This window comes from Micromonospora sp. NPDC049139 (genome assembly GCF_055586845.1).
The window spans coordinates 56,028-110,514 of the sequence record NZ_JBVJHK010000002.1 but is presented as its reverse complement, the minus strand read 5'-3'; the positions used below and the strand labels follow the sequence as shown (position 1 = coordinate 110,514).

Genomic DNA, 54,487 nt, shown 5'->3' with positions numbered 1-54,487 from the left:
GCCCGCCGGGAGGTCGTCCCGGAGGCGTGGGGCGCCCGGGCCCAGGCGCCGCCGCGGTGACGGGGCATCGCGGAAGGCGGAGAGGTGGCATGGTCTTTTCGGAGACGGTGGCCGACGGCGGCCGACCGGCAGGGCCGGGCCGCCCTCCCGGGGGAGGCGACGGCACCGGGGGAGTGGCACCCTGAGCAGATCCGGCGGTCCCGGCGGGCGGTGTTTTCCCCAACACGTGGAGTCATGGTTGACGCTCACGCCTCATGAAAGTAAGTTTCATCCGTGGCGAAGAGTCCGAAGATTTCTGCGAGTCACGAGCCGGGTGGACTGATCGTCCACATCAGCGGCCTGCTCCCGTCGTTGTCGCCGGCTGAGCAGCGGGTCGCCCGGCTGGTCGTCGCCGACCCGGCCGGCGCCGCGCGTCGGACCATCACCGACCTCGCCACCGCCGCCGAGACATCCGAGGCGACCGTCATCCGGTTCTGCCGGTCGGTCGGCATGGACGGCTACCCACAGCTGCGGATCCGGCTCGCCGCCGAGGCCGCCCGCCGGGTCGAGCCGCCGGACGCCCGGGTCGTCGGCGGTGACATCCCGCCCGGCGCCGACCTCGCCCAGATCATCGCCACCATAGCGTTCAACGACGCGCGCGCCGTCGAGGAGACGGCCGAGCAGCTCGACCCGGCGATCTGCGAGCAGGTCGTCGAGGCCATCGCGGGCGCGGGCCGGATCGACGTCTACGGTGCCGGCGCCAGCGGCTTCGTCGCCTCGGACTTCCAGCAGAAGCTGCACCGGATCGGCCGCACCGCCTTCTACTTCCCGGACGTGCACACCGCGCTGACGTCGGCCGCGCTGCTCGGTCGGGGTGACGTCGCGGTCGGCATCTCGCACACCGGCACCACCTCAGACGTGGTCGAGGTGCTGGAGCAGGCCCGGGCCCGGGGCGCCGCCACGGTGGCGCTGACCAACTTCCCCCGCTCGCCGATCACCGAGGTCGCCGACTTCGTGCTCACCACCGCGGCCCGCGAGACCACCTACCGTTCCGGCGCGATGGCGAGCCGGCTCGCCCAGCTCACCGTCGTCGACTGCCTCTTCGTCGGGGTGGCGGCGCGTAACCGGTCGCGGGCCCGCAAGGCCCTCGAGGCGACCGCGGAGGCAGTCCAGTCGCACCGGGTCGGCTCGGGACGGAGGCGGGCATGACGGCCGGCGCGGTGGAACCGCAGGACGTGACCACCCCGATGGCGGCCCGTCCGGTGATCCGGGTCGGCGCGCCGACGGAGCGGCGCAATCCACACAGCGTCGACCTCGACCTGATGTCGACGCGGGACGTGCTCTCGGTGATCAACGAGGCGGACCGGCGGGTGCCCGGCGCGGTCGCGGACGTCCTGGACGAGATCGCCGCGACGGTGGACCTGGCGGTGGCCGCGCTGCGCGGCGGGCACCGGGTGCACTACTTCGGCGCCGGCACCTCCGGCCGGCTCGGCGTGATCGACGCCGCCGAGCTCGCCCCCACCTTCAACTCGCCCCGGCACTGGTTCTGCGCGCACATCGCGGGCGGGCCGGAGGCCATGTGGCGGGCGGTCGAGGACGCCGAGGACGACGACCGGGGCGGGGCGGCCGAGGCCGCCGACTGCGTACGCGCCGGCGACCTCGTGGTCGGACTCGCCGCGAGCGGGCGCACGCCGTACGTCCTGGGGGCGCTCGCCGCGTCCCGGGCCAAGGGCGCCTCGACCGTGCTGCTCTGTGCCAACCCGGAGGCGGAGGCCGCCCGGTCGGTGGACGTCTTCATCGGCGTGGACACCGGACCCGAGGTCGTCACCGGGTCGACCCGGATGAAGGCGGGCACCGCGCAGAAGCTGGTGCTCAACACCTTCTCCACGGCAGTCATGGTGCGGCTCGGTCGGGTCTACTCGAACCTGATGATCGACATGGTGGCCACCAACGCCAAGCTCCGTGGCCGGATGATCTCGATCCTGATGGAGGCCACCGGCTGCTCCGAGGAGATCTGCCGGCGGGCCCTCGGCGAGGCCGACGGCGACATGAAGACCGCGCTGGTCTCGCTCGTCTCCGGGGCCGAGGTGTCGGCCGCGCGGGCCGCCCTCGCCCGCTCCGCCGACCAGGTCCGAGGCGCCCTGGCCCTGCTGGCCTCCTGACCGCGGCGCCCGCCGTCGCCCTCCGGCCCAGCCACGCCTCCATCCCGTCCCCGCGTCACCCCTGACCTCACCCGGCCGCCCGTACCAAGCCCGTTGCCCGAGTCACCCCGCACCTCGCCCGCCGCCACGTCACAGCGTCTCGCGTCGCCGGCCCACCCCCCGGGCAGCGCCGCACCGCCTCCCGTTCGCCCCTCCGTGCGAGCTGCGTCACGTGCCGGGCATAGATCCGGGGCGCGGATTGTTCATCGGGGGGTGGGGTATTACCACGGGCGTGGATGAACCGACCGGTCCACGGGCGCGTATCTGGCAGTGACCAGGATCGCAGCGCTGCGGTGAGCCGGGTCGCTGTGCCACCGGGGTGGGCGATGTTGCCATGGACCGGGGGAAACGGCGACGCGTCGACCCGTCGAACCTGCGTGGTGCCCATCGGAGCGCCGCCACACGGGGTGCTGACAGCAAACGTGGACCGTGCTCTCAGCGGATTATCAGGCATTCGTGACACTTTCGACTCACGACATGGAATCCCCGACGCGTCTCATCTGTTGTGTAGGTGTCAGCACCGGTGGGCACAGCGGAAGTTACGGGGGAGGGCTGATGGACGTGGGGATGGCAAGGAACCGGGCAACCGGCGCGAGCGAGGGGACCGTGGGCAACGTGGACAAGAACATCGGCATGCGAACCGACGAGGTTGCCGAGGAGCGCGACCTGGTCGGCGTCTACCTTCACGAGATCTCCCGGACGCCACTGCTGGACGCCGCCAAGGAGGTCGACCTCTCCAAGGCCATCGAGGCCGGCCTCTACGCCGAGCACCTGCTCGGCGAGGACCGCGTCCCCGCCGGTGCCGACCGGGAAGACCTGGAGCGGCTGGTCGCCGAGGGTGAGCGGGCCAAGGACCTGTTCATCCGCGCCAACCTGCGGCTGGTTGTGTCGATCGCCCGCCGCTACGTCCGCTCGGGCATGCCCATGCTGGACCTGATCCAGGAGGGCAACACCGGCCTGGTGCGGGCGGTCGAGAAGTTCGACTACGAGCGCGGCTACAAGTTCTCCACCTACGCGACCTGGTGGATCCGTCAGGCCATCAGCCGGGCGATCGCCCAGCAGGAGCGCACGGTGCGCCTGCCGGTGCACCTGGTCGAGGACGTCAACCGGATGCGCAACGTGGCTCGGCAGCTCACCCGCGAGCTGGGCAGCGACCCGGAGCCGGAGCAGATCGCGGCGGCCCTCGGGGTCACCGTCGAGCGGGTCAACGAGCTGGTCCGCTGGTCGCAGGACACGGTGTCGCTGGACACCCCGGTCGGCGACGACGGCGACACCAACCTCGGTGACCTGGTGGCCGACAGCGACGCCCCGTCGCCGGAGGAGATCGTCCTCACCGGCCTGGAGCGGCAGCGGATCGAGGGCCTGCTCAACCACCTCGACGACCGGTCGGCCGGCATCATGCGGGCCCGCTACGGGCTGGAGGACGGCCGTGAGCACTCCCTCACCGAGGTGGCCTCGCGGTTCTCGCTCTCCCGGGAGCGGATCCGGCAGCTGGAGATCCAGGCGCTCGGCCGGCTCCGCGAGCTGGCCCGCGCGGAGGGGCTGCAGGCAGCCTGAGCTGGTAGGAATGACGGCGAACGGCCGGCGTCCGATAGGGGGACGCCGGCCGTTCGCCGTCTGCGGGTGCGGTCAGCGCACCCGGCCGTAGCCCTGGATGGGCATCAGGTTCATGCCCCGCTTGAGCACGTTGCGTCCCGCGCTCGGCGCGTCGATCACCTGGCCGCCGCCGACGTAGAGCGCGACGTGCCCGAGCCCTCGGTAGAAGACCAGGTCACCGGGGCGCAGCTCGCCCCTGCTGATGTGGGCGACCGCGCCCCACTGCATGCGGGCGTTGTGCGGCAGCGACTTCCCGGCCGCCCGCCAGGCCGCCGAGGTCAGGCCCGAGCAGTCGTAGCCGTTCGGTCCGTCGGCACCCCAGACGTACGGCTTGCCGAGCGCGCCGTAGGCGTACCGGACGGCGACGCCGGCCCGGCCGGAGACCGCGGGAGCGCCGTCCGCGCTGTCGGACCGGGCGGCCGGCTTCTCGGTGGCCCGGCCGTACGCCTGGCGGCGCAGCTCGTAGAGCTCGGCCAGGTCGCGCTCGATCCGCTTCTTCGCGGCGGTCAGCTCGCGGGCCTGGGCGGCCTGCCGACCGAGCGTGACGTCCAGCCGGGTCTTCTCGGCGAGCAGGCGGCGCTGGTCGTTGGTGAAGGTGGCGATGGTCTCCTGCCGCTGCCGGGTGAGCCGGTCGATCATGTGCAGCCGGTCCAGCAGGGTGTCGGAGCCGCCGGGACGCAGCAGCGCCTCGGTGGTGGACAGGTGGCTGCCGGTCTTGTATGCGGTCACCGCCAGCTCGCCGACGTCCGCCCGGCTCCGCTCGGCCTGCTGCTCCAGCGGCCCGATCCGGTCCTGCACCCGGGTCACGGCGGCCTGGTTCGCCTTCATCTCCTCGCGGAGCTTGTTGTACGCCTCGACGACGTGCTCCAGCTCGGTGGAGGACTTCTCGATCCGCCGGGTCAGCTCGGCGGGTGTGGGTTCGGCCCGGGCCGGCACCGCGGGCGCGACCAGCGTGGCCGTCACCGCGGCGACCACCAGGGCGCGCAGCGTGTTCCTGAGGGACGACAAGAGCGGAAGGCTCCTCTCCCAGCACGCCGCCGCGGGCTGCTGAGGCCCTCGGCGACACCGGGCCGGTGCAGTCCTGGTGGACGGCGGTCGACCGGCCGGCCCGGACAACGTAACCCGGGGCAGGAGTCGTCCGCAGTTGAAGCCGGGGCGAATGTTGGCAAAGTGGCGGGGTGTGTCGGTCGCGCCGGTGGGCGTACGTGGCGGCGATCGTGCGCTGTCGCCGGACGGTGCCGCTGGTTGTCGTCGATCGGGTGGTACGCGGCTTTCGTCGTTCTGGGCGTATGCCGGCGGAGCCTGGGGCGCTATGACCGACAAGACGGACATGGAGGCCGCTACCCGGCGGCCTTGCCGCCGGCCGCCCGCCGGGGTGGGTGAAAAGCGCCGTATCGGCTGGCACGTGCGCCACACAATGAACCGCGGAGCCGGGAATCCCGTCGACCGGCATTGATGCGATCCGTCGGCGGGAGCCGACCCCGGCACTCAGCCGCGGGAGGTAGCGCAGTGAATCCTCAAGGCGCCACAACACGACAGACGCGGTCACCGGGGGCGACCGGCGGCCGGAACACTCTGCTCTATGCCCGACCCGGGATCATCGTGACCGTCGACCGGTTCACGGTCGGACGCAACAGTTGGCGGGTGACGGAACTGACCCACCTGGAGACCAGCCGCGGGCCGCACGACCGCGTCGCCGTCCGCGCCGTGGTGGTCACGGGCGCGATGCTCGGCGGCGTCGGGCTCCTGCTCGGCTTCACCGGCGGGCTGCAACGGCTCACCGCCGGGGCGTACCTCATCCTGGGCGCCGTCTTCCTGCTGCCGGTGCTGGTCGCGGTGGTGGGGGACCGGTGGCGACCGCCGGCGTACGAGCTGTGGGGCCGGCGGCGCGGCGAGCAGGTGCTGCTGTTCAGCAGCGACAACGAGCGGCAGTTCGGCCAGGTCACCCGGGCCCTGCGCCGGGCCCGGGAGATGAACCGGTACGGCGGCTGGGAGGATCCGCTCGCCTCCGTGGACCCGTGGCGGCCCCGCCGGTAGCTCGGCTCAGCCGGCCACCGGCTCCGGGGTGCGCTCGGCCCGGTCGGCGGTCACCCAGTCGCTGACCCGGCGCTCGGCGTAGAACGAGACGAACGGCACCGTGCCGGCCAGCATGACCAGGACCATCCGCTTCAGCGGCCAGCCGGCCCGGCGGGACAGGTCGAAGGCGGCCACCAGGTAGAGCATGTAGAGGAAGCCGTGCGCCTGGCCCACGGTCTCCACCAGGATCGGGTTGTCGAAGCCGTACTTCATCGGCATGCCGATGACGACCAGCAGGATCAGCGCCACGCCGACGATCCAGGCGATCACGCGGTACCGGGTCAGGGCTGCGCCCACCTTCGTCCGTCCTTCCGCGCCCGGCCTCAGCCGGGGTAGTCACCGGGCTTGGCGCCCGGGTTGTCGGTCAACCATTTCAGGTATCGGTTGTAGGCGGTGAGGTCCGCGTCCTCGCCGTCGGTGGCCGCCGCGGGCACCCGGGCGACCCGCACGGGGCGGCGTACGACCGGACGCGCCGGGGCGTCGGCCGGCCGCGACCCGGCGGCGGCCGACGGCTCGTCGGCCGGGGCCTGCGGGCCGCGCAGCGTGTGCCGGACCTCACGCCACCACACGAACACCACGAAGCCGGCGAAGATCGGCCACTCGATCGCGTAGCCCCAGCTGATCGCGTTGCCGGCGGCGGCCCGGCTGACCTGCCACCAGCCCAGCCCCAGGAACCCGACGACCAGCACGACCATGGCCACGTGACGTGCGATCCACGCCGGGGTCCAGAGCCGCTTCATGGCATCGAGAGTACCGGGGCGGCCCGCGGTCTCCGACGCGGTGTCGTAGTGCGGGGGGATGGTTTGGTGCCACCCGGTGTGGGCATCCGTTTAGACGCCAGCCCAAAACGACCAGGGGGGCGATGATGACCGGATCGATACGGCAGGACGAGTTCGGGAGCCCGGAGCAGCGGATGCCCGCGTGGGACGGCGACCACGTCCACGACATGGCCTCCGGCGAGGCGGACGTCGACGGCGAGCTGCTCGGCGTCGACCCGGCCGAGCTGGGAGACGAGGACCTGATCCGCGAGATGCACAGCCTGCACCGCACCCGGCTGGACACCTTGCGGCACGCGGCCGACTCCGCGCTCGCCAACCACCTGCGGCGCACGGCCGAACTGGAGACCGAGTACCTCGCCCGGCACCCCGGGCGAGAGGTGGACCCCAGCCGCCTGCGGGAGGCGTGATGGCGCACGCCGAGCGCGGGATGTCCGCGCCCCCGGAGGTGGTGTTCAACACCGCTACCGACCCCGACCGGGCGTCGGCCTGGCTGCCCGACCCGCTGCGCGGCGACGGCAGCCCGGCGGAGGAGGTCAGCGCGGAGGAACTGCGGGCCCGGTGGAGCGCCGCCGGGGACTGGTGCGCCGAGATCCGGGTGGACCCGGCCCTGGCGGGCGGCGCCCGGACGCGGCTCGACCTGACCGGCGGGCCGGACGCCGGCCGGATGGCCGAGGAGGCGCTGGACAGCCTCGCCCGCGAGGTGGCCGACAACCTGCAGGCCGGCTGAGCCGGGCCGGCCGACCCGAGGACCGAGGGAGACCGGGGTGACCGACGTGAAGGAGAAGGTGGCGCGGTTACGCCGGGCGTACGCGCCGCACGAGCACCGGCCACTCGGCGGCTATCTGGTGTCGATGGGTGCCTACGCCGCGGTGACCGGGGCGCTCGCGGGGCTGGTCAGGGCGACCGGCCAGCACGTGCCCGAGCGTCCCGCCACGGCCGACGTGGTGCTGCTCGGCATCGCGACGCACAAGCTCAGCCGGCTGCTGGCCAAGGACGCGGTCACCAGCCCCCTGCGGGCGCCGTTCACCCGCTACGACCGGCCGATCGGCAGCGGCGAGGTGATGGAGCAGGTCCGCGACCAGGGGAGCGGCACCCGTCACGCGATAGGGGAGCTGTTGAGCTGCCCGTTCTGTCTCGCCGTCTGGGTCGCCACCGGGCTCACCGGCGGGCTCGTGCTCTCGCCCCGGCTGACCCGGCTGGTCGCGACCGCGCTGAGCGCCGTGGCCGCCTCGGACTTCCTCCAGATGGCGTACGCGATGGCGCAGCGGGCCGCCGAGGGCCCCGGGCACGACGACTGAGCACGCGAGGAGACGGAGACGTCCCGAAGGGGGCCGGCGGTGTGCCGACCCCCTCCGCGATGTCCCGCCCCACCGGTCGGGCCTGCTGGTGCCCCGGTCACGTCGGGGTCGTGCCGTGGTCCTCGCCGGCCCAGCCCCGGGACGCCTCCGGCTCCCGCTCGTCCTCGTCCGCGCCGGTGATGACCTCACGGTCCACGGCGGTCCTGTCGTGCTCGCTGGCGAAGTCGGGTTCCGGCAGGGTGTCCGTGCCCTCGGGGGGTTGACCGAGCGCCGGCAGCTTCCTGTGCTGCTCCTCGTGGTGGGACATCTCGCTCTCCTCACTCCTCGTCGGCCGCCCGTGCCGGGAGGCTGCCGGCCCGCCGTGACGCCACGAGCCGGCCGTACGGGCTGCCGGGGTCGTCAGGTGACCGATCCGCCGAGCAGGTCGGCCGCCTCGTCGACCGCGTACTCGCCCTCGGGCAGCGCGGCGATCCGGGTGAGGAGCTGCGCGGGAAGCTCCGCGGAGACGGCGCGGCGGTAGATGTCCGCCTGGCTGATCCGTTCCTGGCCGCGGTAGAGGTCCTCGAGCAGGTCGTCGAGGCGCCGGATGTCCGGCTCCTCCGCCGCCTCGGTCGGGGGCGCTTCGGTCACGGGTGCGTCGTCGGTCACGTCGGCTCAGCTACCCGCGACCGAATCGGTCAAACGTCACCACGCCGGCCGGCCCCCGCGCGCCGGACCTGCCGAGCACGGCAGGGGCAACCGGTGGCGCCTCGGTCCCGGACGAGTCCCCGGCTTGGGACGCGGGAGGTGTGACGGCGGTCATGGTCGGGGCCGGAACACCGGAGGCGGGGGGCCGGTTGAGTGAGGTGTCGGTGTGTCCAGTGTCCCCGGGCCTCACCCATATTGCCCTCGCGGAATTCCGTCCGGCTGGAGCCGCGTCGCGCCACTCGCCGAGAGGCGACCTGCACACCGACGCCAGCGCCGCCCCCGAGCCCACAAGGCCCGGGGGCGGCGCTGTCCTTTCTGCCTCTCCCCGGCGTCGACCACGGGATCGGCGGCGAGGTGGATCTCCTCGACTGCCGCCGACCTCGTGATCAACGTCAGGTGGGTGGGTCAGGCGGGAGTGGGGGCGGGGGTGCGGCGGCGGGTGCGGACGGCGGCAGCCAGGTGGGTCAGGACCTCCTCCGTGGTCTCCCAGCCGATGCACGCGTCGGTGACCGACTGGCCGTAGGTCAGCTCGCGGGTCGGGTCGAGGTCCTGGCGGCCGGGGAGCAGGAAGCTCTCCAGCATGATCCCGACGATGCCGCGCTGCCCGGCGTCGAGCTGGGCGGCCACGTCGGCCGCCACCCTGGGCTGGTTGCGGTGGTCCTTGCCGCTGTTGGCGTGGCTCGCGTCGACGACCAGGCGCTCGGGCAGCCCGGCCGCCCGCAGCAGCTCCAGCGCGCCGGCGACCGACTCGGCGTCGTAGTTGGGCCGGCCGCCCCCGCCGCGCAGCACGAGGTGTCCGTCGGCGTTGCCCCGGGTGTGCAGGATCGCCGGGGTGCCGGAGACGTCGATGCCGGGGAAGACGTGCGGCACGCCGGCGGCGCGGATCGCGTCCACGGCCGTGCCGATGCTGCCGTCGGGGCGGTTCTTCATGCCGATCGGCATCGACAGGCCGGAGGCGAGCTGCCGGTGCACCTGGCTCTCCACCGTCCGCGCGCCGATCGCGCCCCACGCCACCGTGTCCGCGATGTACTGCGGGGTGATCGGGTCGAGGAACTCGCAGCCCACCGGCAGGCCGAGGCGCAGCACGTCGAGCAGGAGCGCCCGGGCCGTACGCAGGCCGGTGTTGACGTCACCGGAGCCGTCCAGCCCCGGGTCGTTGATCAGGCCCTTCCAGCCGACCGTCGAGCGCGGCTTCTCGAAGTAGACCCGCATCACCACCAGCAGGTCGTCGGAGACCCGGTCGGCGGCGACGCGCAGCCGGTGCGCGTAGTCGAGCGCGGCGGCCGGGTCGTGCACCGAGCACGGGCCGACCACCACCAGCAGGCGGTCGTCGGCGCGGTCCAGCACCCGGCCGACGGCGCGCCGACCGGCCAGCACGGCCGAGGCGAGCGTGTCGTCCAGGGGTAGCTCGTGGTGCAGCAGGGCCGGGGTGGTCAGCGGCACGACACGGTCGATCCGCTGATCGCTGACCCGATCGGTCTCCGGGGTCGTCACGGTGGGCATCCTTCCGCCGACCGTGCCCCGGGGCCGGTGCCCGGGTACGAGCCGGCTGCTCGTACGCAAAAGGGCAGGAACGAAAGCTCCTGCCCGGCCGGCTCGATGGCGGTGACGTCAGATCATGGTGAAGTCACCGGCGTGCGAGCCGGCTGCCTAAACCATCGATACGAACGCGTCACGCCGCCCAGCGTACCCGACGGCCCGGGAAGGTCCACCCGGTCGTCGGGAAACACTCGCCTCACGTTCACCTCCATCGATGTCTCCAGCGGTAACTTCATCGACACCGACCGCTGTTCATCCGGAGGTTCCGATGGATCGTCGTACCGTCCTGCGCGCCACCGTCGCCGGCGGCGCCGCCGCCTTCTCCGGCAGCCTCTGGGCGGGTGCCGCCGCCCTGGCCGCCCCGGCCCAGCCCGGCACCAGCCCGTACGGGCCGCTCGGCGCCGCCGACGCCCGGGGCATCCAGCTCCCCGCCGGCTTCACCAGCCGGGTCGTCGCGCGCTCCCGGCAGGCGGTGGCCGGCACGGCGTACACGTGGCACGACGCGCCCGACGGCGGCGCGTGCTTCGCCGCCGGCACGGGCTGGATCTACGTCTCGAACTCTGAGATCTCCACCACCGGCGGGGCCTCCGCGGTGCGCTTCGACGCCGACGGGAGCATCGCCTCCGCGTACCGCATCCTGTCGAACACCAACCGCAACTGCGCGGGCGGCGCGACCCCGTGGGGGACCTGGCTCTCCGGGGAGGAGGTCAGTCGGGGGTACGTCTACGAGACGTACCCGCAGGGCGGCCGGGCCGGGGTGCGGCGGGCGGCGATGGGCCGGTTCACCCACGAGGCCGCCGCCTGTGACCCGGACCGCCGGGTCGTCTACCTCACCGAGGACGAGACGAGTGGCTGCTTCTACCGGTTCCGGCCGACCACCTGGGGCGACCTCTCCGCCGGCACACTGGAGGTGCTGGTCGCCGGCACGGGCACCAGCGGCCCGGTGAGCTGGGCGCGGGTGCCCGACCCGGACGGCTCGCCCACCTACACCCGCAACCAGGTCTCCGGGGCGAAGAAGTTCAACGGCGGCGAGGGCTGCTGGTACGCCGACGGCACCTGCTGGTTCACCACCAAGGGCGACAACCGGGTCTGGGCCTACGACGCCGTCAACCAGCGCATCGACCTGGCGTACGACGACTCGCTGGTCTCGGGGACGGCGCCGCTGACCGGGGTCGACAACATCACCGGCACCGCCGGCGGGGACCTCTACGTCGCCGAGGACGGCGGCAACATGGAGATCAACATCATCACGCCGGCCGGGGTGGTCGCCCCCTTCCTGCGGATCACCGGCCAGTCCTCGTCGGAGATCTGCGGACCGGCGTTCTCGCCGGACGGCACCCGCCTCTACTTCTCGTCGCAGCGCGGCACCTCCGGCTCCTCCTCCGGCGGCATCACCTACGAGGTGCGCGGCCCGTTCCGTTCCTGAGCGCGGCCCGCCCGCCGCCGCGCCACGGTCGCGCCCGGCCGGCGGTGACCCCGCGACGGGGGGAGGTCACCGCCGGTCGGGCGCGATCACGTGGGCGTGCCCGTCCACCCGGCGGGGTATGTGGGCGGGCATGAGTGACGAGCAGAGCGACCAGGAACGGGTCGAGTCCCGCGCGCACCTGCTGCCCGAGGAGGCGGCCGTCGGCAGCGAGGACCCGCAGGCACAGGCCGAGGTCATCCTCGAGGAGTCGGACATCCGGGAGGAGGACCGCAACGCCGCGCCGGACACCGTGCTGGAGCGGCGTACCTCCGATCAGACGGTGACCCCCGCCGAGCCCCCCGACTGAGGCACGGCGCCGCGTGCCCGCTGCGAGGCCGGGTAGGTGTGCTCCCGCAGCCAGGCGACGGGGCCTGCCGCCCGCAGCCCCGGCGGCAGGTTGCCGACCGGGTCGAAGGCCAGCGCGGCGTCCTCCCCGGCGCTGAGCTGCCCGCCGAGGGTGACCTGCCCGAACGGCCGCCACGGCCCGACCGCGGACGCGACCGCCAGCACCAGGCGCGGCGCGTCCGTCCGGGCCGCGGCGGCCACCTCGGCCAGGCTGCGACCCAGATCGGGCGACTCCGGGTCGGCCAGCGCGGCTAGGAGGAGCCGGTGCCCGCCCGCCCGGAACGACATGATCGTGCTGTACGTCCCGGCGAAGCGCCGCCGCGGCAGCGGCAGGTGCCGCAGCACCGGCGCGGCCCCGCTGGAGCTGACCAGCAGGTCGAACGGCTGCCCGGCGTCCCGGTGCAGCCGCACGGCCAGCCCCAGCACGTCCGGCCAACTGCCCGGCGTGGGCACGCCCTTGGAGAGGCGGACGGTCGCCCGGAAGCGCCCCGGGTTGTCCAGCAGCGGCACCCCGGCCGGCGGCCCCGGCGTACCCCAGACGGTCACCTCGCCGGCGAAGGAACGGCCCGCCGGGTGCAGCAGGCGGCCCCGGCGGAGCCGGGTCAGGGCGGCGGTCGCGCGGTCGACCGCGACGGCGGCGCGGTCGGTCACGGTGGCGGCAGGCGGCATCCTCCCCCGGTACCCGGCCGCCGACGGTCGATGCCTCGTCCCGGGCGGCGCGTCCCCTTCCGGCCCGCCCGATCGGATAGCGTCGTGCCATGCCCGACAGCGGTTACCCCTGGCCCATCGAGACGACCCGACTGGACAACGGCCTGCGCGTGGTGGTGAGCGAGGACCGCACCGCCCCCGCGGTCGCCGTGAACCTCTGGTACGACGTCGGCTCCCGCCACGAGCCCACGGGGCAGACGGGCTTCGCCCACCTCTTCGAGCACCTGATGTTCGAGGGCTCGGTCAACGTGGCGAAGACCGAGCACATGAAGCTGGTGCAGGGCTCGGGCGGCTCCCTCAACGCCACCACCAACCCGGACCGCACCAACTACTTCGAGACCGTCCCGGCCGAGCACCTCGAACTGGCGCTCTGGCTGGAGGCGGACCGGATGGGCGGCCTGGTCCCGGCGCTGACCCAGGAGACGCTGGACAACCAGCGTGACGTGGTGAAGAACGAGCGGCGCCAGCGCTACGAGAACGTCCCGTACGGCGACGCCTGGCTGCGGCTGCTGCCGCTGCTCTACCCGCCCGGGCACCCGTACCACCACGCCACGATCGGGTCGATGGCCGACCTGAACGCCGCTGACCTGGCCACCTTCCAGGCGTTCCACCGGACGTACTACGCGCCCAACAACGCCGTGCTGACCGTGGCGGGCGACGCCCCGGCCGCCGAGGTCTTCGCGCTGGCCGACAAGTACTTCGGCGCGATCCCGCCCCGCGAGGACATCCCGTCCGCGCCCGACGGCCGGACGGTCCCGGCCACCGGGCGGCCTGCCGTGGAGACGGTCACCGGCGACGTCCCGGCGCCCCGCGTCTACGTCGCGCACCGCACCCACCCCTTCGGCAGCCCCGGCTACGACGTGGTGACCGTGCTCGCCACGGTGCTGGGCAGCGGTCGCGGCAGCCGGCTCTACCAGCGCCTCGCCGACGGGGAGCGGATCGCCCAGCCGGACCTCGTCGGGGCGTACGGGGTGGACCTGGCGCACGCCCCCGCGCCGATGATCGCCACCGCCACGGCCCGCCCCGGGGTCAGCGGCGAGCGGCTGGCCGCCGGGCTGGCCGAGGTGGTCGACGAGTTGGCCACCGTGCCGGTCACCGCCGCCGAGCTGGACCGGGCCAAGTCCCTGCTCAGCACCATGTGGTGGCGGCAGATGTCGACGGTGGAGGGCCGGGCGGACACGCTCGGGCGCTACACCACCCAGTTCGGCGACCCGGCGAAGGCCGCGGAGCGGCTGCCGGCCTGGCTCGCGGTGACCGCCGAGCAGATCGCCGAGGCTGCCGCCGAGGTGCTCGCCGCCGACGACCGGGTGACCCTGACCTACCTGCCCGAGGAGAAGCCCTGATGACGCTGATCACCGACCGACCCGGGCCGGGCGTCGCCCGCCCCTACCGGTTCCCGCAGGTGGTCCGCCGCGCGGTGGCCGGCGGCCAGGTCGTCGCCGCGCACCTGCCCGGGCAGAACCTGGCCGTGGCGCTGCTGCTGCTCGACGCGGGCGCCGGGCGCGAGCCGACGGGCAAGGAAGGGCTCGGCGGGGTGCTCGCCAAGGCCCTGGAGGAGGGGACCGCGCAGCGCGACGCGACCGCGTACGCCCTGGCGATCGAGGCGCTCGGCACCGAGCTGGTGACCGGGCTGGACTGGGACTCCTTCCAGGTCAGCGTGCAGGTGCCGGTGGAGCGGCTGCACGCCGCCGTGGAGCTGCTCGCCGAGGCGGTCCGCACCCCGAAGCTGGACCCGGAGGACGTCCGGCGCGTCCGCGACGACGAGGCGACCGCGCTGCGGATGGACTGGGCCAACCCCGGCCCCCGCGCCGACGCGGCGCTGCGCGCGGACCTGTTCGGCGCCCAGAACCGCTGGGGCCGCCCCATGTACGGCGACCCGGACTCGGTCGCCGGCCTGGACGTCGAGGACGTCACCGTCTTCCACTCCGAGTGGTTCATCCGCCCCGGCACCCTGGTCGTCGCGGGCGACCTGGACCGGCTCGACCTCGACGCGCTGGGCGCGGCGGCGTTCGCCGGCACCGGCGGCGGTCCGGTCGACCGGGGCGCCCCGATCGAGGTGCCGACCCGCCCCGGCCGGCGGATCATCCTGGTGGACCGCCCCGGCTCGGTGCAGTCCACGCTGCGGCTGGGCCACCCGTCGCCGCACCGCGCCCACCCCGACCACGTGCCGATGGCCCTCGCCGGCACGGTGCTCGGCGGGGCGTTCACCTCCCGGCTCAACCACCTGATCCGCGAGGTGCACGGCTACACGTACGGCATCCGGGGCGACTTCGCCTCGTCCCGGCGGTTCGGCCGGTTCGCGGTCAGCTCCGGCGTGCAGACGGCCGTCACCGCGCCGGCGCTCGTCGAGGCGGTCGGCGAGATCACCCGTACGCAGGAGACCGGGGTGACCGAGGAGGAGCTGGCGGTGGCGCGCTTCTGGCGGGCCGGGCAGCTCTCGGTCGAGCTGCAGAGCCCCCGGGCGATCGCCTCCGCGCTGACCACCCTGGTCGTGCACGACCTGCCGGACGACTACCACGCCCGGCTGCGGGAGTCGCTGCTCGCCGCCGACGTGACGCAGGTCTCCGCGGCGGCCGCCACCCACCTGCGCCCGGAGGCGCTCACCCTGGTGGTGGAGGGCGACGCCGCGGTGATTCGCGACGAGCTGGTCGCCACCGGCCTGGGCGAGGTCGTCGACGCCGCCCTCTGACCGCTGCCCCCGGCCCGGGGCGGCCCGCGATGTGATGTCGGTCGCGCTCGGGGCGGGGTGGGTGCTCCGGCTCGGGCCGGCCGGCCGGCGGCAATGCTCCGGCGGGGTGCGGTCGGGGCCCCGGATCTTCTCGCCGCGGGTGCGATCGGGCGGTGACGTTCCGGGCGGGTGGCCGCCCCGGGCGCGCCTCGGCTGCCGCCCGGCCCGGCGTGACGTCCGTCCGCGCGGTGGGAAAGCGTTCCCGGCCGCGGGCCCGGGCTGGGTAGCCTCGCGGGCATGAGGATCGGCATTGTGGGGGCCACCGGCCAGGTCGGTGGCGTGATGCGGCAGGTGCTGGCGGAGCGGGAGTTCCCGGCGGAGCAGGTGCGGTTGTTCGCCTCGGCGCGGTCGGCCGGGCGCACCCTGCCCTTCCGGGGCGGCGAGGTGACGGTGGAGGACGCGGCCACCGCCGACTACTCCGGGCTCGACATCGTGCTCTTCTCGGCCGGCAAGGGCACCGCCAAGGAGTTGGCGCCCCGGGTCGCCGCGGCCGGTGCCGTCGTCATCGACAACTCCTCGGCGTTCCGGACGGACCCGCAGGTGCCGCTGGTCGTCGCCGAGGTCAACCCGCACGCCGCCGCCGTACGCCCCAAGGGGATCATCGCCAACCCCAACTGCACCACGATGGCCGCGATGCCGGTGCTGCGCCCGCTGCACGCCGAGGCGGAGCTGGTCGGCCTGGTCGTCTCGACCTACCAGGCGGTCTCCGGCGCCGGCCTGGCCGGCGTGGCCGAGCTGGACGAGCAGGTCCGCAAGGTCGCCGAGCACGCCACCGGGCTCGCCTTCGACGGCGCGGCGGTGGAGTTCCCCGCCCCCCGCTCGTTCGCGCGGCCCATCGCGTTCAACGTGCTCCCGCTCGCCGGCTCGATCGTCGACGACGGCTCCTTCGAGACCGACGAGGAGCAGAAGCTGCGCAACGAGAGCCGCAAGATCCTGGAGATTCCCGGGCTGAAGGTCTCCGGCACCTGCGTCCGGGTGCCCGTCTTTACCGGCCACTCGCTCCAGATCAACGCCCGGTTCGCCCGTCCGGTCACCCCGCAGCGGGCCCGCGAGCTGCTCGACGGCGCGCCCGGCGTGGCGCTGAGCGACGTGCCGACGCCGCTGCAGGCCGCCGGTCAGGATCCGACCTACGTCGGCCGGATCCGCGCCGACGAGACCGTCGAGCACGGGCTCGCCCTGTTCTGTTCCAACGACAACCTGCGCAAGGGCGCCGCGCTCAACGCGGTGCAGATCGCCGAGCTGGTCGCCGCCGAGCGCCGCTGACCGACGCACGTACGACGGGCCCCGCCGACTCGGCGGGGCCCGTCGTGTGGGCGCCCCTGGGGCGTACGCCGTGGTTCGATGGGGGCATCGGGACGGTCGAGCGGGAGGATGCCGTGGCGGACGACGAGACCCGGCGGGCGTTGACGGACCTGATCGCCGGTCACCGGCTCGGGGTGCTGGCCACCCTCAGACGGGACGGCCGGCCGCAACTGTCCACCGTCATCTACGCCTTCGACCCCGTGTCGGCGGTCATCCGGGTCTCGGTGACCGACGGCCGGGCGAAGACGGCCAACCTGCGCCGGGATCCCCGGGCCAGCTTCCACGTCAGTAGCGACGACGGCTGGGCGTACGCGGTGGCGGAGGCGCGCGCCGAGCTGACGCCGGTGGCCGCCGACCCGGACGACGCGACCGTGGCGGAGCTGGTCCACCTCTACCGGACGGTGCAGGGCGAGCACCCGGACTGGGCCGACTACCGGCGGGCGATGGTCGCCGAGCGCCGCCTCGTGCTCCGGCTGCACGTCGAACGCCTCTACGGCGCCCCGCCGCACGGCTGAGCCCGCCCTGGCGGCGGCCCGGGACGACATCGCGGACCTCCCGTTCGTCGTCGGTCGTCCGGCGCGGCGGCCGGGCCGGGCACCGGGGGCCTCCTCGGATCGTGTTCGCGTTACCCCGCTCGGCCGGCGGGTAGACGGCCTGTGCCGACACCGAGAGGGGAGCACCATGACAACGGTCGGAGAGTTCATGACGACCCGGTTGGTGACGATGGACGGCAACGACACGCTGACCGCCGCGGCGCAGGAGATGCGCGACAGCGCCATCGGCGACGTGGTGGTGACCGACGGCGACGATGTCATCGGCATCGTGACGGACCGGGACATCACGGTCCGGGGCGTGGCGGAGAACATGGACCCGAACACGACCCCGCTCAACCGGATCACCTCCAAGGACGTGATCACGGTGAGCCAGTACGACGACGCGGTGGCCGCCGCCGACCTGATGCGGACCTACGCCGTGCGCCGGCTGCCGGTCATCGACAACGGGCGGCTGGTGGGCCTGGTCTCGATGGGTGACCTCGCCGTGGAGCGGGAACCGCAGTCGGTGCTCGCCGACATCAGCGCCGACGAACCGAACAACTGACTGTCCGCCGCGGCGCGCCGGCTCCCGTCCCGGGGGCCGGCGTCGCGGTCCGCGCGGGCGGCGGGCGGGCCAGCCCGGCAGCGGCGCGAGCGTCGCCGCCCGCCCCGACACCTCCAGGCGTACGCCCCCGGCCAGGCCGGCCTGCTGGAAGAGCGACCCGGAGACGTGCCGGGCACCGCACGGGCCGCAGTCGTACGTCAGCTCGGCCGGCACCCGGTCGCTCACCGCGCGGCTCGCCTCGCCGCGGGCCGTCGGTGCCGTCACCACCTCGGCGAACGCGCGCGCCGCGGCCTCGAACGCGGCACCGACCTCCGCTCCCGACCCGCCCTGCCGGGAGGCTACCGCGCGGGTACGACCCCGGCGGCGCACCCGCCTCACCCGATCCGGGCGAGGTTGACCCGGCACGGGACGGGGACCCCGTTCGGGACATGACCGACGGGGAGGAGAGGACCCGATGGTGGACGCGACGACGAGGTTCTTCGAGGACCTCGACCGGCGGGAGTACGAGCCCCTGCTGGACAAGTCCTCCGGGACCCTGCGCCTGGACCTGCACGAGGGGGCGCAGACGACGCACTGGCTGGTGCGGATAGACCGGGGCCGGGTCCGGGTGAGCCAGGAGGACCAGGACGCCGACACGGTGGTCGGCACCACCCCGGCGCTCTTCGAGGACCTCGCCACCGGGCGGGAGGACGGGATCGCGGCGCTGCTGCGGGGCGACCTGACGGTGTCGGGGCAACTCCGGCTGCTGGTGCAGTTGGAGCGGCTCTTCCCCGGCCACCCGGACGCCCGCGGCCCCCGCCGGCGTTTCCAGGGTCAGCGGGAGGTGCGGTGATGGCGCGGAACAACACGATCCGGATCCTGGACGGCAGCACCTTCGTCGTGTCGGAGGACACCGGGGACATCGAGGCCACGCCGAGCGAGCCGACCGGATTCTTCTCCCTGGACACCCGGTTCCTGTCCACCTGGGTGCTGACGGTGAACGGGGAGCGGCTCACGCCGCTGTCGTACGACGACCTCCAGTACTACGAGGCGCGGTTCTTCCTGGTGCCGGGGATGGCGACGCACTACATCGACGCCAAGCTGTCGATCATCCGGGAGCGGACGGTGGGGGGCAGCTTCCAGGAGCAGCTCACCATCCTCAACCACGACGAGAAGCCGGTCGACCTGGAGATCAGGATGGACGCGGCGTCCGACTTCGCCGACCTGTTCCAGGTCAAGGACGAGATCCTGAACAAGAAGGGCGAGATCTTCACGGAGGTCGAGACCGACCGGCTGCGCCTGGGCTACCGGCGGGGCAACTTCAGGCGGGAGACGACCATCTCCGCGTCCCCGCCGGCCCGGTACGACCGCAACGGCTTCGCCTACACGATCCACCTCGAACCCAACCAGAGTTGGGAGGCCCAGATCGAGGTCGGCACCTTCGCCGGCGCTCAGGGCGGCCGGGACCTGCGGATGGGGCTGGGGGCGCACGGCGACGAGCGGCTCGCCCTCCAGCACGACCTGGAGGAGTGGATCGCCAAGGCGCCCAAGGTGAACAGCCAGCACGACCAGGTCGCCGCGACCTACCGGCGCAGCCTGATCGACCTGGCCGCGCTGCGCTTCTCGCCGCTGTCGCTCGGCGGGGCGTCACTGCCGGCCGCCGGCCTGCCCTGGTTCATGACCATGTTCGGCCGGGACAGCATCCTGACCTGTCTGCAGACGCTGCCGTTCACGCCGGACCTGTCGAAGACCACGCTGCGGATCCTGGCCTCCCTCCAGGGCACCCGGTTCGACGACTTCCGGGACGAGGACCCGGGCCGGATCCTGCACGAGATGCGGTACGGCGAGACTGCCGCCTTCGAGGAACAGCCGCACTCGCCGTACTACGGGTCGGTGGACGCCACCCCGCTGTTCCTGGTGCTGCTCGACGAGTACGAGAAGTGGACCGGCGACGTCGAGCTGGTCATGGAGTTGGAGCGGGAGTGCCGCGCCGCGCTGAAGTGGATCGACGACTACGCCGACCTGGTCGGCACCGGCTACATCTGGTACGAACGGCGCAACACCGACACCGGCCTGGAGAACCAGTGCTGGAAGGACTCCTGGGACTCCATCTCCTACCGGGACGGCACGCTGCCGCCGTTCCCCCGGGCCACCTGCGAGGTGCAGGGGTACGCGTACGACGGGAAGCTGCGGGCCGCCCGGCTGGCCCGGGAGTTCTGGGGCGACCCGGAGTTCGCCGACCGGCTGGAGCGGGAGGCGGCGGCGCTGAAGGAACGGTTCAACCGGGACTGGTGGGTGGAGGACGGCGAGTACTACGCGCTGGCGCTCGACCCGGACGGCCGCCAGTGCGACGTGCTGAGTTCCAACATCGGCCACCTGCTGTGGAGCGGGATCGTCGACCACGAGCGGGCCGAGAAGATCGCCCACCATCTGGTCGGGCCCCGGCTCTTCACCGGCTGGGGGGTGCGGACGCTGGCCGAGGGGGAGGTGCGCTACAACCCGGTCGGCTACCACAACGGCACGATCTGGCCGTTCGACAACTCGTTCATCGCCTGGGGCCTGCGTCGGTACGGCTTCGCCGAGGAGGCGGCGGTCATCGCCAGCGGCATCCTCGACGCGAGCACCTACTTCCAGGGCCGGTTGCCGGAGGCGTTCGGCGGCTATCCCCGGGAGCTGACCAAGTTCCCGGTGGAGTACCCGACGGCGTGCAGCCCGCAGGCCTGGTCGACCGGCACGCCGCTGCTGCTGCTGCGGACGATGCTCGGCCTGGAGCCGCACGAGGGGCACCTCGCGGTGGACCCCCGCCTGCCGATCGGGATGGGCCGCATCGAGGTGCTGGACATCCCGGGCCGGTGGGGCCGGGTGGACGCGTTCGCCCGGGGCCGCCTCGACATGCACCGGCTCACCGAGTGACGACCGGTCCCCGCCGGGCGGGCGACCCGGCCCGTCCCACCATGCCGGCCGGCCGACCGCACCGCGGCCGGCCGGCGACGCGGCTCGGTGGGCCACGCGCCACCGGTCGGCAGGCTGGCGTGCGGCTCAGGTCGGCAGGGTAAGTTCGCGCCATGCCGGAACTCGTGTACCCGCCCGTGATCGCCGCCGCCAAGACGCTGTTCCGGGTCCTGGACCTGAAGATCACCGTCGAGGGCGCCCACCACGTCCCGCGTACCGGCGGGGCGGTCATGGCCAGCAACCACGTCAGCTACCTGGACTTCATCTTCTGCGGGCTGGGGGCGAACCCGTCGCGGCGGCTGGTGCGGTTCATGGCCAAGAAGTCGGTGTTCACGCACAAGGTGTCCGGCCCGCTGATGCGCGGCATGCGGCACATCCCGGTGGACCGGCGGGCGGGCGCGGGGTCGTACGCGACGGCGGTCAGTGCGCTCAGGCGCGGCGAGGTGGTCGGCGTCTTCCCCGAGGCGACGATCAGCCGCTCGTTCACGGTCAAGGCACTCAAGAGCGGGACCACCCGGATGGCGGCCGAGGCCGGCGTGCCGGTGCTGCCGGTGGCGCTCTGGGGCACCCAGCGGCTCTGGACCAAGGGCCGGCCGCGCACCCTGACCCGCCGGCACACCCCGATCACCATCCTGGTGGGCGAGCCGATGGACCCGGCCGCCTACCCGGACGCCAACGCGATGACCGTCGACCTGAAGACGCGGCTGAGCGCGCTGGTCGACCGGGCCCAGCGGGAGTACCCGGACCAGCCCGCCGGCCCCGACGACACCTGGTGGCTCCCGGCGCACCTGGGCGGCACCGCCCCCACCCCGGAGGAGGCCGCCGCCCTCGACGCCCCCGCCCGCCGCCCCGCCACCCCCTGACCCACCCCACCCCCCTGCCCCACCCCCCCACCCCCCACCCCCCGCCCCTGCTCTCCGCGATCTTGCACTCTGGCCCCGATATATCGGGCAAAAGGCGCGAAGCGGGGGCCGAAAGTGCAAGATCGCCGCGTGGAGGGTGCGGGGCGCGGGGGTGGGGGTGCGGGGGTGGGGGTGGGGTGGGTGGCTGGATCGGTCCGGGGTGGGGCGGGATGGTGTCTGACGTGTCGGCGTCCGTGCGGTCAGGATTCACCGTATGAGCAGAGCAGCACTCGTCGTCATCGACGTCCAGGAGTCCTTCCGGCAGCGCCCGATCTGGGCGTACGCCTCGAACCCCGACATCGTCGCCCAGGTCGGCCGGCTGGTCGACGCGGCCCGCGAGCGCGGTGACCTGGTCGTCTGGGTCCTGCACGCCGAGCCGGGCAGCGGCGGCGTCTTCGACCCGGCCGGCGGGCACGTGCGGCTGATCGAGGGCCTCTCGGCGGTCCCGGGGGAGCCGACGCTGGTGAAGACGTCGCACAACGCGTTCACCACCACCAACCTCCAGCAGACCCTGACGATGGCGGGCGTCCGCGAGATCACCGTCTGCGGGATCCGCACGGAGCAGTGCGTCGAGACCACCGCCCGGGTCGGCTGCGACCTCGGCTACGAGGTGACCTTCGTGACGGACGCGACGGTCACCTTCCCGACCCCGCACCGGGACCTGCCGGCCACCGCCACGCTGGAGGAGGTCCTCGCCGACCCGCGCACCCTGTCGAACGAGGACATGATCGCCCGCACCGAGTACGCCCTCGCGGGCCGCTTCGCCACCGTGCGCACCGTCGCCGAGGTGACCGGCGCGGTCCCGGCCGGCGTACGGGGCTGAGCCGATGGCCCGGGTCGTCTTCCTGCTCGTCCCGCAGGTGCACCTGCTGGACCTCGCCGGGCCGGCCCAGGTCTTCTCCACCGCCGCCGACCTCGGGCACGACTACCGCCTGCACTACGTCGCCGACCGGGAGGTCGTGCCGACCGTGCAGGGCGTACCGCTGGTGGCCGGGCTGGAATGGCCCGAGCTGACCCGCGACGACCTGGTGGTCGTGCCCGGGTGGCGGCCCCGCGCGCACGGGCCGCAGGGGCCGGTCGGGCCGGACGACCTGCGGCGGCTGGCCGACCACCACGCCGCGGGCGGCACCGTCGCCAGCGTCTGCGCCGGGGCGTACGCCCTCGGCCGGGCCGGCCTGCTCGACGGCCGCCGCTGCACCACCCACCACGAGGTGCAGGACGAGCTGGCCCGGCGGTTCCCGGCGGCGCGGGTGGTACGCGACGTGCTCTACGTGGTCGACGACCGCGTGGTCACCTCGGCTGGCATCGCCAGCGGCATCGACGTGGCGCTGCACCTCGTGGCCACCCGGCACGGCCCGGCGGCGGCGGCCCGGATCGCCCGCACGCTCGTCGTCCACTCCCGGCGCAACGGCCACGAGCAGCAGGCCAGTGCCATGATGCGGCACCGGTCGCACCTGTCCGACGCGGTGCACCGGGTACAGGACCTGATCGACCACCACTTCGCCGAGCCGCTGCCGCTGGCCGATCTGGCCGCCGCGGGCGGGGTGGCCGAGCGGACGCCGACCCGGCTGTTCCGGCAGGCCACCGGGCTGACCCCGCTCGGCTACCAGCAGACCCTGCGGGTGGAGCGCGCCGAGCACCTCATCGGCCACGGCGCCACCGTGGAGGCGGCCGCCCGCACGGTCGGCTTCACCGATGCCCGGATGCTGCGCCGGCTGCGGGCCCGTGCCACCCGCGGTCGAAGCGTCCCCGCTGGTAGTAGTCGTCCCGGGAACGGAACTCCACCGGCAGCGACCCCGGCAGGGTGATCCGGGCGACGCCGGCGGACAACCCCGCCCCGGCCCGCACCGCCAGCACGTCCCGCTCGGGCGGCGAGAGGTCCACCAGCTCGGGGTGGGCCAGCCGGAACGCGGCCACCGTCCGGCGTACCCGGCGGGCCAGCCCGGCGACCTCCTCGGCGGGGCCGGCGAGGCCGAGGGCCGGCTGCTGGATGGTGCGCAGCGCGTCGCAGACCACCAGCAGCCGCGCCTGCTCGTCCGGCCCGGGCGGCAGCAGCTCCAGCCGGGACGGCCACTGCCAGCGGATCTGACCGCTGACCAGGCCCGGCAGCCGGACGACCCGGCGGTGCCGGGCGCCGGCGCCCGCCCCGTCGGCCAGGGCGAGCCGCGGCCCGTCCCCGACGTACGCGATCCGCCGGTCGGTGACGGTCACCGCCACCGGCGCGGGCAGCGCCCACCGCCGCCGCGCCTCCGTTGGGCCGAGCAGGTGCCCCGAGGCGTGCAGCCGGTGCCGGGAGAGCACCCGCTCGCCCGCCTCCGGGACCAGCTCGTGCCGCCGGTCCAGCACGGGAGCGAGGTCGTCGGTCCCGTCGAAGCGGTGCGGGGCGATGAAGAAGGGGGACGCGTCATCGTGCATCGTCATGACCTCCCCTGCAGACGGGCATCTCACCACGAGCGTCGCCGACCCCGCACCAGCTGTCATGACGCCCGTTAGGGGGTCGGCCGGTCGTGCGACGCCTGTGACCGGTAGATGCCGATCTCCTCCGGCCGGACCAGGCCGTCCTCGATCGCCCGGGCGAGCAGCGCCGCCTTCGTGGCGGCCGGCCGCCCCGCTCGGGTGTACTTGATCCTCGCCCGGTCGACGTACTGCTTGACGGTGTGCTCGCTGATCCGCATCCGGCGGGCCACCGACGCCTTCGACATCGACTGGAACCACAGCAGCAGCGCCTCGCGCTCCTTGTCGGAGAGCGCGGGACGGTCCGGCCGGGGGTCGCCCACGATCGCCCCCGCGAGCGCCGGCGGCACGTACGGGCGGTCGCTCGCGGCGGCGAGCACGGTGGCCACGCAGTGCTCCCGCCCCTCGTGCTTGGCGAGGAACGCCACCGCCCCGGCGTCCAGCGCGGCGAGCATCGTCTCCGGGTCGGTGTGCTCGGAGTAGACCACCACCCGCCGGCCGGCCGCACTCAGCTCGGCGAGCTTGTCCCACGCCATCCGCCCGTGCAGGCGCAGGTCCAGCAGGACCACGTCGGCGTCCGGGGCAGCCCGCAGCACCCCGTCCGGGTCGTCGCCCGTCGCCAGCACGGTCAGCCGGGGCTCGCTGGCCAGCCAGGCGCACACCCCCTCGACGACGACCGGGTAGTCGTCCACGATCGCCACGCCGACCGGCCGTCCGTCGCTCACCGCCGCCACCGGGTCTGCGTCCATCTGATCTCCCCGTCCCGCTCGTAGAGGTGCTCCACCGGCCCGCCGTCCCCGCCTGGCGGCCCGCCGGCGCCCGTCCTCTCCCGACCGCCTCCCGGGCGGTCCGGGCGACCAGCGCCTCCCGGGTGAGCCGCTGGTGCGCGACGAAGGCGGCATCGGCCCGGCCGATCCGCCGCCGCATGATCGCGGTCATCACCGCCGCGCAGGCGGTCTGCACCAGCAGCGTCCCCGCGTGCGCGGCGGCCTCGTCCGGCTGGCCGGCGGCGTGCGCGCCGACCGCGTAGGCGGCGGTCACCAGCAGCCCCGCCGGCACCGACCAGCGCGCCGGGGCGGTGGCCTGCGCGTTGATCACCGTGGTGCTGGCCAGCACCGCGATCCAGCTCCCCTCGCCGGGGAGCACCTCGGGCGCCACCCGCAGCGGGATCGCCAGGCACGCGGCGGTGGTCGCCGCCACGTCGCCGGCCATCAGCGGGCCGCCGATGCCGTGCCGCAGCGCCCGGTACGCGTACCACACCGACCAGGCCGTCAGCGCCGCGACGGCCGGCACCAGCAGCGCCGGCTCGACGGGCGGGGTGCGCACCGACAGGGCCACCACCGCCCCGACCAGGCCGCACGTCAGGCGCAGCAGCGCCGGCAGCCTGGTGAAGATGACGGCGAACGCGCCGCCGGCCGGGGTGTCCAGCGTGGTCGGCGACGTGCTCGGAAGGGCAACGGCCGGCATCGGGGAGAGGCGTCCTTCTGCGACAACGACCCGATCCGGGTCGGCGCGGCGGAGATCGAAGCCGGAGAATAACACGAGGATCGCTCCCGATATCACCCTCGGTGCGCGTCGTGTCGCCGGTCCGTCAACCAGTCGTCTTCCGTCGGTCGGCGTCGGGCTCCGCGGCTGTCGCCACCTGCGTCACCGTCGAGCCGGTCGGCTCCGGGCCGTGCTCGCCGTCGCCCCTCAGCCGCCGGCCCGGTCGGCTCCGCGTCGCGCCGCCGCCAGCAGGTGCCCGCTGGCGCCGATCACCTCCGGATCGCGCTCGAAGAGCGTCGCGCAGCGCAACACCTCCGCGAACAGCGGCCCGTCGGCCTCCGGCCCGCCCGCCACGGCCAGCAGCGGCCACAGCGGACCCTCGACGCCGTACAGGTCTGGCCGGGGGAGTCCGGCCGTCTCGAACTCGTCGACCACCTCGTCCGGCCGGTGGAAGTAGGCGGTGGTGAAGCCGCTGCCCGCGTCGTTGACGCCGGTGACGTAGGTGCGCAGCAGGGCGGGACGGGTGTGGTCGTCCACCCGCCCCTGCCGGGTGAGATCCATCAGCGGCGCCTGCCGGCTGATCGTCGCCGTGACCACCAGGCCGCCGGGCCGGGTCGCGCGGGCCGCCTCGCGCAGCGCGGCGACCCGGTCCGCGCGACCGGTCAGGTGGTAGAGCGGCCCGAGCAGCAGGGTCACGTCGGCGCAGCCGTCGGCGAGCGGCAGCCGTCGCGCGTCGCCGACCGTGGCGCTCACCCCGGGGTGAGCGCGCCGGGCCGCCGCCGCGTGCACGGGGACCAGGTCGACCAGGTGCACCCGGTGACCGGAGGCCGCCAGCCACCCCGCGTACGCGCCGGGGCCGCCGCCGACGTCCAGCACCGTCGCCGGTGCCGGCGGCAGCAGCCGGGTCAGAACCTGGCGGGTGCGCAGCCCCTCCAGCCGCCCCAGCGGGGTGCGCTCCAGCCGGTCCGCCTCCACGAAGACGTCGGTGTAGTAGCGCACGATGTCCGGCTCCGCCGGTCGGGACCCCGCCATCCGTCGATGCTGGCCACGAGCCGGCAGTGCTGTCACGTCAATTTGTCGGCCGGGCGCTCAGTTGACCGGCAGGGCCCTGGTGCCGCCGCCGGCGATCGACCGGGTCAGCTTCCGTCCACCCGACCAGAACCAGCAGCGTACCCCCCGGTCACCACGTGCCCACGCCTCCTCCGAGGGGAACCGGTAGGTGGTGCCGGTGCGGTAGCGGAGCATGCCGTCGACCGGCACCTTCGCGTAGCGGGCGATGACCGTCCGGCACTTCGCGTGGATCGCGTCCTCGTCCTTCGTCGCGTCGTCGTACCGGCCGTCCGGGGCGGTCCAGATGCCCGCGTACTCGAACCGGTGCGGCTTGCCGCAGGCCACCGGCTCCAGGTTGCCCCAGCGGTTCTCCTCGCCGCAGGTGAACGTCAGCGAGGAGGGAGCCTTGAGGACGCCCCGCAGGGTGCCGGTGCGGGGCACGACCGGGTCGGCCACGGCGCCGCCGGTGCCGCCTGCGGCGAGCTCGAGCAGGTCGCAGCGGTACCACCGGCTGCCGCCCGACCAGCCGGGCGGCGAGGTGGGGGCCACCTGCACCGACAACCGTGCGCCGCGCCACTCGCCGCCGACGAACGTCTTCGCCCTGGCGTCGCAGTCGGCGAACGCGACGCGCATCGCCGCCGACCCGACGCGGGGCGGGATCGGGCGCGCGGCGATCTCACCGGTGAACGTGCCGATGTGGAACGTCTCGACCAGGTGCGACTTCGCGCAGTCGACCGGCTGGTGGCTCGTGAGGTACGCGGTCGGGTCGGCGACCGCGTGGCACTCGCCTGCCTGCGGCACGAACTGGCGGGCCTCGGCGACCGGCCGCCAGTCGTCCGTCAGGTCGCCGTCGGTGCCCGGCAGGGTGCCGCACCCGCTCAGCACCCCCGCGACCAGCGCGGCCGAAAACGTGACGCCCAGCCAGCGTCGCATGTCGCCCTCCCCGTGCCCCGTGACAGCCGGCGCAGCATATGGCACCGGCCGGCCGCACGGTGTGCCGCCGGGGTCGGCCCGGTCGCAGGTCCAGGTCGCGCTGCTGCGCGACCTCGGCGAGGTGGTGGACGACCTCCCGGTCGACGTGCGGCACGAGCGCCGCCAGCGCCCGGTTCGCGAACGGTACGGGCCGGTCGGCCGGCGCAGGCATCGCACCGTGCCATTTCGACGCCGGTGCTACGTTCACGCCATCGCCGCCTCACCAGCCAGGAGCCGACCGTGAAGAGGTACATGGGCCTGTTCGGCGTCATCGTGGCGACGGCGGGCCTCGCCGTCATCGGCACCCTCGGCGGCGCGTACCTGGCCGACCGCACCGCGACCCGGCAGTCCGACCCCACCGCCGCCGTCACCGGCAGCACCGGCCGTCCGTCGACCGGATCCGGGAACGTCGACCCCGGCCGGTCGGCGTCGCCGGGCCCGTCCGCGTCGCCCAGCCAGGCGCAGCCCGCGCCCCGGACGTACCGGCTCGACCGGCCGATCTACGAACAGGCGTCGCTGAACGTCACGCTGGTCAGCGCCGAGACCAGCGGCGGAAAGCTGCGGCTGAACATCAGGTACCGCAACGACTCGCGGGTCGCGTGGCCGGTGAGCTGCCCGACCGTCGACGTCGACCTGGTTTCCTCACACCTCACCCTGTCGGACGGTCGGACCGTGCGTCCCGAGAGGACCTGGTGCGCCACGACACGGGCCGGTCAGTCCTTCAGCATCGGGCCGGGCGAGCAGATCGACAGCTGGGCCGTCTACCCGGTGGCCCCGGAGGCCGCATCGTCCTTCGAGCTGACCTGGTACGACTTCCCCACCCTCGACGTCCGGCTCGGGTGACGACCCCGACGGTGCGGCCACGGAGCGTAGTCGTCGCCTGTCCTCCGCGCGTGCCCCACGTCGAGCCTCCCGGGCCGCCCTTCCGCGAGCTGCCCGAGTGCCCCGCCCCGCTTCCGCCGGCCGCCTGGAAGCAGACCATCGCCGAGCCCGACGCGGTGGCCGGGCACCTCGCCCGCGCCGCCGTGGCCACCCCTTTCCACCCGCTCAGGGGCTCCGAGGACGTGGGTCGACGTGAGTGCGCCCGGCAGGATTCGAACCTGCGGCCTTGGGATTAGAAGTCCCCTGCTCTATCCGCTGAGCTACGGGCGCGCGCCGTACGTGTCGCGCCAGAAGGGTACCGCCGACCACGGGGTGGCCGGTGGAACGGGTGGTCGCGTCCCACGTCGTCGATCAGGGTCGCACGCACCCCCGGCGGAGGTCACCCGGGTTCCGCCGTCGGCGCGGCCCGCGACCGGCGGGTCGTACCCTCGGCTGGTGCTGCTTGACCCGGACACCGAGAACGACGTCGCCTACGAGCTGTGCCAGCTCCTCGGCCGCGCGATCCTGCCCATCCGCCGGACCGACGCCGGGCCGGCGGACGGCGGCCGGGACGAGGGCACGGCGTTCTTCTTCACCGGGCAGGGGCGGGAGTACCTGCTGACCGCCGACGCCCTCACCCACGCCCCGGCCGGGGAGATCGGGCTGCGGGCGAGCGTGACCGAGCCGGCCGGGGTGTCGGCGGACGCCGTGGCCCTGCCGGACTACGCCGCGCGGTGGCACCATCGCGGGGATCTCGGCGTCGCCGTCATGCCCACCGGCGGCCTGCACGAGCACGCCGACGGCGAGCGCTGGCGGTGGCGTACCCAGCAGGTGCCGGACGGGATCGCGGCCGACCGGGACGCGATCGCCCGGATCGGCGCGGAGCCGGGCTCGGCCATCGTGCTCGCCCACGGGGCCGGCGCGGACGGCGCCCGGCCGCTGGAGGTGGCGATCGAGCGGGTGGCGCGCGTGGGCGACGCCGTCCGGATCACCGCGGAGCTGCCGCTCGGCTACGTCGGCGCGCCGGTGTTCGGTGTCCAGGCCGGCGACGGTGAGGTGGGCCTGCGGTGCCTCGGACTCGTCCTGCCGGCCCGCGACGGCGGTCACCCGCTGGCCACCTTCGACCGCATCCGCGAGGCCGTCGCCGTCGTGTGAGGGTGCGTCGGCCGCGGCTCAGCCGCCCTGCGCGGGCACGCCCGCCTGGTCGGCCCCGTCTGCGGGCCGCCGGCTCGCCGGTGGCCGCTCCCCGTCGCGGACCGTCGGCCCGGCGTCGAAGAACGCGTCGGCCCAGCGCCCGACCTCCGCGAAGACCTTCTCGCGTACGGCGGGGCCGGAGAGCGTGAGGTCGTGCATGCCGCCGTCGAAGCGTGCCACGGTGACGTGCCGGCCGAGGCGGGGCGCCCAGCGGACCATGTGCTCGACGTCGAGGACGGCGTCGGCGAGCGCGGCCGACTCGTGCCACTTCGTGCCCTTGAACGAGCGGGTCGAGCAGGCGAGCAGCACCGGCACCCGAATGTCCAGCCCGGCGCGGAGCTGCCGCTGGGCGGTGCGGATGGCGTTCAGCCAACCGGCCCGGACGGGAAACCCGGCGAGCGGCTTCCACGCCAGGTCGTAGTTCCACTCGCCGTGGTGGTCGGCGTGGATGGTCTGGCTGTAGACGGTGCCCAGCCCGAACGGCAGGACGCGGCGCGGCGCGCGGCGGCCCAGCGGGGCGACGGCGGCGGCGAGCGGCCGGCGTACCGCCCAGGGGGCGTTGATGTCGAAGAAGGGGCTGTTCAGGAAGAGCCCGTCGATGATCCCGGCGTCGCGGCGGGCGTGCGCCCAGAGCGGCATGATCAGGCCGCCGGTGGAGTGGCCCATCGCGAGCAGGGTGTCGTGCCCGTCGTCCTCGCGGATGATCTTCGCGGCGGCGTCCAGTTCCGGGAAGTAGTCGCTGACGTCGCGGCAGAAGTTCGGGGTCTGGTGGGGCAGCAGGCTCCGGCCGTGCTTGCGCAGGTCGACGGCGTAGAAGTCCCACCCCCGCTCGGCGAAGAAGTGGCCGAGGTGGGCCTGGAAGAAGTAGTCGGTGAAGCCGTGGGTGTAGAGCACGGCCCGCCTGGTCGGGCGGTCGGCGCGGCGACGGACCAGGGTGGCCACCACCGGCCCCTCGTCGTCGGTGCCCAGGTCGATCGTCTGCCGCTCGTACGGCGGGCCCAGCACGTCCGGTTCCACGAACGCGACGGTACGCCGGCGAGCTACCGGGCGGTAGCCCCGCCGTGCCCCGGCCCCGTCCGCCCGCACCGCGGACGGGGCCTCGGGCGTACGCCTCAGACCGTCTCCACCTCGGCGCGGGCCGGGTCGGTGTCCGGGTCGCTCCCGGTCCCGGTCTCGGCGGCCGGCTGGCCGACGTCCCGCAGGTGCTTGTTGTGCCGCGGCTCCTGCTTGGTCTTCGCGTCGTTGAGCCGCCGCCGCAGGTCGTCCCGGACGTCGTTGAGCGCGGCGTGCAGGTCCTCCTCGGCGGACGTGGTGACGATCTTCTGCCGGCCGGCGATCCAACACTCCAGGGTGACCTTCTGTCCCCTGGCCTCCCGGCTCTTCACCGACAGTTCCAGCTCGGTGGCGTCGGCGTGGAACCCGGCCAGCCGGGCGTCCAGCGTGGCGAACTGCTCCGCGATCCAGTTCCGGTCGCCCTGGGAGAACCCGGCGCCGACCCGCAGGCACTCGGCGACGGTGGCCGGGTTGGCGACGGCGCTCATCGCCGCACCTGGCCGGGAACGAAGGCGGTTGCGGTGGTGGTCATCTGCATGATCGCTGACCCTCTCGTTCGTCGTGCTGTCGGCGGTGCGGTTGATCGAATCCATACCCCGCCGCCTCCCGTCCGGAACGTGACCTCTCCGGCACCCCGATCATCAGCCGGACGTCGTGGGCGCCCCCAGGGCCGCTCGGCCCTAGCACACCGGGACCTTGATCAGGTCTTTGTCCACAGGTGGTCCTGCTGTCCACAGGCCGGCGGGCGACGGTGGCGCTGGTCGTGCCCGACGGCCCAGGCTCGACACCGAGTCGACTCGCGATGGCAAGCCCGATCTCCCCCCTGGAGGGACGATGTTCGACACCTACGTCACGATCGTGGGCAACGTGTTGACGGCCCCGGAGTGGCGCCGCACCACCCAGAGCAACACCCTGGTGGCCAACTTCAAGGTCGCCTCCACCGCTCGCCGGCTCGACCGCGACAGCGGTCGCTGGGTCGACGGCAACAGCCTGCGCGTCCGCGTCAACTGCTGGCGCAAGCTCGCCGAGGGCGTGGCCGCCTCGGTGATGGTCGGCGACCCGGTGGTGGTCTGTGGGCGGCTCTACACCCGCGACTGGACCGACGACGCCGGCAACCACCGCACCCTCTACGAGCTGGAGGCGGTCGCCGTCGGTCACGACCTGTCCCGGGGCCGGGGCCGGTTCATGCGCAACCGGCCGAGCATGACCACCAGCACCGTCGAGGACGCGGAGGCCGAGCACCGGGTGCACGGCGAGGCGACCGAGCCGGTGCCGGACGAGGACGCCCCCGCCCGGCCCGACGGCCGGCTGCTCGACGTCGAGTTCGAGCTGCCCGACTTCGGCCCGTCCGGGGCCGGCCCTGGCCTGCCGGCCGACGCCGGCTTCGACGGCTCGCTCGACCCCTTCGACGACCTGGCGGACGGCAGCCGCGACGAGGAACCCGCCGGCCCCGCGCCGGAGGCCGGCGACCCGACGCCGGTGCCCGAGGAGACCGACGCGGGCCTCACCCCGAACGGGCGCGGCCGACGGGGTCGGGGGCGGGTGCCGCAGCCGGCGTGACGGGCGGGCCCGGGCGACACGACGGGGGCGGGGTGACGTCGGCCACGCCGTCGTCACCCCGCGTGTCTCCCGCGCCCCGGTCCGGCGACCCCGGCCGGTCGGCGGGCGCGTCCTCCGGCAGCGGTCGGGCGCGGCCCGTGGCGGTCGGGCGACTCCTGCCGGTGAGCACAGCCCTTGTCGGCGTGGCATGGCCCTTGTCGGCGGCCCTTGTCGGCGGGCACGGCCCCTGTCGGGGGCGGTGGCACAGCCCTTGTCGGCGGGCACAGCTCTGTCGGCGGGCCTTGTCGGCGTGGCACGGTCCCTGTCGGCGGGCCGCCCGGTCGCTGGCCCGCGAGGACCGGTCGCTCCCGCCCGAGGGCGGGAAGGCGCTCGGCTAGGCTGGCCGGCCGGAGGTGATGGCGGGTGCGACAGGCGACGCCGGTGGCGACCGCGGCGGGACTGGTCGCGGGGTACGCCCTCGACGCGCTCCTCGGCGACCCCCGCCGCTACCACCCCGTGGCCGGTTTCGGCCGCGCCGCCGGAGCCCTGGAGCGGCGGATCTACCGCCCGGACAGGGGCGCCGGTACGGCGTTCGCCGCGCTGGCGGTCGGCGCGCCGGTGCTGCTCGGCGTGGCCGCGACGGTTGCCACCCGACACCGGCCGGTGGCCCGGGCGGCACTGGTCGCCGCCGGGACCTGGACGGTGCTGGGCGGGCGTACCCTGCGGCACGAGGCCACCGTGATGGGGCGGGCCCTGCGCGACGGCGACCTGCCGGCGGCGCGGCAGCGGCTCGGTCATCTCTGCGGCCGGGACCCGTCGGCGCTCGACGAGCCCGAGCTGGCCCGCGCGACTGTGGAGTCGGTCGCCGAGAACACGTCGGACGCCGTCGTCGCCCCGCTGCTCTGGGGCGCGGTCGCGGGCCTGCCCGGCCTGCTCGGCTACCGGGCGGCGAACACCCTCGACGCGATGGTGGGCCACCGCTCGCCCCGCTACGCCCGGTTCGGCACCCCGGCCGCCCGCCTCGACGACCTGCTCAACCTGGTGCCCGCGCGGCTGACCGGGCTGCTCACCATCGCCGTCGCGCCGACCGCCGACGGCGACCGGGAACGCGCCTGGCGGGTGTGGCGCCGGGACCGCGACGACCACCCCAGCCCGAACGCCGGGCAGTGCGAGGCCGCGATGGCCGGCGCCCTCGGCGTACGGCTCGGCGGGCGCAACGTCTACTTCGGCCGCTCGGAGGTGCGGCCGTTCCTCGGCGACGGCCCCCGGCCCGAGGCGCGGCACCTGAAGCGGGCCGCCCGGATCTCGGGCGCGGTCGGGCTGGCCGCGCTCGGCCTGGCGGCCGCCTACCCGCTGACCGTCGGTCGTCTGGTGACCGCCGCCGGCCGCCGCGCCCTCGGCCGGGGTGCCGTGGTGCGGCGCGCGCTGCGGCGGCCCGACACCGGGCAGGGCATCCTCGGGCAGCGCGCCGGGAATCGAAGCGTTGCCGGTCCGCTGGTGGGTGCCACCGGCCCGCTGGCGGGCGCCATCGGTCGCCGCATCGCGGCGACGGCGGGGCGGAGGAGACACCGGTGAGCGGCGGGTTGCTGGTCGCCGGCACGACCTCCGACGCCGGCAAGAGTGTGCTCACCGCCGGCATCTGCCGGTGGTTGCACCGCCGGGGCGTGAAGGTGGCGCCGTTCAAGGCCCAGAACATGTCCAACAACTCGGCCGTGGTCGTCGGCGCGGACGGCCGGGGCGGCGAGATCGGCCGGGCCCAGGCGATGCAGGCGGCGGCCTGCGGGCTCGCCCCCGACCTGCGGTTCAACCCCGTCCTGCTCAAGCCGGGCAGCGACCTGGCCAGCCAGGTGGTGCTGCTCGGCGAGGCCGTCGACACGGTCACCGCCGGCAACTTCCGCCAGCTGCGGCCCCGCCTCGCCGAGACGGCGTACGCGGCGCTCGCCGAGCTGCGGGAGGCGTACGACGTGGTGATCTGCGAGGGGGCGGGCAGCCCGGCGGAGATCAACCTGCGGGCCGGCGACTACGTCAACATGGGCCTGGCCCGGCACGCCAACCTGCCCACGATCGTGGTCGGCGACATCGACCGGGGCGGGGTGTTCGCCTCGATGTTCGGCACCGTCGCCCTGCTGGACCCGGCCGACCAGGCACTGATCGCCGGGTTCGTGATCAACAAGTTCCGGGGCGACCTCGGGCTCCTCCGGCCCGGGCTGGACATGCTGCACCGGGTCACCGGTCGGCCGACGTACGGGGTGCTGCCCTGGGCGCTCGACCTCTGGCTCGACGCCGAGGACTCGCTCGCGTACGGGCGGGTGCTCGGCCGGCCGGCCGCCCCGCGCGGCACCGACTGGCTGGACGTCGCCGTGGTCCGGCTGCCCCGGATCAGCAATGCCACGGACGTCGAGGCGCTCGCCACCGAGCCCGGCGTACGGGTGCGGCTGACCGTCGAGCCGGCCGAACTGGCCGCCGCCGACCTGGTCGTCCTGCCCGGCTCGAAGTCGACCGTGGCGGACCTGGCCTGGCTGCGGGAGACCGGGCTCGCCGACGCGGTGCTGGCGCACGCGGCGGCGGGCAGGCCGCTGCTCGGCATCTGCGGCGGCTTCCAGATGCTGGCCCGGGCCATCCACGACCCGGTGGAGAGCCGGCAGGGGAGCGTGCCGGGGCTGGGCCTGCTGCCGATCGAGGTCACCTTCGACCCACGCAAGACCGTCCGGCAGTCCGTCGGGACCGCCGGCGGCGACGTCCCGGTCCGTGGTTACGAGATCCACCACGGCTACGTCTCGCACGCCGATCCCACGCTGACCCCGCTGCTGACCTGCGCTGACGGCAGCGGCGAGGGCGCGGTGGCGGGCACGGTGCACGGCACCCACTGGCACGGAGCCTTCGAGTCCGACGAATTCCGCCGTCGTTTCCTGACCGAGGTGGCCCGGCTGGCCGGCCGGTCCGGCTTCCGGGTTGCGCCGGACACGTCGTTCGCCGCCGCCCGCGAGCGCTCCCTCGACCTGCTCGGCGACCTGGTCGAGGAGCACCTGGACACCGCTGCCCTCTGGCGCCTCGTCGAGACCGGCCCGCCGGCCGACCTCCCCTTCATCCCACCCGGCGCCCCACCGGCCCCCTGACACGCCCCGCCCCCGCGCACGTCCGCGTCGAACGGGCCTGCGGGCTTGGGTGCCGTGCCTGCGCCTCGCACCTTCGCGCCACCGATGGTGGTCCCATGGACGGGGCAGCTCGACAGTGGCCGGACGGTGGGTGGCGGACCCAGACCATTCGGATCGGAGCCGCCGGATCGGACCCGCCGTCCGGAGTCAGTAGCGGATGTCGGCCGGGCGGTCGGACATGGGCAGCCCCGCCTCGCGCCACGCCTGCACGCCGCCGATCACGTCGGTGGCGCGGTGCAGCCCGAGCGCCCGCAGGCTCGCCACCGCGAGGCTGGAGGCGTAGCCCTGCCGGCACACCACGACGATGCGCCGGTCGTAACCCGTGGCCTCGGGGATCCGCCAGGCGCTGGCCGGGTCCAGCCGCCATTCCAGCACCGTCCGGTCGATCACGACGGCACCCGGGAGGTCGCCCTGTTCCCGGCGCTGCACGTCGGTGCGGGTGTCGACCAGCAACGCCCCGGTGCGGACCGCCTCGACGGTCTGGTGCGGGGTCAGCCGGCGCACCCCGGCGCGGGCCTGTTCCAGCAGGGCGTCGACGCCCGGACTCATCACGCTGTGGGACACCAGCCGATCATCCCGCCCGGTCCGGGGCCCCGCCGACCGAACGCCCCGGCCAGCCCGACGACCGCTCGTTCGGGCGACCCCCGATCGGTGTGCCCGCACGGCGGTCGCCCCCGACGCCATGCCGGTGCCCGCCCACGCGTCGTCCGCGCGGCTCGCCCGTCGTCGGTCCGCTCCGGGCCTCCCACTACCGTCGGCCAGGTGGTGGTGGCGGTGGTCGAGGCGTACGACCGGTTGGCCCGGCGGGTGCTCGCCGGGCCGGCGCGGTTGGGGCGGACCCGGCTCGTGGTGGTGGACGGGCCGAGCGGCGCGGGCAAGAGCGTGTTCGCGGCGCGGCTCGCGGACGCCCTCGCCGACCTGCCCGGCGCCGGGCGGCCGCCCGTGGTGCACACCGACGACCTGCTCGACGGGTGGGACGACCAGCTCACCTTCTGGCCCCGGCTCGAAGAGTGCGTGCTGGCGCCGTTGCGCGCCGGTCGGCCGGGGGCGTACCGCCGGTACAGCTGGGTCCGGCGGGCCTTCCTGCCCCGTCCGGTGCCGGTGCCGGTCGCGCCGGTGCTGGTGGTGGAGGGGGTCAGCGCGGCGCGAGCCGAGGCCGCGGCCGACCGCACCCTCGCGGTCTTCGTCACCGCCCCGGCTCCGCTGCGGCTCACCCGGGCCGTGCGGCGGGACGGCTCCGGGATCCTGCCGGAGCTGCGCCGCTGGCACCTCGGGGAGCGGGCGCACTTCGCCGCGGACCGCACCGAGGCCCGGGCCGACCTGGTGGTCGACGGCGCGCCGACCCTGCCGCACGACGCCGCCCGCTACTACGTGCGGTGGCGCTGACCAGGGTGGCCGTGGCCTCGGGCGAGGCGATCGGTAAGGCCGGCATACGATGCCGGTCATGACCACACCGATCATGTCCGAGTCCGAGGTCCGGGCCGCCGTCGAGCGGGAGCTGCCCGGCGTCCGTGCCGACCTGGAACGCCTCGTCCGCATCCCCGGCATCGCGTTCGAGGGCTTCGACCACTCGCACGTGGAGCGCTCCGCCGAGGCGGTGGCCGAGCTGCTGCGCGGCTGCGGCCTCGACGTCAAGATCGTGCGCTCCGGCGGCCAGCCGGCGGTCATCGGGAAGAAGCCCGCCCCGCCCGGTGCGCCGACGGTGCTGCTCTACGCCCACCACGACGTCCAGCCGGTGGGCGACCTGTCGCTGTGGGAGTCGGACCCGTTCGAGCCCGTGGAGCGGGACGGCCGGCTCTACGGCCGGGGCGCCGCCGACGACAAGGCCGGCATCATGGCGCACGTCGCGGCGCTGCGCGCGTTCGGGGACGCGCTGCCGGTGGGCGTGGTCCTCTTCATCGAGGGCGAGGAGGAGTACGGCTCCGACTCGCTGGAGCGGCTGCTCGCCGAGCACCGCGACGAGATCGCGTCGGACGTGATCGTCATCGCCGACTCCGGCAACTGGGACATCGGCGTGCCGGCGCTGACCACCTCGCTGCGCGGCATCGTCAACTGCTTCGTCGAGGTGCGCACCCTCGACCACGCCGTGCACAGCGGCATGTTCGGCGGCGCGGTGCCGGACGCGCTGACCGCGCTGGTCCGGCTGCTGGCCACCCTGCACACCGACGCCGGCGACGTTGCCGTCGACGGCCTGGTGGGCCGGGAGGGCGCGGCCGTCGACTACCCGGCGGAGCGGATTCGCGCCGAGGCCGGGCTGAGTGAGGGCGTGGACTTCATCGGCACCGGGCGGATCACCGACCGGCTCTGGACCAAGCCGGCCCTCGCGGTGCTCGGCATCGACGCCCCGGCCACCGGCGAGGCGCCGAACGCCCTGGTCCCGACCGCGAAGGCGAAGCTGAGCGTGCGGCTCGCGCCGGGCGACGACCCCAAGCGGGCGTACGCGGCCCTACGCGCCCACCTGGAGAAGTACGCGCCGTGGGGTGCGCGGGTGACCGTCACCTTCGAGCACGACGGTGACCCGTGTGTCATCGACGCGTCCGGCCCGATGTTCGACGCCGCCCGTTCGGCGTTCCGGACCGCCTGGGACGGCACCGCCCCGGTGGACATCGGCATCGGCGGCTCGATCCCGTTCATCGCCACCTTCCAGGAGATGTTCCCGCGGGCGGCGATCCTGGTGACCGGCGTCGAGGACCCGCACGCCCGGGCGCACGGCCCGAACGAGAGCCTGCACCTCGGCGAGTTCGCCCGGGTCTGCCTGGCCGAGGCGCTGCTGCTGAAGAAGGTCGCCGAGGCGGGCGCCGACGGGCGTTAGGTGTCGGAACCGTAACTTCCGGGTCGATGTGGGAGTTTGCGGTGTGTCGGGCGTGGGCTTGTTATAGCCTCTCGAACATGCGTACGAACGAGGTGATGAGCCGGCTCGAAGCCGCCGTCAGCGCTCTGGGGGACGTCGATGTCTCCGCGTGGCCCGAGGACACGCTCAAGGAACAGCTCGGTGAGCTCTCCGCCGCCCTGGTCGCGCTCGACACGGTGCTCTCCCGGGTCGCCGACGAGATCCGCGCCCGCGGGCTCCGCATCGAGGAGCCCGTCTCGGCCTGACCGCCCGGCCCGCGTGACGGCCCGGGCACGGCAATGCCCGGGTGGTGTCGGGGGTGGCTGGCAGGATGGACCCGTGCGGTTCATCGACCTGGCAGCCACCTCCGCCGCCGTCGGCGCCACCCGGGCCCGACGGGCCAAGGTGGAGTTGCTCGCCGAGGCGCTGCGGTCGCTCGACCCCGACGAGGTCGCGGCCGGCTCGGGGTGGCTGGCCGGCGAGCTGCGCCAGCGGCAGACCGGGGTGGGCTGGGCGAGCCTGCGTGACCTGCCGCCCCCGGCGGCCGAGCCGACCCTGACCGTGGCCGCCGTCGACGCGGCCGTCGACGAGATCGCGGCGGTGCGTGGGCCGGGGTCGCAGGCCCGCCGCCGGGCGCTGCTCGGTGCGCTCTACGCCGCCGCCACCGCCGACGAGCAGCGGCTGCTGACCGGCCTGTTCAGTGGCGAGCTGCGGCAGGGCGCCCAGGCGGGGCTGCTCGCCGACGCGGTGGCCCGGGCGGCCGACGTGCCGGTCGCCGCCGTACGCCGGGCTCTGCTGCTCGCCGGCGACCTGCGGGCGGTCGCGGTCGCCGCGCTCGACGGCGGCGCGCCGGCGCTGGCCGCCTTCGGCCTCCAGGTCGGCCGCCCGCTCGCGCCGATGCTGGCCCAGAGCGCGCCCTCGGTGGACGAGGCGCTCGCCGCCACCGGCACGCCCGCCGTGGTCGACGTCAAGCTCGACGGCATCCGGATCCAGGTGCACCGCTCCGGCCACGACATCGCCGTCTTCACCCGCAGCCTCGACGACATCACCGCCCGGGTGCCCGAGGTGGTGGCCGCCGTGCGGGCGCTGCCCGCCCGCGAGCTGGTGCTCGACGGCGAGGCGATCGGGCTCGACGAGACGGGCCGGCCGCTGCCCTTCCAGGAGACGTCGAGCCGCGCGGCGCGGCGCACCACGCCGAGCACCACCGGCCGGGCCCCGGTCGCCCCGGCCGTGCTCGCCGCCGCCGAGTCCACCGGCGAGACGGTGCTGACGCCGTACTTCTTCGACCTGCTGCACCTCGACGGCAACGACCTGATCGACCTGCCCGGCCGGGAGCGCTGGGCCGCGCTCGCCGCCGCGGTCGACCCTCCGCTGCTGGTCGGCCGGATGGAGGTCGACGGCCCGGAGCGGGCCGGCGAGGCGTTCGCCGCCGCGGTCGACGCCGGCCAGGAGGGGGTCGTGGTGAAGGCGCCCGACGCCCCCTACGACGCCGGCCGCCGGGGCGCCGCCTGGGTCAAGGTGAAGCCCCGGCACACTCTCGACCTGGTGGTGCTCGCGGTGGAGTGGGGCAGCGGCCGGCGCCAGGGCTGGCTGTCCAACCTGCACCTCGGCGCGCGGGACCCGCGCACCGGCGACTTCGTGATGCTCGGCAAGACGTTCAAGGGCCTGACCGACGAGGTGCTGCGCTGGCAGACCGAGCGGTTCCTCTCCCTCGCCGTCGAGCGCGGCGACTGGGTGGTGCGGGTCCGCCCCGAGCAGGTGGTCGAGATCGCCTTCGACGGGGTGCAGACCAGCTCCCGCTATCCGGGCGGGGTGGCGCTGCGCTTCGCCCGGGTGGTGCGCTACCGCGACGACAAGACGGCGGCCGAGGCCGACACCATCGACGCCGTACGCGCCATCCACGCAGGGCGGGCCAGCGGCTGACCGCCCGGCGGGGGTGTGCCGGGCGGCGCGAGCCGTGGGCGGGTCACATGTTCGACAGCGACCGGGCGTAGTTGACCTGGTTGTTGATGTGCTGCACCTGGGCCTGGTTCGCGACGGGCATCCGGGCCACGTACTGCTGGGCGCCGTTCGACACGGTGATCTGCACGGTGCCGTGGTGCCGGGTCTCCTTGATCAGCAGGAACAGCAGGCTGAAGATGGTCAGGCAGAAGAAGCCGACGATGGCGCACACCACCGCCCAGGTGGCGGTCTTCTGCTCCTGCTGCCAGTGGTCGACGACGTGCCAGGAGGCGCCGGCGAGCGGCAGCACGCCGGCCGGCGTATGGATCACCGGCGGGCTCACCATGATCTCGCCGATCTGCACCGCCACCGCACCCTGGGCGGGCGGCGGGTAGCCGGCCGGCAGCGGGCCCGGCTGCCCGACCGCGGGCGCCATCACCGGCGGGTGCGGCCCCGGCCGGACCAGATCCGTACCGGGCGACGCCGCGTAGGGCTGGGCCGGCGGGGCGGAGTACTGCCCGGCGGCCGGTGGGACGGAGTAGGGCTGGGCCGGCGGCGCGGAGTAGGGCTGGGCCGGCGGGGCGGAGTACTGCCCGGCGGCCGGTGGGACGGAGTAGGGCTGGGCCGGCGGCGCGGAGTAGGGCTGGGCCGGTGGGGCGGAGTACTGCCCGGCGGCCGGTGGGACGGAGTAGGGCTGGGCCGGCGGCGCGGAGTAGGGCTGGGCCGGTGGGGCGGAGTAGGGCTGGGCCGGCGGCGCGGAGTCCGGGTCGGGGAGCGGCGGTGCGAGGTGGTGCGGCGCTGCCGGCGGCGCCTGGTGGCCGGCCGAGACCGGGGCGGATGCCCAGGGATCGGTCGTCGGGTGCGGCTGAGTCGGCGGCTCCGAGGGCGGCAGCGGCATGGTGGGATCAGGGGTCACTGCGAACCCCCACGCAGATTGATCATTGACGGACCCTACAACGGGACCGGTATGGCCGAGGAATCGCGGATCGTCCGTCCTGCGCCCGGAACCGGCGCGGCGGACCGCACCGCTCAGGCGACGCTGTGCGACGCCGGCTCCGCGGCGCGGTCGGAGGGCCGCTCCTGCCCCACGCCGGCCAGCCGGCGGGCCTCCCGGCGGGCCACCCAGCCGTAGCCGAAGAGGGTCATCGCGGCGAAGATCCACCACTGCACGACGTAGCCGAAGTTCTGCCAGTTGTTGGTGTGCCCGACCGGCACGTCCTTGAAGGTCGGGTCGGCCGCCGGGGTCTGCTCGTCCAGCAGCAGGTACGCCCCGTGCACCGGGTACGGCAGCTCCTGGGCCAGCCGGGGCACGCCGATCCGCCGGGTCTCCAGCTTGCCGTCGCGCCGGGTGACGCCGACCGAGCCGCTCTCGCTCAGGTGCACCCGGCCCGTCACGGTGACCTCACCGGTGGGGGCGGGCGGCACGTCCGGCTGGACGGTCGCGTCACCGCCCGGGGCCGGCGGGATCCAACCCCGGTCCACCAGCACCGCCGTGCCGTCGGCCAGCACGAGCGGGGTGACCACCTCGAAGCCGACCGTGCGCTCCACGGCGCGGCCCCGGACCAGGACGACGTTCGCCGAGTCGTACCGGCCCGTCACGGTGACCTTGGTCCAGGACCTGTCCTCGGCGGGCGCGGGGCCGGCCGTGCCGCTGCCTCCGGTCGGGGCGGGCAGCACGTCGCGCAGCGGGACCGGGTCCATCCGCAGGCCGGCGTCGATCCGTTCGTTGATCGCCGTACGCCCGTGGTAGCGGTCCAGCTGCCAGTTGCCGAGCAGCACCATCACCGCCGCGGCGACCAGGGTCAGCGCGAGGATGCCCAGCCAGCGCGGCGTCAGCAGGAACCGGTACACGACCACGAGGCTACCCCTGTGCTCCGGGCCACCGACCTCGGTGGCCCCGATCCGCGCCGGGTCACCGACCTCGGTGGCCCCGATCCGCGCCGGGTCACCGGCCTCCGCGGGCCCGATCCGCGCCGGGTCACCGGTCTCGGAGGCCCCGGTCCGCCCCGGCGCCGCGCGCCCGACAGGTCCGCTCGGCGGCGGCCACCCGCCCGCCCGCGTCGGCTATCGTCACGCGGGCGGACCGGCCCGGTCGGCCCGCCGCAGGGTTCCCCCGCCGCCCCGCAGGGAGTCGATGATGACCGTCGTGCCGCGCCTGGTGCTCAGTGCGCCGTCCTCCGGCCACGGCAAGAACACGTTGGCGATCGGGCTGCTCGCGGCGCTCGCCGACCGGGGCGTCGACGTCGCCGGGTTCAAGATCGGCCCGGACCACGTCGACGCCGCGTACCTCGGGCTCGCCGCGGGGCGCCCCGGTCGCACCCTCGACCCCCGGCTGGTCGGCGCCGACCGGATCGCCCCGCTGGTCGCCCACGGGGCGTCGGGCGCCGGGCTCGCGCTGGTGCAGGGCAGCATGGGGCTGTACGACAGCCTCGCCGGCCGTCCGGAGAGCGAGTCGACGGCCGCCGTGGCGACCGCGCTGCGCAGCCCCGTCGTGCTGGTGGTCGACGTCGCCGCGATGGGGCAGTCGGTGGCCGCCCTGGTGCACGGCTTCCGGGCGTACGACGAGCAGCTCTGGCTCGGCGGGGTGGTCCTCAACCGGGTGGCCTCGGCGCGGCACGAGGAGCTGCTGCGCGCGGCACTCGACGACGTCGGCGTACCGGTCTACGGGGTGCTGCGCCGCCACGACCTGCCGGCGGTGCTGCCGCCGCGCCGGCACGGGGCGGTGCCCGCGCTCGCCCGCACCGGTGAGGCCACCCGCGCCGTCCGCCGGCTCGGCGAGGCGGTCGCCGCCACGGTCGACCTGGACCGCCTGCTGGGACTGGCCCGCTCCGCCCCGCCCCTGCCGACGCCGCCGTGGTCGCCCGAGGCCGGCCGGCCCGCCGCCGGCCCGCGCCCGGTCGTCGCGGTCGCCGGGGCGGCGGGCGGCAGCTACGGCCACGCCGAGGCCACGGAGCTGCTCCGGGCGGCCGGCGCGGAGGTGGTGACGGTCGACCCGCTGCACGACGAGGCGCTGCCCGCCGGTGCCGTCGCGCTGGTCGTCGGCGGCGGGCTTCCCGAGTCGTACGCCGAGCAGCTCTCCGCCAACCGTCGGCTCTGCATCGCGGTCGCCGAGCTGGCCCGCACCGGGCGGCCGGTCGTCGCCGAGGGCGCCGGCCTGCTCTGGCTGGCCCGGGAGCTGGACGGGCTGCCCATGTGCGGGGTGCTCGACGCGGTCGGGACCAGCCGGGACGGCCTGGTCGTCGGCTACCGGGAGGCGACCGCCCTGACCGACAGCGTGGTGGCGCCGGCGGGCACGGTGGTGACCGGGCACAAGGAGCACCGCGCCGTGCTCACCCCGCGCGCCGGCGCGCGGGCGGCCTGGAGTTGGGCCGGCGGGGCGCCCGAGGGCTTCGTCTGGCGGGGCGTGCACGCCTCGCAGCTCACCGTGCACTGGGCGGCGTACCCGCAGCTCGCCGCCCGGCTCGTCGGCGCGGCGGCGGAGGCGGCGGCCGACCCCGCGACCGCCGGGGTGCCCGCGTGATCGGCCAGGTGGCGGTGCGCCGCTTCCCGGCGCTGACGGTCTCCACGCCCCGCACCGAGGTACGCGCGCTGACCGCCGCCGACGCGAAGGCCGCCGACGAGGTCTTCGCCGACCGGCAGACCCAGCGGTGGCTGCCGCTGGTCGACACGTCCGGCCAGATCGACGGGCTGGCCTGGTGCACCGACCTGGCCCGGCAGCGGCGTGACAGCGGCGACGGCGACCACTACGCGGTGGTGCGGCGGGAGGACGACCGGGTGGTCGGCTGCCTGTGGACCCGGCGCACCGACTGGGGCGCCCGGTGCACCGAGGTCTCCTACGCGATGGCGGCGCACGCGCGGGGCTTCGGGCTGGCCGCCGAGGCGGTCGACGCGCTCGCCATCGCGCTGATCCTCGAACACGGCTTCCAGCGCGTCGAGCTGCGCGTCGCCCCCGGCAACCTGGCCTCCCGCCGGGTCGCCGAGAAGGCCGGCTTCAGCTACGAGGGACTGCTGCGCAACGCCGGCTTCGTCCGGGGTGGCCGGGTCGACCTGGAGGTCTGGTCCTTCGTCGCCGCCGACCTGCACTGACTCCTGAGGCTGGCCGGGTCGGTCGGCCGGCGGCGGGGGCGGCGGGCGGTGGTCAGCCGACGATGCGGTCCGAGGGCGGGGTGAACTGGCGGGTCGGCTGCCCCTTGAGCGCGTCACGGAGGGTCTCCGCGACCGCGGCGATCGGGATCTGGGACTGGCCGTCACCGACCGCGTTGAACGGGTTGTCCGGGTCGGAGATGAAGCTCGCCGCCGCCAGTTCCGGGGTGTAGCCGACGAACCAGGCCGACCGGGTGCTGTCGGTGGTGCCCGTCTTGCCCGCGACCGGCCGGCCGACCGTGCCCCGCACGCTGTCCGCCGTCGACCAGCCGCCGCAGCTCCCGCGGGCCGGGGTGTCGCCGGTCGGGCAGCGGGCGGCGTCGGTGGCGGCCCGGGCCGCGTCGGCGTTCACCACCTGCCGGCAGCGCGGCTTGGCGACCTCGCGTTCGATCCCGGAGGCGGTCTTCCAGGTGGTCGGCGTGCCGTCCCGGTTGTAGATCGCCTGCACGGGGATCGCCTCGCAGTACCGGCCGTCCGCGGCGATCGCGGCGTACGCGTTCGCCATCTCCAGCGGGGTGGCGTCGGAGACGCCCAGGGTGAACGCGCCCCACGTCTTCGCCTTCGCCGGGGACGCGTGCTCCCGGTCGACGTCGGTGCGCCAGCGCAGCCCGAGCTGCTCGGCGAGGCGGACCGCCTTGTCGGCGCCGACCTGCTCCTCCAGCCACACGAAGTACGTGTTCACCGACTTGCCGAAGCCGGACCACATGGTCTGGTTCCCGGACATCGCGCCGCTGGCGTTGGACGGCGCCCAGCCGTTGTAGACCTCGGAGCGGTACCGGTACGGGGCGTTGAACGAGGTGGACAGCGGCAGGCCCGCGTTCAGCGCGGCCAGCATGGGGAACATCTTGAACGTCGAACCGGCCTGGTAGCCCGGCAGGTCACCGCCGCCGAGCAGGGGCGCCACCGTGTTGGGGTAGTTCGCCTTGATGTTCGGCCCGGCCTCCGGGTTGGAGCTGGGCGGGTTCTCGTCCAGCTTCAGCGAGTACGTCCGGTTCACCGCCATCGCCTTCACCCGTCCGGTGCCGGGCTCGGAGACCACGATGCCGTTGGCGAACGGGCTGCCGGTGTTCTCCTTGCTGCCGACGTTCTGCTCGGCGGCCGCCTGGATCTTCGGATCCATGCTGAGCACGATCCGGTAGCCGCCCCGGCGCAGCTTGTCCATCCGTTCCAGCCGGTTGTCCCCGAACGCGGGCTGCGCGCTCCACCAGTTCTTCAGGTAGTCGCAGGCGAAGCCCCAGCTGTTCCACTTCTCCGGCACCGACGCGCAGTCGTTCGGCGGGTAGGTCAGCTTCAGCCGGATCGGCTCGGTCTTGGCCTGCGCCACGTCATCGGGCGAGAGGTAGCCGAGCTGGCTCATCCGGTCCAGCACGTAGTTGCGCCGGCCGGTGGCGTCCTTCTGGTCCGAGCTGGCCGGGTCGTACTCGGACGGGGACTTCACCAGCCCGGCGAGGGTGGCCGCCTCGACCGGCGTGAGGTCCTTCGGGGGCTTGGAGAAGAAGATCTCGCTGGCCGCGTAGATGCCGTACGCCCGGTGCCCGAAGTAGGCGGAGTTGAGGTAGCGCTCAAGGATCTGCTCCTTGCTCAGCTCCTTCTCCAGGTCCAGCGCCATCCGCATCTCCCGGACCTTGCGCAGGCTGGTCTGCTGGGTGGCCTCCTGCACCTCCTGCGGCGTCTTCGCGCTGTCGCGCAGCGCCATCCGGACGTACTGCATGGTGAGGGTGGAGGCGCCCTGGGAGACGCCGCTGGAGCGGGCGTTGGCCACGAAGGCGCGGGCGACGCCCTTCGGGTCGACGCCCCGGTGCTGGTAGAAGCGGGTGTCCTCGGCGGCGACGATCGCCTGCTGCATGTTCGGCGAGATGTCCGCCAGCTTCGTGTACTGCCGGTACTCCTCGTAGAACATCGTCAGCACCGTCTTGCCGTCGGGCGCGTAGAGGTACGACGTCTCGGCCGGCAGCGCGGTGGTGAGGATCTTGGTCTTGTGCTCCATGGCGTGCGCCGTGACCTTCGCGCCGAGGCCGGTGGCGGCGGCCACCGGGTAGGCCACGGCGGCGACCACGATGCCGGCGATCAGCCCGGCGCGGAGAAGGGGAACGAGACGACCAGCGGCAGCAAGGGGTCGGTTGCTCACAGGGTCAAGTTATGACATTTCCGATTCGCACTTGAGAAATATTCATAAACGCCCGTGTGGTGACGCGCCCCACGCCGGGATCCGCTGTCCCGTGCGCCGCCTTCCCGGCAGGATCGCGGACATGCGTGGTCAGCCGACCGAGACCCTCCCCGCCGCCGAGCCCGGACCCGACCCCGCGGGGCCCGCACCCGACCCCGCCCGGACCGGACCCGACCCGGCCGGGCCCGCACCCGACCCCGAGGGAAACGAGCCCGACCTCACCCACCACGGGGACGCCGAGGTGGGCGACGGGCTGGTCGACCTCGCCGTCAACGTGCGGCGGGACACCATGCCGGACTGGCTGGCCGACCCGGTCACCGCCGCCCTCGGTGACCTCGCCGCGTACCCCGACCCGGGGCCGGCGCGGGCCGCCGTCGCCGCCCGGCACGGGCGCCCGCCGGCCGAGGTGCTGCTGACCGCGGGCGCGGCCGAGGGCTTCGTGCTGCTGGCCCGGGCGCTGCGGGGCGTACGCCGGCCGGTGGTGGTGCACCCGCAGTTCACCGAGCCGGAGGCGGCGCTGCGCGCGGCCGGGCACCAGGTGGAGCGGGTGCTGCTCGACGCGGGCGACGACTTCCGGCTCGACCCGGCCCGAGTGCCCGCCGACGCCGACCTCGTCATGATCGGCAACCCGACCAACCCCACCTCCGTGCTGCACCCCGCCGCCGACCTGGCCGCGCTGGCCCGGCCCGGCCGGGTGCTGGTGGTCGACGAGGCGTTCGCCGACACCACGGTCGCGGCGGGGGCGGCCGGCGAACCGGAGTCCCTGGCCGCCCGACGGGACCTGCCCGGCCTGGTGGTGGTCCGCAGCCTCACCAAGACCTGGGGACTGGCCGGCCTGCGGATCGGCTACCTGCTCGGCGAGGCCGCGCTGCTGGAGCGGCTGGCCGCCGCCCAGCCGCTGTGGGCCGTCTCCACCCCGGCCCTGGCCGCCGCGTCGGCCTGTGCCACGCCCGTCGCGGTCGAGGCCGAGCGCGCCATCGCCGCCCGGCTCGCCGCCGACCGCGCGCACCTGGTCGCCCGCCTGTCGGCCCTGCCCGGCGTACGCGTCGCCGGCCGGCCCGCCAGCGCGTTCGTGCTCGTCCACCTGCCCGGGGCCGCCCAGGTGCGGGCCGCCCTGCGGCAGCGCGGCTGGGCGGTGCGCCGGGGCGACACGTTCCCCGGTCTCGGGCCGGACTGGCTGCGGATCGCCGTGCGCGACCCGGCCACCACCGACGCGTTCACCGAGGTACTGGCGGAGATCCTGGAGGCATGATGCTGGAGACCACGATCGCGGCGATCCGGCCGCCGGACGAGCCGGCGATGGCCGCCGCCCGGGAGTCGCAGGGGCGCCTGACCAAGCCGGCCGGTTCGCTCGGCGCCCTGGAGGAGCTCTCCGTACGCCTCGCCGGCCTGGCCGGGCACTGCCCGCCGCCGCTGCCGGAGCCGGCCGCGGTCGCGATCTTCGCCGGCGACCACGGCGTGCACGCCCAGGGGGTGACCCCCTGGCCGCAGGAGGTCACCGCGCAGATGATCGGGAACTTCCTGGCCGGCGGGGCGGTGGTCAACGCGTTCGCCCGGCAGGCCGGCGCCTCCGTCACCGTGGTCGACGTCGGCGTGGCCACCCCGCTGCCGGTCCCCGACGCGCCGGCGGCCGACCCCGCCGGGGCGGGTACCACCGGAGCCGCGCCGGGCCGGGACGTGCCCCGGCTGGTCGCGGCGAACGTCCGACCCGGCACCCGGGACCTGGCGGTCACGGCCGCGCTCACCCGGGACGAGGCCCGGGCGGCGGTGGAAACCGGCATCCGGGTGGCCGGCGAGCTGGTCGACGCGGGCGCGGGCATCCTGCTCACCGGGGACATGGGCATCGGCAACACGACGCCGGCCGCCGCCCTGATCGCCGCGTTCGCCGGCATCGACCCGGCGGAGACGACCGGGCGGGGCACCGGGGTCGACGACCCCACGTACGCCCGCAAGGTGGAGGTGGTGCGCACCGCGCTGCGCCGGCACGCCCCCGACCCGGCCGACCCGCTGGGCGTGCTGGCCGCCGTCGGTGGCCTGGAGCACGCCGCCCTGGCCGGACTGATCCTGGGCGCCGCCGCCCGACGGACCCCGGTCCTGCTGGACGGGGTCATCGCGGTCTCCGCGGCCCTCGCCGCGGCGGCCCTCGCCCCGCACGCCGTGGCCGCCATGGTGGCCGGGCACCGCTCCGCCGAGCCGGGCGCCACCGTCGCGCTGCGCCGGCTGGGGCTGGAGCCGCTGATCGACCTGGGGCTGCGCCTCGGCGAGGGCACCGGCGCGCTGCTCGCGCTGCCGGTGGTCACCGGCGCGGTCCGGGTGCTGCACGAGGTCGCCACCTTCGACTCGGCGGGGGTGGCCGAGAAGTGAGCGGGCGAACCATCCGGATCAGTGGCGTGGCGCCCCGCGCCGGGGAGCGGAGCGAGGGGGCGGCGTGAGCGACAACCCGTACCCCCTGGGCCTGCGGCTCGCCGGCCGGCGGGTGGTCGTGGTGGGTGGGGGAACGGTGGCCACCCGCCGCGTGCCCGCCCTGCTCGACGCCGGCGCGGACGTCTTCCTCGTCGCGCCGGAGCTGACCCCGGCGCTGCGGTCGCACGTCGACGCCGGACGGCTGCACTGGGTGCCGCGCCGGTTCGCCCCCGACGACCTGGACGGCGCGTGGCTGGTCCAGGTCGCGGTCGACGACCCGCTCGCCGCCGCGTCGGTCAGCGCCGCCGCCGCCGAGCGCCGCATCTTCTGCGTACGCGCCGACGACCGGGCCGCCGCCACCGCCTGGACCCCGGCGGTGACCCGGCACGGGCCGGTGACCGTGGCGGTGCTCGGCGGCGGCGACCCGCGCCGGGCGATGGCCGTCCGCGAAGCGATCCGCGACCTGCTGGATGTAAGGAAGGGCCCCCTACTAACGCCTGCGGTAGAGGAAGGGACCCTTCCTTACACCCGAGCCGGGCGGGTGGCGCTCGTCGGGGCCGGGCCCGGCGACCCGGAGCTGATCACCGTCAAGGGTTGGCGGCTGCTCACCGAGGCGGACGTGGTGGTCGCCGACCGGCTGGTGCCGGGGTTGCTCCTCGACGAGCTGCGCGCCGACGTGGAACTCGTGGACGCCTCGAAGATCCCGTACGGGCCGTCCCGGGCCCAGGAGGAGATCAACCGGATCCTGGTGGACCGGGCGCTGGCCGGGAAGTTCGTGGTGCGGCTCAAGGGCGGCGACCCGTACGTCTTCGGCCGGGGCGGCGAGGAGCTGCTGGCCTGCGCGGCGGCGGGCGTGCCGGTGACCGTGGTGCCCGGCGTGACCAGCTCCGTCGCGGCACCGGCCGCGGCCGGCATCCCGGTCACCCACCGGGCGGTGGCCCACGAGTTCACGGTGGTCTCCGGGCACGTCGCACCCGACTCGCCGGCCTCCCTGGTTCGCTGGGACGCGCTGGCCGGGCTGCGCGGCACGCTGGTCGTCCTGATGGGGCTGAAGAACCTCGCCGCGATCACCGCGACGCTGGTCGCGCACGGCCGCCCGGCCGAGACGCCGGCCGCGGTGGTGCAGGAAGCGACGACCGGCTCACAGCGGGTGCTCCGGTCGACCCTGGCGGACGTCGCCGCCGACGCGGTCGCCGCGAACCTTCGTCCCCCGGCCGTCGTGGTCATCGGCAACGTGGTCGACGCCCTCCGCACCTGAATTCCCCGCCCCTGCAGCGCTCGTTGATCATGAAGTTGTTGTCGCGACACGCCGAGGCGGGCGGTAACAACTTCATGATCGACCCGGGGGTGGGGGAAGAGAGACGACGACGGCCGGAGCACGGGGCTCCGGCCGTCGTCGGGTGAACTGGTCAGGTCACTGCTTGAGCATGTTGTCCAGCAGCAGGGCGCAGCGGATCAGGCCGAGGTGGCTGTACGCCTGCGGGTGGTTGCCCAGCCCGCGCTCGGCCAGCGGGTCGTACTGCTCGGGGAGCAGGCCGGTCGGGCCGGCGGTGTCCACCATCTGCGCGAACAGCTCCTCGGCGTCGGTACGCCGCCCGGTGCGCAGGTACGCCTCGATCAGCCACGCGGTGCAGATGTGGAAGCCGCCCTCGCGCCCCGGCAGGCCGTCGTCCCAGTGGTAGCGGTAGACGACCGGGCCGCTGCGCAGGTCCGCCTCGATCCGCAGCACCGTGGAGAGGAAGCGCGGGTCGTCGCCGGGGAGCAGGCCGGACAGCCCGATCCACAGCGACGAGGCGTCCATGTCCTCGTCCCCGTACGCGACGCTGTACGCCTCGACGGTCTCGTGCCAGCCGTACTCCAGCACGTTGGCGCCGATCCGGTCGCGCAGCTCCACCCACTCCGGCCGGTCCTCGCCGCCGTGCTGGCGTACGACGTGCAGTGCCCGGTCGACGGTCATCCAGCACATGACCTTGGAGAAGATGTGGTGCCGCGGGGGGAGGCGGGCCTCCCAGATGCCGTGGTCGGGCTCGTGCCAGCGGCGGCGGACCGCCTCGACCATGTTCTCCAGCACCCGCCACTCGTCCTCGCGGACCGAGCCCCGGGCGTCGGCGACGGCGGCGATCAGGTCCGCGATCGGGCCGAAGACGTCGAGCTGGAGCTGGTGGTTGGCGAGGTTGCCGACGCGGACCGGCCGGGAGCCGGCGTAGCCGGGCAACGTGTCGATGACCGCCTCGGCGCCCAGCTCGTAGCCGTCCACGGTGTAGAGCGGGTGCAGCCGCTCCGGGTGCCCGCCGGTGCGCTCGATGCACCCGTCGACCCAGCGCAGCAGCGCCTCGGCCTCCTCGATCGAGCCCAGGTCGACCAGCGCCCGCGCGGTCATCGCCGCGTCCCGCAGCCAGCAGTAGCGGTAGTCCCAGTTGCGGACGCCGCCCAGCTCCTCGGGCAGCGAGGTGGTCGCGGCGGCGAGGATCGAGCCGGTGGCCTCGTGGCAGAGCCCCCGCAGGGTCAGCGCACTGCGGGCCACCATGTCCCGCGCGGTGTTGGGCAGCCGGAGCGAGGCGACCCAGTCCTTCCACGGCTGCTCGGCGAGGGCCTGCCGCTCGTGGACCGGCAGCCGGTGGTGTTCCAGGCTGTGCGTGGCGAAGCGCAGCTCCAGCACGACCTGCCCGCCGGCGGCGGAGAGGTCGACGACCGCCTTGGCCGTCTCGTAGTTGCCGCCGTCGCTGCTGACCTGCCACTCGACCCCGGGGGAGTAGAGCGCGACCGGCTCGTTGGAGCCGAGCACCAGCAGGCCGTCGTCGAGCGGCTGCAACTGCACCGCGACCTGGCCGAACTCGGGCCGGGGCGCGAACTCCAGCCGGACCCGGCCGGAGCCGGTGAGCACCCGGACGAGGGTCGAGTCGCCGGTGATGACGGCCGGGCCGTCGGGTGTGGTCTCGGTGGCCGGCTTGTCCAGCCAGTCGGTGACGGTCAGGCCCGACCACCGGGTCTCGACGGTCATCGTGCCCGAGCGGTAGCGCTGGCCGAGCGGGATGCCCCCACGCTCGGGGGCGACGCTGAAGTGCCCGGCCGGGCTGCCGCCGACGAGGTCGGCGAAGATCGCCGCCGAGTCCGGCTTGGGGTGGCAGAGCCAGGTGATCTTGGCCTCGGGGGTGAGCAGCGCCACGGTGCGGCCGTTGGCCAGCATCGAGTGCCGCTCGATCGGCACCGCCCGCTCGCCGAAGAGCCAGTGCCGGCGGGTCTCGAGCAGCAGGCCGAGGGCCCGGGCGGCTTCGATCGGGTCGGCCACCCGGTAGTCGGCCTGGGTGTCGCCGGGGCCGATCTTGATGCCGACGTCCGGCCCGTGCAGGTTGCCGAAGGCGTTCTCGTCGGTGACGTCGTCGCCGATGAAGAGCACCGCGCTGGCGGAGAGCTGGGTGCGCAGCTGGTCGACGGCCGTGCCCTTGTGGGTGGCGACCACCGACAGCTCGATGACCTCCTTGCCCTGGGTGACGGTGACGTCCGCCCAGGTGGCGGGGCCGGTGCGGACCGCCTCGATGGCGGCGGCGGCGACCTGCGGGTCGACCCCGCGGGTGTGCACCGCGACGCTCGCCGGCTTGCGTTCCAGCCGGATGCCCGGGTGGGCCGTGGCGATCTCGCGCAGCGCGTCGCGCAGCCGGGTGCGCACGGCGATCAGCTCGGGGGAGAGCCGCTCGACGAAGCCGATGTCGAACTCGGAGCCGTGGCTGCCGACCAGGTGCACCTCGCTGGGCAGCCGGGAGAGCGCGGCCAGGTCGCGCAGGGCCCGCCCGGAAACCACCGCCACGGTGGTCTGGGGCAGGGCGGCCAGCGCCCGGACGGCGGCCACCGACTCCGGCAGCGGGACGGCCTTGCTCGGGTCCTCCACGATCGGCGCCAGGGTGCCGTCGTAGTCGCAGGCGATCAGGAGCTGTGGCACCCGGGCGATCCGGCCGATGGCGGCGCGCAGCTCAGGGTCCATCGTGCCCGCCGCGGGCGTGACGATGTCGCTGACGGCGTTCACGCTTCCTCCGCCTCGGGCACACCGAGCTCGGTGAGGAAGGACTTGGCCCAGTGCCCCACGTCGTGGGCGCGTAGATGGCGTTGCATAGTCCGCATTCTGCGGCGGGCCTCCGGCTTCTCGACATGCACGGCCCGCAGCAGGGCGTCCTTGACCGCGTCGGGGTCGTGCGGGTTGCACAGGAACGCCTGACGCAGCTCGGTGGCCGCGCCGGCGAACTCACTGAGCACGAGCGCACCACCCTGGTCGGCGCGTGATGCGACGTACTCCTTGGCCACCAGATTCATTCCGTCTCGGAGCGGGGTCACCATCATCACGTCGGCAGCGGCGTACATCGCGGCCAGTTCAGTGCGACTGTACGACTGATGCAGATAATGCACCGCCGGCACGCCGACCCTGCCGAATTCGCCATTAATCCGACCAACTTCCCGCTCTACCTTGACGCGAAGCGCCTGGTAGTGCTCGACCCGCTCGCGGCTGGGCGTGGCCACCTGCACCATAACCGCGTCCGGGACTGTCAACTTTCCGTCAGCGAGCAACTCGCGGAAGGCCTTGAGCCGCAACTCGATGCCCTTGGTGTAGTCGAGCCGGTCGACGCCCAGGATGATCGTCTTCGGGTTGCCCAGCTCCTCGCGGATCTCCTTCGCGCGGGCCTGGATCGCCGGGTCCGCGGCCAGCCGCTCCATCTCCTTGGTGTCGATCGAGATGGGGAACGCGCCGGCCTTCACCTGGCGGCCGTCGACCTGGATCATCTGGCCCTCGTAGCGCAGCCCGAGCAGGTGCCGGGCCAGCCGGACGAAGTTCTGCGCGGCGAGCCGCTGCTGGAACCCGACCAGGTCCGCGCCGAGCAGGCCGCGCAGGATCTCGGTGCGGAACGGCATCTGCATGAACAGCTCGATCGGCGGGAACGGGATGTGCAGGAAGAAGCCGATCCGCAGGTCGGGCCGCAGCTCGCGGAGCATCGCCGGGACGAGCTGGAGCTGGTAGTCCTGGACCCAGACCGTCGCCCCCTCGGCCGCGACCTCCGCCGCGGCCTCCGCGAAGCGGGCGTTGACCAGGCGGTACGCCTCGCGCCAGCGGCGCTTGTAGGCCGGCGTCTCCACCGCGTCGTGGTAGAGCGGCCAGATCGTCGCGTTGGACTGGCCCTCGTAGTAGCGCTCCAGCTCCTCCGCGCTCAGCGGCACCGGGTGCAGCCGGATGCCCTCCAGGTCGAAGGGCTCGGGGGCGGCGCCGGTGCCGCCGGCCCAGCCGACCCAGGTGCCCTGGTGCTCGGCGAGGACGGGGTGCAGCGCGGTCACCAACCCCCCGGGGCTGCGGCGCCACTGCCGTCCCTCGGGTGTGCTCACCTCGTCGACCGGTAGCCGGTTCGCCACTACGACAAAGGAGCTGCGGACGGTCACGTTCGGCCACCTCCGGGTGCTGACGGGTCAACCGCGAATGAGCGTACTGAGCCTAGCTGCGGCGTCTGGGGCCCCGTGCCGGAGTCACCTACCCGGTCCACGTCGGCGCAACCCCGTACGTGATCTTGTCGACAGTGCCGGTCGGCGGCGGCGACGCGGCGCGCCCGGCCGGCCGGCGGGGCGGGGTG

Annotated in this window: 50 protein-coding genes, 1 tRNA gene and 3 pseudogenes; 33 read left to right on the top strand and 21 right to left on the bottom strand. The window is 74.6% G+C overall.

The genetic code is table 11. The features are described from left to right. Positions 1 to 273: 273 nt before the first annotated feature. From ACZ6Q9_RS04090 to ACZ6Q9_RS04080, 3 genes are all read left to right on the top strand, one after another. Positions 274 to 1,188 (top strand): MurR/RpiR family transcriptional regulator, encoded by a 915-nt coding sequence (locus ACZ6Q9_RS04090; RefSeq protein ID WP_393260876.1) that lies wholly within the window; start codon positions 274 to 276, stop codon positions 1,186 to 1,188. Further along, positions 1,185 to 2,141 carry an N-acetylmuramic acid 6-phosphate etherase gene (gene murQ / locus ACZ6Q9_RS04085; RefSeq protein ID WP_393451098.1) on the top strand — a complete coding sequence of 319 codons (957 nt, stop codon included), beginning with the start codon at positions 1,185 to 1,187 and terminating at the stop codon, positions 2,139 to 2,141. Before ACZ6Q9_RS04090 ends, murQ begins: the two co-directional genes overlap by 4 nt. Before the next feature lie 606 nt (positions 2,142 to 2,747). Next, positions 2,748 to 3,737 (top strand): sigma-70 family RNA polymerase sigma factor, encoded by a 990-nt coding sequence (locus ACZ6Q9_RS04080; protein WP_357699892.1) that lies wholly within the window; start codon positions 2,748 to 2,750, stop codon positions 3,735 to 3,737. Between the two features lie 72 nt (positions 3,738 to 3,809). Here the strand turns inward: ACZ6Q9_RS04080 and ACZ6Q9_RS04075 are convergent, their stop codons facing one another. Continuing rightward, complete coding sequence (locus tag ACZ6Q9_RS04075) at positions 3,810 to 4,784, bottom strand: C40 family peptidase (RefSeq protein ID WP_396827686.1); 975 nt, start codon at positions 4,782 to 4,784, stop codon at positions 3,810 to 3,812. 447 nt (positions 4,785 to 5,231) lie between these two features. On the opposite strand from ACZ6Q9_RS04075, the gene ACZ6Q9_RS04070 reads away from it, so the two are divergent. Further along, positions 5,232 to 5,813, top strand: a complete 582-nt coding sequence (locus tag ACZ6Q9_RS04070; protein WP_393260868.1) for a DUF6232 family protein — start codon at positions 5,232 to 5,234, stop codon at positions 5,811 to 5,813. 6 nt (positions 5,814 to 5,819) lie between these two features. On the opposite strand, the gene ACZ6Q9_RS04065 is transcribed toward ACZ6Q9_RS04070, so the two are convergent. Both ACZ6Q9_RS04065 and ACZ6Q9_RS04060 read right to left on the bottom strand, forming a co-directional pair. Next, positions 5,820 to 6,149, bottom strand: coding sequence for a DUF3817 domain-containing protein (locus tag ACZ6Q9_RS04065; RefSeq protein WP_393260866.1), 330 nt, complete (start codon positions 6,147 to 6,149; stop codon positions 5,820 to 5,822). A 26-nt stretch (positions 6,150 to 6,175) separates the two neighbouring features. Further along, the gene (locus ACZ6Q9_RS04060) at positions 6,176 to 6,592 is read right to left on the bottom strand and encodes a hypothetical protein (protein ID WP_396827683.1); all 417 of its coding nucleotides are present in this window, start codon (positions 6,590 to 6,592) and stop codon (positions 6,176 to 6,178) included. A gap of 122 nt (positions 6,593 to 6,714) precedes the next feature. On the opposite strand from ACZ6Q9_RS04060, the gene ACZ6Q9_RS04055 reads away from it, so the two are divergent. Genes ACZ6Q9_RS04055 through ACZ6Q9_RS04045 form a run of 3 tightly spaced genes read left to right on the top strand, consistent with a single transcriptional unit; the run spans position 6,715 to position 7,929 of the window. Continuing rightward, positions 6,715 to 7,038: a DUF6158 family protein gene (locus ACZ6Q9_RS04055; RefSeq protein WP_393260861.1), complete on the top strand. Its 324-nt coding sequence runs from the start codon at positions 6,715 to 6,717 to the stop codon at positions 7,036 to 7,038. Beyond that, positions 7,038 to 7,358 (top strand): hypothetical protein, encoded by a 321-nt coding sequence (locus ACZ6Q9_RS04050; RefSeq protein WP_393260858.1) that lies wholly within the window; start codon positions 7,038 to 7,040, stop codon positions 7,356 to 7,358. Before ACZ6Q9_RS04055 ends, ACZ6Q9_RS04050 begins: the two co-directional genes overlap by 1 nt. A 37-nt stretch (positions 7,359 to 7,395) precedes the next feature. Further along, positions 7,396 to 7,929, top strand: coding sequence for a DUF1360 domain-containing protein (locus tag ACZ6Q9_RS04045; protein ID WP_393260855.1), 534 nt, complete (start codon positions 7,396 to 7,398; stop codon positions 7,927 to 7,929). Between the two features lie 97 nt (positions 7,930 to 8,026). On the opposite strand, the gene ACZ6Q9_RS04040 is transcribed toward ACZ6Q9_RS04045, so the two are convergent. The 3 genes from ACZ6Q9_RS04040 to ACZ6Q9_RS04030 all read right to left on the bottom strand — a co-directional run bounded on the left by ACZ6Q9_RS04040 (position 8,027) and on the right by ACZ6Q9_RS04030 (position 10,119). Continuing rightward, positions 8,027 to 8,236, bottom strand: a complete 210-nt coding sequence (locus tag ACZ6Q9_RS04040; RefSeq protein WP_393260853.1) for a hypothetical protein — start codon at positions 8,234 to 8,236, stop codon at positions 8,027 to 8,029. A gap of 92 nt (positions 8,237 to 8,328) precedes the next feature. Further along, a complete protein-coding gene (locus ACZ6Q9_RS04035; RefSeq protein ID WP_393260850.1) occupies positions 8,329 to 8,577 on the bottom strand; it encodes a hypothetical protein in 249 nt (82 codons plus the stop codon). A gap of 444 nt (positions 8,578 to 9,021) precedes the next feature. After that, positions 9,022 to 10,119: a 3-deoxy-7-phosphoheptulonate synthase gene (locus ACZ6Q9_RS04030; protein WP_393260848.1), complete on the bottom strand. Its 1,098-nt coding sequence runs from the start codon at positions 10,117 to 10,119 to the stop codon at positions 9,022 to 9,024. A gap of 304 nt (positions 10,120 to 10,423) precedes the next feature. Between ACZ6Q9_RS04030 and ACZ6Q9_RS04025 the strand changes: the two genes are divergently transcribed. Both ACZ6Q9_RS04025 and ACZ6Q9_RS04020 read left to right on the top strand, forming a co-directional pair. Continuing rightward, positions 10,424 to 11,581: an alkaline phosphatase PhoX gene (locus ACZ6Q9_RS04025; RefSeq protein WP_393451107.1), complete on the top strand. Its 1,158-nt coding sequence runs from the start codon at positions 10,424 to 10,426 to the stop codon at positions 11,579 to 11,581. Positions 11,582 to 11,711: 130 nt separating this feature from the next. Further along, positions 11,712 to 11,927 carry a hypothetical protein gene (locus tag ACZ6Q9_RS04020; RefSeq protein WP_393260845.1) on the top strand — a complete coding sequence of 72 codons (216 nt, stop codon included), beginning with the start codon at positions 11,712 to 11,714 and terminating at the stop codon, positions 11,925 to 11,927. Here ACZ6Q9_RS04020 and ACZ6Q9_RS04015 read toward each other — a convergent pair. Further along, entirely contained in the window at positions 11,894 to 12,634 is a 741-nt protein-coding gene (locus tag ACZ6Q9_RS04015) for a phosphodiesterase (protein WP_396827679.1), read from the bottom strand. The two genes, ACZ6Q9_RS04020 and ACZ6Q9_RS04015, sit on opposite strands and share 34 nt — an antisense overlap. An 89-nt stretch (positions 12,635 to 12,723) precedes the next feature. Between ACZ6Q9_RS04015 and ACZ6Q9_RS04010 the strand changes: the two genes are divergently transcribed. The 10 genes from ACZ6Q9_RS04010 to ACZ6Q9_RS03965 all read left to right on the top strand — a co-directional run bounded on the left by ACZ6Q9_RS04010 (position 12,724) and on the right by ACZ6Q9_RS03965 (position 23,442). After that, positions 12,724 to 14,016: a M16 family metallopeptidase gene (locus tag ACZ6Q9_RS04010; RefSeq protein WP_357456028.1), complete on the top strand. Its 1,293-nt coding sequence runs from the start codon at positions 12,724 to 12,726 to the stop codon at positions 14,014 to 14,016. Continuing rightward, the gene (locus ACZ6Q9_RS04005) at positions 14,016 to 15,362 is read left to right on the top strand and encodes a M16 family metallopeptidase (RefSeq protein WP_396827677.1); all 1,347 of its coding nucleotides are present in this window, start codon (positions 14,016 to 14,018) and stop codon (positions 15,360 to 15,362) included. The genes ACZ6Q9_RS04010 and ACZ6Q9_RS04005 overlap by 1 nt, the downstream gene beginning before the upstream one ends. Positions 15,363 to 15,638: 276 nt before the next feature. Further along, positions 15,639 to 16,664, top strand: a complete 1,026-nt coding sequence (locus tag ACZ6Q9_RS04000) for an aspartate-semialdehyde dehydrogenase (RefSeq protein WP_396827675.1) — start codon at positions 15,639 to 15,641, stop codon at positions 16,662 to 16,664. A gap of 113 nt (positions 16,665 to 16,777) precedes the next feature. Then, the gene (locus tag ACZ6Q9_RS03995) at positions 16,778 to 17,218 is read left to right on the top strand and encodes a PPOX class F420-dependent oxidoreductase (RefSeq protein ID WP_466021389.1); all 441 of its coding nucleotides are present in this window, start codon (positions 16,778 to 16,780) and stop codon (positions 17,216 to 17,218) included. A 166-nt stretch (positions 17,219 to 17,384) separates the two neighbouring features. Further along, the gene (locus ACZ6Q9_RS03990) at positions 17,385 to 17,801 is read left to right on the top strand and encodes a CBS domain-containing protein (protein ID WP_363704678.1); all 417 of its coding nucleotides are present in this window, start codon (positions 17,385 to 17,387) and stop codon (positions 17,799 to 17,801) included. A gap of 454 nt (positions 17,802 to 18,255) precedes the next feature. Continuing rightward, positions 18,256 to 18,633 carry an SCP2 sterol-binding domain-containing protein gene (locus tag ACZ6Q9_RS03985; RefSeq protein WP_350708581.1) on the top strand — a complete coding sequence of 126 codons (378 nt, stop codon included), beginning with the start codon at positions 18,256 to 18,258 and terminating at the stop codon, positions 18,631 to 18,633. After that, positions 18,633 to 20,693: an amylo-alpha-1,6-glucosidase gene (locus ACZ6Q9_RS03980; protein ID WP_357699859.1), complete on the top strand. Its 2,061-nt coding sequence runs from the start codon at positions 18,633 to 18,635 to the stop codon at positions 20,691 to 20,693. The genes ACZ6Q9_RS03985 and ACZ6Q9_RS03980 overlap by 1 nt, the downstream gene beginning before the upstream one ends. Before the next feature lie 152 nt (positions 20,694 to 20,845). Next, positions 20,846 to 21,595, top strand: a complete 750-nt coding sequence (locus ACZ6Q9_RS03975; RefSeq protein WP_393260829.1) for a lysophospholipid acyltransferase family protein — start codon at positions 20,846 to 20,848, stop codon at positions 21,593 to 21,595. Positions 21,596 to 21,848: 253 nt separating this feature from the next. Continuing rightward, a complete protein-coding gene (locus ACZ6Q9_RS03970) occupies positions 21,849 to 22,457 on the top strand; it encodes an isochorismatase family protein (protein WP_393260827.1) in 609 nt (202 codons plus the stop codon). Positions 22,458 to 22,461: 4 nt separating this feature from the next. Then, complete coding sequence (locus tag ACZ6Q9_RS03965) at positions 22,462 to 23,442, top strand: GlxA family transcriptional regulator (RefSeq protein WP_396827671.1); 981 nt, start codon at positions 22,462 to 22,464, stop codon at positions 23,440 to 23,442. On the opposite strand, the gene ACZ6Q9_RS03960 is transcribed toward ACZ6Q9_RS03965, so the two are convergent. The 5 genes and pseudogenes from ACZ6Q9_RS03960 to ACZ6Q9_RS03940 all read right to left on the bottom strand — a co-directional run bounded on the left by ACZ6Q9_RS03960 (position 23,324) and on the right by ACZ6Q9_RS03940 (position 27,556). After that, positions 23,324 to 24,049, bottom strand: a complete 726-nt coding sequence (locus ACZ6Q9_RS03960) for a hypothetical protein (protein ID WP_396828013.1) — start codon at positions 24,047 to 24,049, stop codon at positions 23,324 to 23,326. The two genes, ACZ6Q9_RS03965 and ACZ6Q9_RS03960, sit on opposite strands and share 119 nt — an antisense overlap. A gap of 74 nt (positions 24,050 to 24,123) precedes the next feature. Further along, positions 24,124 to 24,837, bottom strand: coding sequence for a response regulator (locus ACZ6Q9_RS03955; protein ID WP_396827669.1), 714 nt, complete (start codon positions 24,835 to 24,837; stop codon positions 24,124 to 24,126). A 76-nt stretch (positions 24,838 to 24,913) separates the two neighbouring features. Continuing rightward, a pseudogene (locus ACZ6Q9_RS03950) lies at positions 24,914 to 25,555 on the bottom strand (ATP-binding protein); the annotation flags it as partial. Positions 25,556 to 25,780: 225 nt separating this feature from the next. Next, positions 25,781 to 26,605: a class I SAM-dependent methyltransferase gene (locus ACZ6Q9_RS03945; protein WP_396827667.1), complete on the bottom strand. Its 825-nt coding sequence runs from the start codon at positions 26,603 to 26,605 to the stop codon at positions 25,781 to 25,783. A gap of 57 nt (positions 26,606 to 26,662) precedes the next feature. Next, positions 26,663 to 27,556, bottom strand: a complete 894-nt coding sequence (locus tag ACZ6Q9_RS03940; protein WP_396827665.1) for a septum formation family protein — start codon at positions 27,554 to 27,556, stop codon at positions 26,663 to 26,665. 279 nt (positions 27,557 to 27,835) lie between these two features. Between ACZ6Q9_RS03940 and ACZ6Q9_RS03935 the strand changes: the two genes are divergently transcribed. Continuing rightward, positions 27,836 to 28,438, top strand: coding sequence for a hypothetical protein (locus tag ACZ6Q9_RS03935; protein ID WP_396827663.1), 603 nt, complete (start codon positions 27,836 to 27,838; stop codon positions 28,436 to 28,438). Positions 28,439 to 28,674: 236 nt separating this feature from the next. Here ACZ6Q9_RS03935 and ACZ6Q9_RS03930 read toward each other — a convergent pair. Further along, positions 28,675 to 28,747 (bottom strand) — tRNA-Arg (locus ACZ6Q9_RS03930). Positions 28,748 to 28,912: 165 nt separating this feature from the next. Here ACZ6Q9_RS03930 and ACZ6Q9_RS03925 point away from each other — a divergent pair. After that, positions 28,913 to 29,611: a hypothetical protein gene (locus tag ACZ6Q9_RS03925; protein WP_396827662.1), complete on the top strand. Its 699-nt coding sequence runs from the start codon at positions 28,913 to 28,915 to the stop codon at positions 29,609 to 29,611. 18 nt (positions 29,612 to 29,629) lie between these two features. Here the strand turns inward: ACZ6Q9_RS03925 and ACZ6Q9_RS03920 are convergent, their stop codons facing one another. Then, on the bottom strand, positions 29,630 to 30,667 hold the full coding sequence (locus tag ACZ6Q9_RS03920; protein ID WP_393306170.1) for an alpha/beta hydrolase: 1,038 nt from the start codon (positions 30,665 to 30,667) through the stop codon (positions 29,630 to 29,632). A gap of 95 nt (positions 30,668 to 30,762) precedes the next feature. Beyond that, the gene (locus tag ACZ6Q9_RS03915; protein ID WP_396827660.1) at positions 30,763 to 31,191 is read right to left on the bottom strand and encodes an HPF/RaiA family ribosome-associated protein; all 429 of its coding nucleotides are present in this window, start codon (positions 31,189 to 31,191) and stop codon (positions 30,763 to 30,765) included. 346 nt (positions 31,192 to 31,537) lie between these two features. Here ACZ6Q9_RS03915 and ACZ6Q9_RS03910 point away from each other — a divergent pair, with 346 nt between their 5' ends. The 3 genes and pseudogenes from ACZ6Q9_RS03910 (at position 31,538) to ACZ6Q9_RS03900 (ending at position 35,358) form a co-directional block, all read left to right on the top strand. Beyond that, positions 31,538 to 32,263 (top strand): single-stranded DNA-binding protein, encoded by a 726-nt coding sequence (locus ACZ6Q9_RS03910; protein ID WP_396827658.1) that lies wholly within the window; start codon positions 31,538 to 31,540, stop codon positions 32,261 to 32,263. A gap of 402 nt (positions 32,264 to 32,665) precedes the next feature. After that, positions 32,666 to 33,673, top strand: a pseudogene (locus ACZ6Q9_RS03905) (cobalamin biosynthesis protein); the annotation flags it as partial. Positions 33,674 to 33,813: 140 nt separating this feature from the next. After that, complete coding sequence (locus tag ACZ6Q9_RS03900; protein ID WP_396827656.1) at positions 33,814 to 35,358, top strand: cobyric acid synthase; 1,545 nt, start codon at positions 33,814 to 33,816, stop codon at positions 35,356 to 35,358. A 186-nt stretch (positions 35,359 to 35,544) separates the two neighbouring features. Here ACZ6Q9_RS03900 and ACZ6Q9_RS03895 read toward each other — a convergent pair whose 3' ends face one another. After that, positions 35,545 to 35,946, bottom strand: a complete 402-nt coding sequence (locus tag ACZ6Q9_RS03895) for a rhodanese-like domain-containing protein (RefSeq protein WP_350708734.1) — start codon at positions 35,944 to 35,946, stop codon at positions 35,545 to 35,547. A gap of 6 nt (positions 35,947 to 35,952) precedes the next feature. Between ACZ6Q9_RS03895 and ACZ6Q9_RS03890 the strand changes: the two are divergent. The 4 genes and pseudogenes from ACZ6Q9_RS03890 to ACZ6Q9_RS03875 form a co-directional block, all read left to right on the top strand. After that, positions 35,953 to 36,864 (top strand): annotated as a pseudogene (locus tag ACZ6Q9_RS03890) (uridine kinase family protein); the annotation flags it as partial. After that, entirely contained in the window at positions 36,857 to 38,209 is a 1,353-nt protein-coding gene (locus tag ACZ6Q9_RS03885) for a dipeptidase (RefSeq protein WP_396828010.1), read from the top strand. The pseudogene ACZ6Q9_RS03890 and the gene ACZ6Q9_RS03885, both read left to right, overlap by 8 nt. A gap of 77 nt (positions 38,210 to 38,286) precedes the next feature. Further along, positions 38,287 to 38,493, top strand: coding sequence for a hypothetical protein (locus ACZ6Q9_RS03880; RefSeq protein WP_350686124.1), 207 nt, complete (start codon positions 38,287 to 38,289; stop codon positions 38,491 to 38,493). A gap of 73 nt (positions 38,494 to 38,566) precedes the next feature. Next, entirely contained in the window at positions 38,567 to 40,150 is a 1,584-nt protein-coding gene (locus ACZ6Q9_RS03875; RefSeq protein WP_393451318.1) for an ATP-dependent DNA ligase, read from the top strand. Positions 40,151 to 40,193: 43 nt separating this feature from the next. Here the strand turns inward: ACZ6Q9_RS03875 and ACZ6Q9_RS03870 are convergent, their stop codons facing one another. Next, positions 40,194 to 41,084, bottom strand: a complete 891-nt coding sequence (locus ACZ6Q9_RS03870) for a hypothetical protein (RefSeq protein ID WP_396827653.1) — start codon at positions 41,082 to 41,084, stop codon at positions 40,194 to 40,196. Positions 41,085 to 41,197: 113 nt separating this feature from the next. Beyond that, positions 41,198 to 42,025: an SURF1 family cytochrome oxidase biogenesis protein gene (locus tag ACZ6Q9_RS03865; RefSeq protein WP_393451324.1), complete on the bottom strand. Its 828-nt coding sequence runs from the start codon at positions 42,023 to 42,025 to the stop codon at positions 41,198 to 41,200. Between the two features lie 280 nt (positions 42,026 to 42,305). Here ACZ6Q9_RS03865 and ACZ6Q9_RS03860 point away from each other — a divergent pair, with 280 nt between their 5' ends. Then, positions 42,306 to 43,688, top strand: coding sequence for a cobyrinate a,c-diamide synthase (locus ACZ6Q9_RS03860; protein ID WP_396827651.1), 1,383 nt, complete (start codon positions 42,306 to 42,308; stop codon positions 43,686 to 43,688). Then, positions 43,685 to 44,254, top strand: a complete 570-nt coding sequence (locus ACZ6Q9_RS03855; protein ID WP_393260777.1) for a GNAT family N-acetyltransferase — start codon at positions 43,685 to 43,687, stop codon at positions 44,252 to 44,254. Before ACZ6Q9_RS03860 ends, ACZ6Q9_RS03855 begins: the two co-directional genes overlap by 4 nt. Before the next feature lie 52 nt (positions 44,255 to 44,306). Here the strand turns inward: ACZ6Q9_RS03855 and ACZ6Q9_RS03850 are convergent, their stop codons facing one another. Next, a complete protein-coding gene (locus ACZ6Q9_RS03850; RefSeq protein ID WP_393451330.1) occupies positions 44,307 to 46,439 on the bottom strand; it encodes a transglycosylase domain-containing protein in 2,133 nt (710 codons plus the stop codon). Between the two features lie 121 nt (positions 46,440 to 46,560). On the opposite strand from ACZ6Q9_RS03850, the gene cobC reads away from it, so the two are divergent. The 3 genes from cobC to cobA all read left to right on the top strand — a co-directional run bounded on the left by cobC (position 46,561) and on the right by cobA (position 50,139). Next, positions 46,561 to 47,730, top strand: coding sequence for an Rv2231c family pyridoxal phosphate-dependent protein CobC (gene cobC, locus ACZ6Q9_RS03845; protein WP_396827648.1), 1,170 nt, complete (start codon positions 46,561 to 46,563; stop codon positions 47,728 to 47,730). Continuing rightward, positions 47,730 to 48,842 (top strand): nicotinate-nucleotide--dimethylbenzimidazole phosphoribosyltransferase, encoded by a 1,113-nt coding sequence (gene cobT / locus ACZ6Q9_RS03840; RefSeq protein ID WP_396828009.1) that lies wholly within the window; start codon positions 47,730 to 47,732, stop codon positions 48,840 to 48,842. Before cobC ends, cobT begins: the two co-directional genes overlap by 1 nt. A 64-nt stretch (positions 48,843 to 48,906) precedes the next feature. After that, positions 48,907 to 50,139: a uroporphyrinogen-III C-methyltransferase gene (cobA, locus tag ACZ6Q9_RS03835; protein WP_396827646.1), complete on the top strand. Its 1,233-nt coding sequence runs from the start codon at positions 48,907 to 48,909 to the stop codon at positions 50,137 to 50,139. Between the two features lie 156 nt (positions 50,140 to 50,295). On the opposite strand, the gene otsB is transcribed toward cobA, so the two are convergent. Both otsB and ACZ6Q9_RS03825 read right to left on the bottom strand, forming a co-directional pair. Continuing rightward, positions 50,296 to 52,860 carry a trehalose-phosphatase gene (otsB, locus tag ACZ6Q9_RS03830; protein WP_393451479.1) on the bottom strand — a complete coding sequence of 855 codons (2,565 nt, stop codon included), beginning with the start codon at positions 52,858 to 52,860 and terminating at the stop codon, positions 50,296 to 50,298. A gap of 38 nt (positions 52,861 to 52,898) precedes the next feature. Beyond that, entirely contained in the window at positions 52,899 to 54,299 is a 1,401-nt protein-coding gene (locus tag ACZ6Q9_RS03825; RefSeq protein ID WP_350708526.1) for an alpha,alpha-trehalose-phosphate synthase (UDP-forming), read from the bottom strand. Between the last annotated feature and the right edge of the window lie 188 nt (positions 54,300 to 54,487).

What these genes read in the sequence shown, in the direction of transcription:
- otsB (WP_393451479.1), bottom strand. Translation starts at nt 52,860, where the DNA reads ATGGACCCTGAGCTGCGCGCCGCCATCGGCCGGATCGCCCGGGTGCCA.
- ACZ6Q9_RS03970 (WP_393260827.1), top strand. Translation starts at nt 21,849, where the DNA reads ATGAGCAGAGCAGCACTCGTCGTCATCGACGTCCAGGAGTCCTTCCGG.
- ACZ6Q9_RS04080 (WP_357699892.1), top strand. Translation starts at nt 2,748, where the DNA reads ATGGCAAGGAACCGGGCAACCGGCGCGAGCGAGGGGACCGTGGGCAAC.
- ACZ6Q9_RS03915 (WP_396827660.1), bottom strand. Translation starts at nt 31,191, where the DNA reads ATGAGCGCCGTCGCCAACCCGGCCACCGTCGCCGAGTGCCTGCGGGTC.
- ACZ6Q9_RS04010 (WP_357456028.1), top strand. Translation starts at nt 12,724, where the DNA reads ATGCCCGACAGCGGTTACCCCTGGCCCATCGAGACGACCCGACTGGAC.
- ACZ6Q9_RS03955 (WP_396827669.1), bottom strand. Translation starts at nt 24,837, where the DNA reads ATGGACGCAGACCCGGTGGCGGCGGTGAGCGACGGACGGCCGGTCGGC.
- ACZ6Q9_RS04070 (WP_393260868.1), top strand. Translation starts at nt 5,232, where the DNA reads ATGCGATCCGTCGGCGGGAGCCGACCCCGGCACTCAGCCGCGGGAGGT.
- ACZ6Q9_RS03940 (WP_396827665.1), bottom strand. Translation starts at nt 27,556, where the DNA reads ATGCGACGCTGGCTGGGCGTCACGTTTTCGGCCGCGCTGGTCGCGGGG.
- ACZ6Q9_RS03965 (WP_396827671.1), top strand. Translation starts at nt 22,462, where the DNA reads ATGGCCCGGGTCGTCTTCCTGCTCGTCCCGCAGGTGCACCTGCTGGAC.
- ACZ6Q9_RS04040 (WP_393260853.1), bottom strand. Translation starts at nt 8,236, where the DNA reads ATGTCCCACCACGAGGAGCAGCACAGGAAGCTGCCGGCGCTCGGTCAA.
- cobT (WP_396828009.1), top strand. Translation starts at nt 47,730, where the DNA reads ATGCTGGAGACCACGATCGCGGCGATCCGGCCGCCGGACGAGCCGGCG.
- ACZ6Q9_RS03990 (WP_363704678.1), top strand. Translation starts at nt 17,385, where the DNA reads ATGACAACGGTCGGAGAGTTCATGACGACCCGGTTGGTGACGATGGAC.
- ACZ6Q9_RS03895 (WP_350708734.1), bottom strand. Translation starts at nt 35,946, where the DNA reads ATGAGTCCGGGCGTCGACGCCCTGCTGGAACAGGCCCGCGCCGGGGTG.
- murQ (WP_393451098.1), top strand. Translation starts at nt 1,185, where the DNA reads ATGACGGCCGGCGCGGTGGAACCGCAGGACGTGACCACCCCGATGGCG.
- ACZ6Q9_RS04000 (WP_396827675.1), top strand. Translation starts at nt 15,639, where the DNA reads ATGAGGATCGGCATTGTGGGGGCCACCGGCCAGGTCGGTGGCGTGATG.
- ACZ6Q9_RS03945 (WP_396827667.1), bottom strand. Translation starts at nt 26,605, where the DNA reads ATGGCGGGGTCCCGACCGGCGGAGCCGGACATCGTGCGCTACTACACC.
- ACZ6Q9_RS04025 (WP_393451107.1), top strand. Translation starts at nt 10,424, where the DNA reads ATGGATCGTCGTACCGTCCTGCGCGCCACCGTCGCCGGCGGCGCCGCC.
- ACZ6Q9_RS03880 (WP_350686124.1), top strand. Translation starts at nt 38,287, where the DNA reads ATGCGTACGAACGAGGTGATGAGCCGGCTCGAAGCCGCCGTCAGCGCT.
- ACZ6Q9_RS03885 (WP_396828010.1), top strand. Translation starts at nt 36,857, where the DNA reads ATGTCCGAGTCCGAGGTCCGGGCCGCCGTCGAGCGGGAGCTGCCCGGC.
- cobC (WP_396827648.1), top strand. Translation starts at nt 46,561, where the DNA reads ATGCGTGGTCAGCCGACCGAGACCCTCCCCGCCGCCGAGCCCGGACCC.
- ACZ6Q9_RS03860 (WP_396827651.1), top strand. Translation starts at nt 42,306, where the DNA reads ATGACCGTCGTGCCGCGCCTGGTGCTCAGTGCGCCGTCCTCCGGCCAC.
- ACZ6Q9_RS04015 (WP_396827679.1), bottom strand. Translation starts at nt 12,634, where the DNA reads ATGCCGCCTGCCGCCACCGTGACCGACCGCGCCGCCGTCGCGGTCGAC.
- ACZ6Q9_RS03985 (WP_350708581.1), top strand. Translation starts at nt 18,256, where the DNA reads ATGGTGGACGCGACGACGAGGTTCTTCGAGGACCTCGACCGGCGGGAG.
- ACZ6Q9_RS04005 (WP_396827677.1), top strand. Translation starts at nt 14,016, where the DNA reads ATGACGCTGATCACCGACCGACCCGGGCCGGGCGTCGCCCGCCCCTAC.
- ACZ6Q9_RS04030 (WP_393260848.1), bottom strand. Translation starts at nt 10,119, where the DNA reads ATGCCCACCGTGACGACCCCGGAGACCGATCGGGTCAGCGATCAGCGG.
- ACZ6Q9_RS03960 (WP_396828013.1), bottom strand. Translation starts at nt 24,049, where the DNA reads ATGCACGATGACGCGTCCCCCTTCTTCATCGCCCCGCACCGCTTCGAC.
- ACZ6Q9_RS04055 (WP_393260861.1), top strand. Translation starts at nt 6,715, where the DNA reads ATGATGACCGGATCGATACGGCAGGACGAGTTCGGGAGCCCGGAGCAG.
- ACZ6Q9_RS04060 (WP_396827683.1), bottom strand. Translation starts at nt 6,592, where the DNA reads ATGAAGCGGCTCTGGACCCCGGCGTGGATCGCACGTCACGTGGCCATG.
- ACZ6Q9_RS04050 (WP_393260858.1), top strand. Translation starts at nt 7,038, where the DNA reads ATGGCGCACGCCGAGCGCGGGATGTCCGCGCCCCCGGAGGTGGTGTTC.
- ACZ6Q9_RS03980 (WP_357699859.1), top strand. Translation starts at nt 18,633, where the DNA reads ATGGCGCGGAACAACACGATCCGGATCCTGGACGGCAGCACCTTCGTC.
- ACZ6Q9_RS03910 (WP_396827658.1), top strand. Translation starts at nt 31,538, where the DNA reads ATGTTCGACACCTACGTCACGATCGTGGGCAACGTGTTGACGGCCCCG.
- ACZ6Q9_RS04020 (WP_393260845.1), top strand. Translation starts at nt 11,712, where the DNA reads ATGAGTGACGAGCAGAGCGACCAGGAACGGGTCGAGTCCCGCGCGCAC.
- ACZ6Q9_RS03975 (WP_393260829.1), top strand. Translation starts at nt 20,846, where the DNA reads ATGCCGGAACTCGTGTACCCGCCCGTGATCGCCGCCGCCAAGACGCTG.